Genomic DNA, 47940 nt, shown 5'->3' on the forward strand with positions numbered 1-47940 from the left:
GTCACACCCTCTGGTATGCTTATGCTTGTAAGGCTTTCACACTGCCAGAATGCCCAGGCTCCAATGCTCGTCACTCCGTCGCAAATTACAACCTTGTTAATATTATTCCTGTCGTTATACCACGGGGCATGATTACCGCCGACATAATCTGTCATTTTTCCAGTACCACTGATGGTGAGCGTTCCGTTTTCAAGGGTCCATGTCAGCCCCTCCCCACATGTACCACTTAACGAGCCGTCAGACTCAGCTAATGCAGTCTGTCCGGATACATTATTCTCTCCCTTTGCATAAACTGTTTTTGTAAAGAAAGATCCTTTCCCAAACAGTACTAGAAGCGCAGCTGTAATAATGGTCGTTGTGATTATTTTTGACCTGCACATTTTATTCATTTACAGTTCTCCCCTCTTTATCAAGCTATTACCCCGGCAACTCCATTCTGCGGCTACATACTTTGTTTTTGCTACGTTGTAGCCTCATTTTCGAGCCTTTTTGCCTATTCTATTTCTTCTTTTTCTTAAATTCCGCGGCTACATTCACTATTTTTGTCTACTTGTAGCCGCACTTTCAAGTCATTTTAACCCTATATCCCTACATACCAACTTTCCTTGATGGCGCCAAGAATAGCAGTGTCAGTTAACGGTTACAGAAACTCTCTTAGCAAGGCCATTTACAGAGTAAACGTAAATTGTGCAATTACCCGAATCTACTGCCGTTACTGTGCCATTCTTGTCGACAGTGGCAACGCCAGGATCAGTTGAAGCATAGCGTAGTTTTGCCGCATGACCATCGCCAACCTGTTTCTTCTCTTTGCTTTCATACTTTAATGTAGCCTTTACTGCCACAGTTTCTCCCTTTGATAGTGTAAGTGCTTTGGTCGTAAGCTTTATCTCCTTGGGATTTGTGTATTTCTTACTGTCCTTTCCTGCTACATGAGAAGATACTGTTTTGCCTACGCTGTTTCCGCTACCGTCATAAGCTGCTACGTAGATCTTTATATTCTTTTTTAGGTTCAGCTTCTTGCCTTTAAGCTTTTTGATCGTGACCTTATTGTTTGTGGTTGTTACCACCGGTTTCTTGGCATACTGGCTTCCGCAGTAAGTCATGTAAACTTCGTATTTTGATACGCCTTCTGTCTTATCCCAGGATATCCGGAAGTTGCCATTTTTCTGGACAACCTTTATTCCTGAGAAGAATATTCTTGCCACGACATTTTCTGTGGGTTCCTTAACTGGAGCTTCTACTTCTATTTTGGGGGCTTCCTCTTCTTTGGCTTTATAGGTATATGTGAAGGTCTTATCTTCATTAACAATCATTTCAGGTATAGGTTCAGTATCCCAACTACCCTCCTGATAGTTATTTCCGGGCTTGTTTCCAACTTCCGGAATCTGAGACTCAGCCAGCTTAAGTACATCGCCCTTATATCCGCTAAGTGTAACTTTTTTATCTGCGGTTGTTCCGTCATTCCAGGAACCGTTTATCACTTTGAAAATGACTTCATATGATACAACAGGGATTTCATCCCATTGTGCATAGATAGTTTCATTTGAAGTAAAGACAGTATCCGTTGTAACCTGAGTTCCACCGCTTGCCTCCGTGCGCCATCCTTTGAAAACATGCCTTGCATAATCAGGAGTTGGAAGAGATGTAAGTTTTCCATCTGCTCCTGTTGTCCCGCTCGTTGATGTTACAGTACCGCCATTAGCATCAAATGTGATGGTACAATAAGTCGGATCTGGCACCACGATAGATGTGGGCGCACTCGCAAAATCGGTTGCATTTCCGGTATTTTCATCTTCCGCAAGAATGTATGCATAATAGTCGGTTCCGCAGATTTTATCCGCATAAGCATCAGGGAGTGTAAAAGTTCCGCTTCCTGACGTACCACCCGACAGCTTCAGATATGTATATCCACTTGTTACCGCAGTTCCTGCAGAATATTCGCTGTCCATGATAAGTACTGATACCCTCGTTGCATCACCTGCACTTGTTCCTGTTAGCGTATACGGTACGGTTATTGTTGTGCCGGCTCTCGTTACGGTACCCGGGGTGATATTCAGCTCGTCATCCGCAATTGTGAGCTTATACTCTGCCCCTGCGCTACCTGCAGTTCCGGAGATTACAGATGAGAAGATTACTGATGACAGATTCAAATTGAAAGCGGGGCTCACACTATCGTCGTAATACACGTAGTAGTCGTCGATAGTGCCCGATTCGTACACGTCGCCGACGAAGTAAGGATTACGAGAGTTAGGCGAGCGCAGAAACCACCAAGTTCCCGTTCCGGACTTCTTTCGCGTATCGTCAGAAGACTCTTTGTTTGCGTATCCATATGATGGTCTTGTTGCTTCCACGGCATCAAGAAGGAAAATATGTTCTCCCGCTAAAGGAGCATAATCAAGATCTTGAAAACCGATTCCATCTCCGCTTGAAGCCGCACCTTTTGTACTTCTTGTAATAGCTGCATTCTCCTGTGCAGTGAATACATCTGTGTTTCCATAGAAATCATTTCCGTTAAGCCAACCTTTTATCTCGCTCCCTTCCCATTCATTGCTGTCATCATCAAAGCGCTTGTTTATGATTGTGCTGTCACAATCAAGGAGCATGGTTGTATTTGTATTGAACTGCGTAGCAGCTTTGTCAAGTACGCGATATTTCATAGCACTGCCGTCATAAGTACCGTAATACACATAACTCCATCCTCCGGCTCCCGGTGTAGGATTAGATATAGCTCCCGTACCGAGTCCTGAGATTGTTTTTTCGCTCTCTGCATGGACCGTTTTTGTATAGCTATTTCCTTTCCCGAACATTACTAACAGTGCAGCTATAATAATTGTCGCTGTGATTCTTTTTGACCTGAGCATTTTCTTCATTTACATTTCTCCCCTCATTTTTAAGCTTTACCTTTTGACATATTAAAGCGAATACTACGCGCCTCATTTCTCACGATTTTTCCTATACTTCAATATCCAGACTGTTATGCCGACTCCGACGACGAATGCTACGGCTGCCACAAGGACATAGCCGCCGGCTTCATGTGAAAGCAGGAATGAACCGTAGGCACTCTGCCCGTTCACGTTATACCCGGCACCGCCGAACCAGCCGATGGCTAATACCAGCGCAGCCATGATGCAGCTTGCACATATTGAAATGACGGTTGCAGCTCCCTTCGCATTTTGCCTTTTTAAATTACGTCCGCGCTTCATTACCTCAGCAAAGGCTTCTTCCTTTGTTTGTTTCATTTTTTCCTCCAATCTTATGGTGTGAATTTCATACATTCCATCTGAAAGGTGTTTCTATATATTTAGTTGCAAAAAATTTGGATTTTACCCCTCTAAAAAAAAGAAAATTTCGCTTGCGAAAAAAAGAAGCAGCACAATGGCTGCTCCAAGAGGAAGAATATAACCTATATATGAAGATATGCCCGGTTCTGAGACCAGAAGATTATATAGTGCGTGGAAAGATACGGAGATGCTTAGTGCTCCGACGACAACAGGGAATGTAGCCGCCTTGTAACGGCGTAGTGCCACAAGGGCAAGGGATAGTGCATATATGCTCACGACATGCATAACACCGGCTGCGAAGCCTCTTATAAGCACGTATACAAGGCTTCCCGAACCGCCCGATATGATATGACAACAGTTTTCAAAGGTAGAAAATCCGGCACCGGTTCCAACGGCAATTAGCCTCAGTTCTTCATCTTCCGAATCAAAAAGGAGCATGGCGAAAAGTACCGGCATGAACTTGATAATCTCTTCAGTGATGGGTGAGATAAATATGGAAGTCTCCTCCGCATCCATCGCTAAAGACATTTCAAGAAAACCTCCGATATATGCACTGACAAGGCAAAGCAGCATTCCAATGACGAATGATGCTACAATTTTACGAGCACTTCCCTTTACAAAAAAGGCGGTTATGACAAGAGGCACCGCTATGCATATGAGAATGTTTTCCGGATATATCATGATATGCCTCCGATCTCAGGCTGCTCCATGGCTGGCTTTTTGTCATCCACGACATGAAGGACAGTACTAAACATCAGCAGGATCGCTGCCATTTGCAGGAAAAGACCAATGTTATAGAACCAGCCACCGCTCATATCCAATACCACTATGGTCCAAAAGAAAAGCGCAAATGACTGAAAAAGAAGTGTCTCCGGTGCCAGACCTTTTCTGCGGGAATTTATATTTTTGATGAACATTAAGAGTGTACTGACATCAAGTATCCCATAGTTAATGGTGTATAGGATCTGTGCCGTGCCCTTACTTACAAAAAGACCTGTGGCTTGCAGGATGATAACAGCCGCGCAAATTGCGACCGCAAAGTATGTTTCTGTTTTGGACAGTGCCTTATTGATTCTCATTCCGCGTAGCAGTACATATAAGAAATACATATATGGAAGCGTGAAAATGATATCCTGAATCCACTCGCCAGACCATGCAATCCAGAGGCATATACAACCGCCTAAGAATGCGATATTGAATACAATCTCCGATACCTTTACGGAGACATTTTTATCAATCCTCGTTGACATCGCAGAACCCAGAAGCAGCATGGTCGCACATATCGCGATCTCATTTGCGGCAAAAGGCATCCACTTATCGGGGCGCAGGAAATCATATGCAACCCAGTATATATCATCGAGCGCGTAAGCCACCATCGCAAAAATGAAGAAAGTCACAAAGAGACCCCTGGGATTCTTTGTCTTCCTAGTCATGACCACAATGATCATAACCAAGACAGGAATCAGCACGATATTCAGGATGATCTCCCATATCTTCACTACGCTCATTTTTTATCCATCTCTCTTATTGTTCTAATATGCACGCTAAGAAGCGTCACAAGCACGCCGAGTGTAAAACCCAGTATGCTGACTATCACATATCCCATCTTAGATTTCCTTTCGCATCCATGCTTGGGGGCGGCAACCTTATCGCCTATAGAAATTCCTGAGCTGTAAGAATATCCCGCAGCCTGTTCTTTCCTCTGTCTGTCAGCTTATAAATCTGCCGAATACTCTTTTTCATCACCTGGCTTATCTGCCCTGTATCCATGCCCTCAAAACACTTAAGATACAGCACCATCCGCTGATCCGCAGAGAGTCTGCCCAGTGCTTTGTACAGCTCCTTGTTCTTTTCATCCTTCAGGAGCACATTCTCAGGAATGTCGATCTTATCTGCAGCTTTTTCCTCGTCTTCATCTAATCTTTCGGTTATGCGATTTTTACGGAGAAAAAGGTAAGCATTATTTTTCGCAACAGCGTATAGCCATGTCTTAAAGCCGGCTCCGCCTCTTGCCTTGTACCGGGCTGATCCTGCGATGACTGCAGCAAAACAGTCCATCATGATTTCCTCTGCATCGTCGGCATTATGAACAATTCCACTTATGAAAAAAGTCAGAGATTCACAATACTTTTCAAAGAGGATGTGCATCGCATCTTCATCATCTTCCGTTATGAATTTTGTATATAATTCTTCATCCGTTCGGTCGATTTCCATTCTTCAACCTATATGCCCCTCAATCAGAAACTAATACCTCATACCATTTGGCTCATTCGCTTTTCAGGTTAGAAAGAACCAATATTATTATATCCGAGAATGGAAACTTTGTGGCTACGGAATATGAATATCTCAGTACATATTTCGTAGTTGACAACAAAATTCAACTGTGCTATTACTGTACTACAGTGACTAGTACACTTAATACATGTTCGAGGAGAATAGTATGAAAAGAGAAAAGATTATCAGAGGAATAGCCATAGTAACAGCGTGTTCCATGGCATTTTTATGTGCGTGCGGTAAGAAGAAAGAACAAACGGTTATCAGCACCACGACGGCTGCTACTGAAGCTGACAACAGAGATTGCATTTATAATCTTGAGAATATAGAACTGCCTACTGAGGGAAAATACAGCCTAAATGCCATGAATAAGGGGAAGGATTACTTTTTCCTTATAGCCAATATGTATGACACAGAGACATCCGAAAAGAAGCTCTTCAAGGTTGCACTGAAATCGGGCGAGATTTCCGAGATACCCTTTGAGCTTTCCGAAAACACGGAAATCGATAATTTAGTCTGTGATAACAAGGACAATGTCTATATTTTTACAGCTAAGTATGACAGCAGCGATGAAGAAGACTCTGCAGTAAAAACCAATGCGGCCCTTATGAAGCTTTCACCCGATGGAGAGAAAATCTGGGAAGCTCTGCTTACAGAGGAAGATACAAATAATTACATCAATTCCGTTGCATACGAGAAGGATAAGGGAATAATGACCTGCGCCGGCGGCAATATCTCCCTCTACGACGAGGAAACAGGCGCAGGTGAAGTGGTTTTGAAGACAGACGACAGCGAGAACTATTTTTACGGACGCATTTTTAATTCCAACGATGGCGATGTATATCTGTCAAATGAAGACTGGAGTGAAAATGGCAGATACATCGTTAAAAAATACAATCAGGGCACCAAGGAGTTTGACGAGGAAGTATCCCTCCCTGACGGTGTTTCCATAAGCTATTTATATCCCGGTGAATCTTACGATTTTTACTATGAAGATTATGCGAAAATTGAAGCATTCAATTTGGGTGATGAAGAGACGACGCTTATCTGCGATTATACTTCTTCTGATATCCTATCCTGCTATATGAATTATATCTGTGAGGCTCCGGATGGAAAATTCTATGTAGTTGACCTCGATGAGAATGGCGAATCTGCCCTGGGATGTATGACCAAGGTTAATGGCGACGAAATCAGCGATAAGCAGATCATAACTCTTGGCGCTGTTTATCTGTCTGATTCTATCAGATCTCAGGTGGTGAAATTCAATAAAAACAGCGATAACTATAAAATCCAGATAGTCGATTACGGTGAGAACCAGACAGAAGACACCCTGGATGCATATAATGAAATATTAAAGCAGATCGGCCTTGATCTTACTCAGGGGTGCGGCCCGGATATGCTCGTAGTTGATTTTGATATGCCGCTTGAGAGTTACATTGAGAAAGGTGCCCTTGAGCCTCTGGACTCATATTTTGACAACGATCCCGAGGTTAATACTTCGGATTTTTTGGAAAATGTCATGGCCTCTACAAAGTTTAATGATAAGATGTACACTATTCTGCCGCTTTTTGGAATTGATACCTGCATCGCATCTAAGGATATAGTCGGCGATCAGACGGTTACCCTCTCAAACTACGAAGATATATGCAAGGCCAATAACATGGATCCGCAGCTTGGAATGGGATATCAGACCAGAGATATGGCAACCAATCTTTACTCCACCATCGGCAATACATTTGTGGATTATGAAAATGGCACCTGTAATTTTAATTCTGAGGATTTCGTCAGCTTCTTGCAATTTATGAAGCAGTTTCCTGCTGATGATGAAGAGCTGGGCATTGATTATGAAGATTTCGAAACCTATTACCGGGAGAAAAAATCTCTTCTTTATGAGTATTACATAACTTCCTTTGAAGATTATCAGATCCTGAAAAAGGGATACTTTGGCTCAGAGGTGGAGTTCAACGGATTCCCCACAGCGGATGGCGGAAAATCCTTCATCAGACCCTTTGTCAGGCTGGCAATGAATCATGATTCCAAGAATAAGGAAGCTGCGTGGGACTTCATGAGGACCTTTATGATGGATGATTATCAAAAAAGTGTCGACTGGGGACTGCCTATCAGAAAAAGTGCTTTTGAGGAGCTGGCTGCCAAGGCGCAGGAAAAGCCATATTATATCGATGAAAACGGGAAAAAGGTAGAAAGTAACAGCATTTGGGAGATTGGCGATGTTGAAGTTGAAATAACCGAGCTTTCCAGCGAAGAAACAAAGCAGGTTGAGGAGTTTATCGAATCTGTTTCGAACCCTCTAAGTAATGAGCAGAAAATAAATGACATTATTTCCGAAGAAGCCGGTGCTTTTTACGAAGGCCAGAAAACCGCAGAAGAAGTCGCTGATATTATTCAGAGCAGAGTATTGCTATATCTTAGTGAAAATATGTAAGGGTGATTATTATGTAAAAGCGGAGGTGTTTTGGTACCTCCGCTCTTTCGATGCTATTCTTACTCCATCTCATGGAAAATCCTGGCTATTTCCGAGTAATTCTCGCAGTACATGAACTCCACCATTATATACTCACCGGTCTTGTTATAAATGAAATCAGCTGTATAGCCCATGTTTTCAGGCCCTGTAATGATCACAACACCGGGTCTTTTGCCGTTGTCAACAATATTATCCTTAAGATATGGGCCGCCCAAAATCTTGAAATAGTCGTCTGTTTCCTGATTCTCAATGCAAAGCTCATCCTTGTATTTCCAGTTTTCATCAGGAACCCACTGATCTCCGAGTTTTTTGGCAAATCTTTCTGCAAATTCAAACCGCTGGTCAAGCGTAACATCTTTGTATTCAAGAATTTCTGTGGCATACAGATCCTGGATGGTCTCATTTTCGAGAGTTGCATAGTAATAGTCCATGATGTCTTGAAAATTCTGAGAGGCAAAAGTCGACAGCATTTTATAGGGTTCATCAGGGTGCCAGGATTCAATCATTGCATTAATGTCTTCCGCAGGATATTCCTCAGGAGTAACACCAAGGTTGTTATATACAAAATCAGCATCTATCTGCACAGGTTTTTCGAATTCCTCAAAGACCGCTTCTCCGCACAGTTCATTGAATTTACTGATAACCTCGATGGCTTCATCAGAATATGTGTCCCCATAAGCAGTGAAATCTACGCTCTGGAACTCTCCGGCTTCATCATAGTAAGTCATGAAAATAGAATAAAGAAATGGCAGTTTTCAGGAAAAGACGCTTCGTATACATGCTTATCATTCTCCGCCAAAACAATGAAATCTATATGGCCTATCTCAACCTGCTCGTCATTGGTTTTAATCTCACGGACATATTCCGTTTTCTCTTCTTCTTTGCCCGGAAATATTACTGTACATGCGGTGCTGATTATACTAAGTGTAAGCACAAATGCTACGGTCCCAAATTTTTTTCTCATAACTTTATAGTCCTTCTCTCAGGATCTTATTATGCTTAGATTCTCACCAGAAGCAAAATTCTCATACATATCGATTTTTTTCTTGTACATTTCAAGCACAAAAGAAATCCTTTCCTCACTCACTTGAGAATCTTTATGATACATTTCACTGATGCGTTCAGGGCTTGGAAGCAGTTGAACATCAATGAGTTTCCTGTTCTGAACATACTTTAAAAGTTCCAGTTCTTTTTCTTTAAAGCCCTGGGCATCCTGTGAGAGTACATACTTGTCGGTTACAGGAACAATATCTCTGCCAACCAACATACTCTTTCCACTATCATAAATAGGAGCCATGGATACGAACTTGAGAGTGTCTGCATCACGCAGCACAGATATGTTAGTCAGATGTCTGTCTCGGTTACTGAAAATAAAATCTATAAGAATCTCAAATTCCAGATACTCTCTAACTACATTTCTATCAAGGCCATTTTTATCGCAAATATTTATGAAATGCTCATATCCGGAAAGATTGTTTGGTTTAAGCTCACTGGTCATGACAGCATATGCAGAAACAAGTTCCTTTTTCTGGGAAGTAAAAAGATCTGAAACGCATCCAAAATCGTAGTCTTTTCCATCGATATGCATAAGTGAGTACTCGGTAACATCTCTTCCCTGAGCCTTTATAGCTTCACTTATGATGACTTCATTGATACTCTCACTGGAATAAACATCATGATTGCCTTTCACAAGTTTTCGGATCCCGCTTTCAATGATCCATGTCTTTTCCAAATTGCCCTGAAGCGAAGAATTAGGATGATATTCTGCCACTTCATCATCACCTATCTTAATCTTTCCAAGCAGTAGATTTTCTTTAAAGTCGTTATCAAACAGGTTTACCTTTTCCCAGGTAAGGTCTGACCCAAGCGGTCTTATCCAATAATAATCAGTAAGGCTGAGTCCCAGATTTTGTGTTAGGAAAAGACCTGTTGTCTCAATACCATTTTCCCTTAGCATCTTCTCTATCTTGCCCTGTTTAATCGGGATGGCACGGTCACGCCACCATTCTATTACGCCCTTTGGATTTGTCCTGTTTTGAAGTGGCAAAAGGGCGGAGTTCTCCTTTTTGCCCAACTTGATGATATTTCCATCTTCACCTATCTGGAGTATCATCACCTCTTCATTTTTACGCATTAAGGTAAACATAGCCATGTCATTCACCACCTAACAGATCATTCTCATATTCGTTCTCAAGAGACATCCACGCATAGTCAGATACAAAGCTGCTTGGTACGTCCTTCTGCTTGTCCAGTTTCTTGATCTTCCGAACTCCGCTAACAATATAATCAATTTCGTAGTGATTATCATCAGATAAAAGAAGGTTCCCGGAGATATCATACTCATCACTTCGCGTCGTTTCGATAAGGATTTCTCCCCTGTCACGGTAAATCGCTTCCAGGATGGCCCTGTTAACAAATTCTCCCATGGTCTCACCCATGGCCTTAGCATGCTCTTTTATGAAATCCAGATTCCCTTTATCGGTACGTACCCTTATCTGGTCAGTGGAATTGACATATCTTCGGGTGGCCTCTTTCTGAGCCTTAGTATAAACTGCTCCCATGTCTGATCTCCTTATAAATATAGATACACTATATATATATATATAGTGTATCTATATAGAGATAAAAAGTCAAATTATTCCAAATCGGAGAAATAATGAGTTTTCAATCGAAACTGTAAAAAAGCGGAAGTATCAGTGATACCTCCGCTTTTTCGCTACTGTTTATTTTATTTTGATACTCTTTGGCTACGGAATATGAACAGTTTTATTCATATTTCGTAGTTGACAAAGACAAAATTAGCAGGAATACCGTAAATGATATTCCTGCTAATTATTTATTTGATCTTGAGATTAAATGTTACTTTGGGTCCTTTTGTGCTCCCATAAGTATTATAAATATTGATATATACAACCTGACCTTCAGTTAACTGATACGTTACTTTCCGCGAAGCTACATTATATCTGCCCTTTTTACCCGGTATTCTATATGCGAAAGGATAAGAATTTTGATATCCACCTTTAGAATAACCATCAAGATACTTTATTTGATCTTCTATCCCGGTAGGAACAGTATAATCTACTGTAGCTAAACATGATGACTTGCCTTTTGCTCTCAGATGGCTATATGTAAATGTGTATTTCTTGGTTTTAGGAACAACAAATTTTATGAAGCCGCTATAAATTTTTCCGGATTTTCCTAATTGAACTTTATAATTGCCCGTCTTATTTATAGTTACTGCTTTTGATTCGATATAAGATTCTTGTGGAATATTAAATTCGGCATAAGGAAGCTTCAGCTTTTTTGTCTTAGCCTGTGCCGTTACCGGATTTACCAGAATGATAGCCATTGCAAATAATAGTGCCAATGATAATACTCTTTGCCATACTCTTCTCTTCATATTTAACCCTCCAAGAAACGATGAAAAAAATTTTCGCCTATTAAATGAATTTTAGCATATTTTATTTCATTTGCTACCGCCAAAAGGGGGTATTTTTGTGAATGGTTTTTTGAGAAAAGTTATAGAGTGATCAAGCCATGTTTGTCAGTATTAGAGCTATTCCTGACACGACAAGTAAGACAATTACAATCTTTTTTATGATCTTGTCATCTATGACCCGGACGCTGAGCATTCCTGCACCAAGTCCGGCCAGCATAAACGGAGCCAGAAGCGCTGCTGTTTTCAGAGATTCCATTGTAATAATGCCATACAGGCTGTACAAGGCAATTCGAAAGGTGTTCTCTATCACAAAGACAAGGCAGATATTGGCTCTGAAGGCCTTTGAGCTGTCTGTCACTCTGCCTATATATGCTCCAAGCAGCGCACCTACGCCGTATAGTCCGCATAAGAAGCCGGATAAAACGCCGATTATCGTCAGTAAGATTCGGGACTGCTTCGCTTTTCCGGGAGAGATTTCTCTGAGGAGCATCTCTATGCCGATTACGATGATAAGTGCACCAAAAATTATTTTTACAACAGATACGTCTGCATTTTTCAGAAAAAATACGCCTGCCACACTGCCGACAAGAACCATGGCCGCAAGCGGAATGCATATTTTCAAATCTATGGATTTGCGTTCTTTCCAGCTGATTATCAGATTGGTGGGATATCCAAGAATCAGCTCAACCGGAGATATATTTATGTTGGCATTTCCAAAGCTCAATATTGAGGTGAAAACCAACGTGTTTGCAAACCCGCATAAACCTTTAACATAAAAAGCACAAAGTGTTGCTATTATCCAAAATATCATGTGGTATTTTTTCTCTCCATTCAGGGACATCAGTATAAACAAAGTTGTTCCCTATATTTCAGAACAGGCTTAGCTGTTCATAGTCGCATGTTCTATCAAGCTCAGGCATTTTTTCCTTGATCATGTCAAGTGCGGCACTGCTCTCACACAGATATTCCCTGACATTCTTTTTGTCGATAATCACTGGCATCCTGTCATGGACAGGGCTCATGGAACTGTTAGCTTCTGTGGTAAGTATTACAAAGCTGTCTCTGTTATCGCTCATATCATAGAATCCGGCAAGATATAGAGGATTGCCATCTGTACTTGTAAAGGTGTACTTGGTTTTGTCCCTGTTCCATTCATAGAAGCCTCCCGCCGGAAGGATGCATCGCCTGGACTTTATGCTTTCGGAAAACATCGGCTTTTCCAGGACAGATTCCGCTCTTGCATTTATCACAAGCTTTTTATCTTTGGATGTTAGTCCCCAGTGAAGGTCACAGACTTTAATATCAGCTGTTTCTTTTCCAAATAGAAGCGCAATGGCCGCTTTCCCGGGAACAATATCGCCGGCAGGAAGTGTCAGTGACCCATACGGCAGCTGTAACTCTATTTCCACAGCCTTTGCAGTTTTGTCAGCATAGTAATACCTTCCACACATATAACGCCGTTCCTTTCTCCGTTTCCGATTTGGGCTATAAGCTCTCTTGAAAAATCATAAATTACACTCTGCATAAATTGCAACCAAAAAAGAGACCGGGGGTAGGTCTCTTTTCGGTAGATGTATAAGATGTAACAAATATTGCACTATGAATTAGATAGTGAATGTTGCACCAAACATATTGATTTTAGGCTCCTTGTTATGAAGCTCAAACAGCTTTTCTCTGTACTGGTCGTAGCTGATAACCTGGCCATTTTTTCTGTTTCTTTTGTTTTCGCTATGTGTCGTCAAGTCTTGAATATCTTTGAATCTCATAGTAAACCTCCTCAATAAAACCTTTATTTCTAACTGTAAACTCATTTTTCATGCTTCTTTTTCACTCTCCATCTTCTTCATATGCCGTTTCCTCCTTTCCTGAGAATATATTTATCACATATAGAAGGGCGATTATGGAAATACACTTATTTAGCATTGTTTTGCACGGAAACGATTGAGGAACGGTCGGATTTTACAAAAAAGTAAATAAAATAAGGTTTTTAGCGTTTTGGTATACATTTTCGGCTTGTTTTCACTGGTTTTTAAATCTAAAAGTAAATGAGAAGGCTTTTTTGAGGATTTGGTACCCATGATTTCAAAAAACAGGGATACCAAAATCCTAAAAATGCATTCTCATTTACAAGTTGTGCTGAGGAAGCCCCTAAAAGAGCGCAAAAGGTATACCAAAATGCCCAGAATTCTCTCTCATTTACAAAAAGAAAAGCGGGGGTATTTGATACCTCCGCGTTATATAGATGCACTTGTTGTGTAGCTATATGCGTTTCGCAAATACACAATTATTTTGTGTTTATTACTCTTTTTGCATGGTATATATCCCATTTCTATAGTTCATTTTTCGCAAATCTATTTGTTCTTTAGATTTGTTACTCCTTTTTTACTGAAAACAGAGTAACAAAAGGAAAATTACTGTTAGTTTGCGAAAATATATGGGGATATCTATACATAAATAGGCTAAAAAGAGTAACAAATTCATGAAAAAAGCATTATTGCGAAAAATGCTGTTGACCATAAGAAATCTCAGGTTTTAGAGCGAGAAATCCCACGGTCTCATAATAAGATCGTGGGATTTGATGGATTTATATTAGAATGTTCTGTACGAAAAAAGAAATCTTCTTCAGAAATCTACGGTGTTATATCTGCAAAGGGTTCCCCCATGAAGATGTGATGATCCGCTTCCAGTTTAAGCTCTACTCCTTCCTGGAAAATCATAACGATATCACTCCCGCCAAAAAGGAAATATCCCATAGGATCGCCGGCCTTTACGGAAACGCCGGTCTTTACGGTTTCTTCCCAGTTGCAGGAGCTGACCTGAGACATGCCGATTGGAAGGATTGCGACCAGGCCGTATTTTGTATCAAGTATCAGACAGTCTCTGGTTTCTATTGACTGCCAACCGGGGTTCGAATCCCAAAGAATATATTTCTTCTGGGTGCTGTCCCAGGAAATAATGCCGCCAACTGCATCAAGCGCATCTATTTTACGCACTTCAAGGACAGTGCCATCCATAGGAAAATGATAGCGGTGATAATCGTTGACATCCAGGAAAGTGTGCGTCAGTGTTCCATTGGCAAACTCATCCTCATATTCGCTGTCTTCTCCGATGATATTCTTCACATTATAGAAGCGCACGGATTTTAGCTGCACTCCAAGGTCAATCTGCGAATTATCATCTATTTTCCACATGCCCTGAGGGGTAGAATCTGCAGGGGCAATTATGTCCGCATCAGCAAGAGGACGAACTCCGGGATCTATGAGCTTCCTGGAAAACCACTCGTTAAAGGTCTTCCACTCGTTAGTATCCGCGTACCACCCTTTTTTCATATTAAAATCTTCATCAGCTACTACGCGGGCATAGTAGTCGTCATTCCAGCTCTCTTCGGTTGAAAGGAATTCTCCCCAGTCTTTGCAGTAGGATTTCACCCATGAAGCCACAGGCTCGTGGTTTTCAAGGCAGGGATAATAGTAGCCTTTCCCGGCAAGCTCCGGTAGAGGCTGATCCAATAGATAATAAAAATAATCCAGACTCTGGTCTATGCTCGCATAAAGCGATGGATTTTCAACATCCAGTATATTCCAGGGCATACAGGTTGCTGACCAGTCAAGAAAAGCATAATAATCATCAAGCGAGCGCACCGGATTCGTCTTTTTATCAGGATTGTTCACGGAAGCAAGCATGATTGATTCTTTCATCAGGCTTTTTAATTCCAGGTCCTCATCAAGCATGGTCATAAACTCGATTGTGGTTTTGGCATGGGCAGTCTGGGTATCCGCCTTTGGCTGAGCATTGTTGGTATCCAAAGAACACCCTGAAATCATTACAGTTACAATCGTTGCAGCCAGCATATATGCTTTTCTTATTTTCATTATCAATACCTCCTGTAAAAGAATCAGTCGGCTATTACTTAACTTCAGTTTTGGGGTGCGTGATAGTGTTCAAGCGCATATTCAAAGCGCTGAAGGAATTTCTCTACAGTCTCCCTTGTAATCGGACTATCGGGTTCATACAGGTCAAAGGAATGGTACATTCCTTCTATAATATCCACTTCTGCCTCTACTCCGGCCTCCTTAAGCTTTTTTACAAAAGCAAGGGTCTCGTCATAGAAAGGCTCATCGGTGCACACAAAGGTATAGCAGGGCGGAAGGTTTGTATAATCCGTCTGCCTTGCGGGAGCAGCATAAGGAGGCACGGCTTTCTTTACATTCCTTCCGAGGTAAAACTTCCATGCCATATGGTTTTTTCTCGTATTCCAGACTTTGTTGTGATTATCCCTGGATGACCCCGTATCAAAGTTATCGAGCATAGGGTAAAGCGGCATCTGATACGCGATATTCACGCTCTTTTTATCCCTTGCGAGCATGCAAAGCGCTGCAGTCAGGCCACCTCCGGCACTCTCCCCTCCGACCATTATCTGATCATCGCGGATTCCAAGATCCTTCGCATGTTTTTTAATGTAAAGAAGCGTTGCATAGCAGTCCTTTATTGCGGCGGGATACGGCTCCTGCCATGACAGTTTGTACCCGGGTGAAACAACTACAACACCGAATTTCTTAACAAGGTCAATCGCCCTTGTCATGTATGCCATTTCCTTCATGCCTGTAGCGAGACCGCCGCCGTGCATCCAAAGAACGCAGGCTGCGCCGCCCGCATAATCTTTAGGCTTTATAACAAGTGCATTTACCTGTCTTTTTCCTGCTCTGATGGTTATCTTTTCCTGAACAACATCATTGTCAGGCCACAGTTGTATTCTTACCATAAACGCTCCTTTCAAATCTTAGCTAAAGCTGCCTTTTCGCAATTCTGATGAGCTCCCCCATTTTGATGTCAGATCCGGCAGGGAAGAATAAATAAATTGTTGGCCATTTCGTTTTCCATATGATTTCTCCATAAGAAAAATACCAATATTACGCTTATTCTATTATTTCAGATAGAAGTAAAAATTATCTTAATTCAAGATAAAAATAATCTTATTAGTGAAGATTATCTGATGCCGGAAAAATTTTTAATAAAATTTTTTAAAACTTTGCAACATTTTTCATACCCCGTCTGTATATAAGGTAAAGGCGCAAATAAAACAGCCAAATATAAAAATTCAAAAATAAAAATGATAAAGAAAAGAGGAAAAAAGGTATGAAAAGAGTGTATTCAAAGGTTATGGGTGTTATTTGTATGGCAGCTACAATTTTCAGTGTAGCAACAAGCAGTGTTAATGTATCTGCAGCAGGATTTTACAATCCTTCCAAGTCACAGGGACAGACAAAGACAACTACTCAGAGCAGAACAACTACAGGAAGCAGTACAACAACCGAGAGAAAGTCAAGTTCCGGTAATAAGACTTTACTTACAAAGGAAAAGGAGACTGTATCCAAGAGCTCATATCTCACATCGGAGCAGGAGAAAATTCTTGCCAATCTTGAAAATGACTATTCAAAGATCAACTGGGGCATACAGTACTCTCCCAAGGATATGGATGGAATCATTATTTCCGTTTCTTCTTATATGGAAGACACAATGCCTTTTCTTGTGATTGGTATTACAAATATTTACAATGATGATGTGACATTCTCAGCAACAGGCTATGCTAAGGGAAAGAGCGGACAGGAAGTCGCTGATATATCTATCTATGAGACAGCTATAAGACCCGGTAATACAATTATAAAATCGGTATACTGTGACAGCACACCTACAGGAGAGATTCATTGGGATAACATTGAACTTCCTGAAGTATATGAGACTAGCGCTTATGCTACAGGTGATTGGACTTTCACAACAGATAGTGATGGTTACTACATGGTTGACTACTCTATTAAGTCAGATGACTATATGATGCCCGGATATGTAACAGCTGTTCTTGTTGATTCAAACGGCAATATCCTCGATATGGCATACAATTTTACTACTGATAAGGGTTATACAGTATCAGACAGCATCATGTTCTACGAGAAGGAATACTCCAGAAGAGTTGCTGATGTAGCTATGTTTACAAATCCTTTGATTGAGGACTAAAAATGAAGTAATTAAGAATTGAACAGGCATTATTTTGGGGCCGTGCACTTAGTGATCAGTGCGCGGCCCCTGTTATTTTTTCTATGCCAATATTTCCTTTAGATATTCTGAAAGCACTTTTGCAGCAAGGCGGTGGCCTTCCGGATCCGGATGAAGTCTGGCACCAACATGTATATCGCTGCAGTCGGGAAGCCTTAGATATGTAACGTTGTCCCCGGTTTCTTTGTTATAAGTATCTATGATCTGCCGGATTACATCTTCCATGTCATTTCCAAGCATACCGTAAGCCCATATGATTTTTGCACCGGGATTATTTTTTCTGATATCACCTAAAAAGGTATTTCCGGTGGTCATGAATTGCTCGAGAAATTCATCTTCATCCCAGATATCAAGCTTCATTGCACTGCTGTCATTCGTCCCGAGGTTTATTATGACCGCGTCTGTTTCAAAATCAGTAAAATCCCATTTTTCCATGCAGCCAAGCGCTTTGGACTCTTCACAGTTTTGTGCGGCGCAAACATAGGGGTATATCTTTTGCATTGAACATTCGCAGCTGCCCTCCCAGGAAGCAAACAGCCCCCATCCGCTCTGGCTTATTATGTTGTAATCAGCATCCAGAATTTTGGCGGTCATGTATGTATAACTGCTTACATGGTCAAATACAGTGGGCATCCACTCTTCACGCGATAGAGCAAAACTTCCCTCTCCTGATGTAATACTGTCACCTATAAATTCCAGGCTGAATTTCCTTTCCTTCACAGGCACAAATTCTCCATCTGTCTCAAAAGAAGAGATTTTTACAACTGAAGCGCAGCTCTCAGCCATTGACTGTGTACTTCTTACAACTCTGATCGACGCCGCATGAGTGGAGTCAAATCCGTTCATCAGTTGATATCTGTGTTTTCCCTTTAGGAGAGGGAAATGCATGATTCGCTGATCATCTATAAATACATCAATCCAGATTTCCAATACATCATAAACAGCCTCTATATCAGCATACAGATGCCCTGCTCTTACATTTAATTCAATTCCGCTTCCTGTCCAGAATAATATAAGCTCATCCGCTACGGATGAACATCTTCCCCATATCTTTTTATGAGGTATATCCGCTACTTTATATTGCATACGTCACTCCTTGCTCTGTCGTTTTTTATTCTAATTTAGATTAAAAATATTTTTAAATCTTTGCAACATTTTTCCTCCCCCATCTGTATATAAGGTAAAGGCGCAAATAAAACAGCCAAATGAACAAATTAAAAAAATTAAAATAAAAAAAGAAAAGAGGAAAAAAGGTATGAAAAGAGTGTATTCAAAGGTTATGGGTGTTATTTGTATGGCAGCTGCAGTATTCAGCGTAGCAACAGGCAGTGTTAATGTCTCAGCGGCAGGTCTTTACAATCTGACTTCACAGGCAAAGGTACAGCCTGCAGCATCTACAAGTGGTAAGACTTTACTTACAAAGGAAAGCAAGACATTATCCAAGAGCTCATATCTCACATCTGAGCAGGAATCAATTATGAACAAACTGGACACCGACTACAATAAGGTTAACTGGGGCGTACAGTACTCTCCCAAGGATATGGAAGGAATCGTTATTTCTGTAGCTTCTTATAAGCACAGTGATTCTCCTTATCTTTTAATAGGTATTACAAATATTTATGATGAGGATGTAACCTTCTCAGCAAAAGGCTATGCTAAGGGAAAGAGCGGACAGGAAGTCGCTGATATTTCTTTCTACGAGACAGCTATAAGACCCGGCAACACAATAGTACAGTCAGTATATTGTGACAACACACCTACCGGCGAGATTCACTGGGACAGCATTGAGCTTCCGAACGTATATGAAACAAGCACATACTGGGAAGGTGACTGGTACCTCTCAACAGATAGTGACGGATACTACAAAGTGGACTATACTGTTAAGTCAGATGACTACATGATGCCCGGATATGTAACAGCGCTTCTTCTTGACTCAACCGGCAACATCATCGATGCAGGATATGATTACAGCACAGATAAGGGCTACACATTATCAGATCGTATCCAGTTCTACGAGAAGGATTACAACAGAAAAGTTGTTGATGTAGCAATGTTTTCAAATCCTTTAATTCAGGATTGAGAAGGCTGATATCTACATTAGGAGTATCAAATTGCAACAGCAAGTAAAAAAGTGGTTCCATTGGATGAGTTGTGGGGACAAGCACTCTTCTTTTCTTGGATATTTTGTAGAGGGACTGGCATGGACTGTATTTATTGCCATACTAACTAAAATATTTATACCCGTAACCGGCTTGAGATTGCGGCTGTGGATCTGGAAAATCATTGCAGTAATAATAGTTATAGCCCTATTTGCAGGACTGATAAAGCTCATTTTCAGCATTAAAAACGGTCTCCTCCGCGTTCTTGCAATCGCCCTGACAGGGATGCTTCTTATCGGTGGAGGGGAAATATTGATGCTTAGTGGAATACTTTTCTTTACTCAAACAGAGGAAGTGATAACAAGAGATGGTGAAAAATACGTGATGGAGGTGGAACAATTCGATGATACTTATGTCCGTTTCTATCCGTACAAGAATCTCTTTTTCAGTGGGCCCATAAGAATAAAGGAAAGCTATGCCGGCGACGCTTCAATCACCTACTATGACAAGCACGGCTTTGTGACTGTTTCTAGGTCATGCATGAGTAATGAATCCTACGAGGAGTTGTGGTATTACAATAATAGGATGGATTATTATTAGAGCTTCTACTTAATTTTATAGCCGTCTCCCCTGCACTCCGTACAGATTATGACGTTTAGTGTGGGTATGATTGCAAGCATTCCCACAGTCACTTCAAGCATCAGAATGCTGAATCCGGTCGACAGTATATTTAAAATAATCTGGTAACACCTGAATAAAATAAGGATTCCGAGAAGGATCTGGCTAATCATTATTCTTCTCATATTTTGGTATTGAGAATGGGAAATTAAAAAGTGATTGATAAAGATTGCGGTCATAACAATAAGACTGAATATCATTTGCCACAGAGTACGGCTTGGGATATCTGTATCCAGCATTTCCGACAATACATTTATATTCCCCACTACGGATATCATGAGGAGAGCTCCGATCATTCCCTGAATGACATTTTTTCCTCTTTGAAAGTTGCACCACAAAGGGTTATCAGGCATAACACATACAGTACATTGATACAGAAAGCACGATAATCTTTTGCCATAAAGTTAAATACATGCTTTTTCATAAAGCTTTTCAAAATTTTGTTTTAAGCCATCGAACCTCCGTCAGAAATGACGGAGGTTCATTAAGTCTTGCGGCATTACAAATATGGTTGTTATTTTACTGTTATTTTTACAGTGACATCCTGACTTTTAGAGGTGTAATTATTATTTCCCGAAGCAGTAAGAGTCACTTTCACTTTGTACTTTCCTTTTGGTAATCCCTTTTTAATAGTGATTTTTCCGGTGGTTTGTGAAACTGCAATTTTTTTGTAGTCTTTCTTGGATAGTTTCTTATGTCCCCGCTTTATCTCCACCTTCTGGAATCTTACATCACCTTTTGCGTTCTGTATATCATATACTTGATCGGCTTTATAAGTTTCCTTTTTCTTTTTGTTTTTAAATTTACAGGTCACTTTCTTTGCTTTTACAGTCATCGTGTTTTCGGCCTGATTAATGGTCCACAATATTTCTTTAGGTGTGCTGCTTCCATCGGTCCATTTGTAACCACTTGCAAGAGTAGCTGTAGCTTTATATGATCCGGCATCAATTGCCTTTGCGGTACCGGACAAGGTATAGCCTGTGCCTGCCTCAACGCCTGTATGCTCAGTACCATCATAGGTAAAGTCCTTACCTGTAGGAGGGGTGACGGTGAGGCTCTTTTCAGGTGAACCTTCTTCAGCAGGGATAGTTATGTCGTCATTTCTGGGTGAGCCTTTCATACTCCACCCTACTTCTTCATCGCCATGTTTTACCGCTACATAAAGTTTTGCTTCTGTGCCAGCAGGAAGTTTTGAGCCATCTCCAGAGGACAGAATCACTTCAGCAGACATATCCTTTGTTCCGTCACCGTTATCTTTTTCTACGGTAGCATCAGTGGTTCCCTCCGAGTTAATATAGTATGTTTGCCCATCCATTTTTACGCTTCCAAGGTTACTTCCGTTGTCAGTCATACTTACTACACAGACTCTGACCTTTGTTTCGCCGGAGGGATCTTGATATTTAATTACAATCTTGGGAGGATTTGTGTTGTAATAGGTTTTTGACAGAATATTTATGAATCCGCCAGGATTCTGGCTATTTCGGCAAATTTTGCAGTGTCCTTTTTGTAATCAAAAAGGACAGATTTATTGTATCTGTCCTACGCATTATGATACCATCGCACGCCGGAAAATCCAATGAAAATGCCTGATTTTATGCTCTTTTAAGCCTCTGTTAAGGCGTTTTTAATAAAAGTTTTACGCTCCTGTTTTATAATATTCACATTAAAGAATGTTAGCGTCAGATGTCTTTCATAAGACAACTTTGACTTTACTAGTCAATAGGCGCATAATAACAGAATAAGTAAATGAAACAAGGGTTTCACCGTTTTGGTATACATTTTCTATGTTTTTTAAGGCTTCTGACTCTTAATAAGTAAATAGAACGCCTGATTTTCCATATTGGTATACCTGTTTTAAGAAATCATGGGTACCAAAATCCCGAAAACGCCTTCTGATTTACAAATGCTTGCCATAAGGCTCTGAAAAGTGGCCAAAATGTATACCAAAGTGGTGAAAACGCCCTTTTATTTACTTTCACATTATCAATTCATAACAGGTGGTGATTTCTATGAAGAAGCGGATAACCTACAAGATTTCAGAAGGACAGGTGGAGTATATACAACAGCACACCTTCAACATGCTCTACGACAAGACAATGTATTGGCTGTATTCTGAGAGGATGCCATTCCTCCACCCTTTCCTTGAGAGAAAGAAAAAGGATAACGTATCACTTGAAGATCTTCTTGAGTACTGCAAAAACCAGCAGATTCAGGTATATCCCATGACCGTGAGGAAGAACAAACTTTTTACGGATATAGCTGCATATCTTGAGATGATCAATATGAAAAGACGTGGCATTTTGATCAAGAGTAATGAAATAGCGGCGCTTATCGTGGAATACACAAAATATTGCCTTGTGAACTATCCGGCTGATACAAGCACGGAGTCTGTCTGATAAGAGACGATTTCACACATTTTACACAAATTGGTCACTTTCTCTTACGATTTTATCTGTATTATATAACCATCAAGAGATCAAAAACTTCTCTTGACTCCCTCATAAGAACACACACTTTTCTTCATTAAAACAAGGCTGGAGCTTACGTGACGAAGCTCCAGCCTTCCCCATTAATCAGGTTTATTTAATTATATTCTCTAAGATAAATTCTCTTATGCTCCGGCTACTTAATTGTGAAATCAAACTGTACATAGCGTGATCTGCTTCCCGAAACATAAAACTCTATGTACATAACAGTATTTTGATGGCATGCAAAACCGATGCGTCTTGTCTTTCTGGCCATACCGGTATTTTTAGAGGCAAATAAACCACTGGTTCCTATTCGCTCCGAATATAGATACCCATCGGGCTCCATCAATTTTTGCGGACATTGAAATATCCGTTCACATAGTTTTTTCTTTTGTTTCCATGAACTTTATTTACAGTAAAATAATAGTCTTTTTCCTTGGGAGCCATGAATCTTATGAGGCCGTAGGCTCCGGAATTCTTCGGCTTTTTAATCTTGAATCTATAATGCCCCGGTTTTACACGATATGCGATGCTGTCGAGATAAAGAGGGTCATCATTGCTGAAACTGTGCAAGGTTTTAAGTGTTTTCTTTCTTACTTTAGCTTCTACGGTTATGGGATTAGCCATCGTGGTAGCTAAAATCAAAGCAAATAGCAGGGACAAAAATTTGATAACAATAGATTTTTTACTCTTACCCATTTTGCAATCCTCCATAAGAAAACTTCAGTCTTTTACCACCTCTACAGGAAACTAAATCTCCTGAATCATATTTTATGAGTGTTCGAGTGAAAAAACTATTAAATTTTTATAAAAATAGGGTCGTATGAGTCGTTGTTAATATAAACTAATAAGGGATTGTGATGAAGCTGTGATATACAGGTTGATATGATTTTCATGAAAAATAAGCAGAATTCATGTGTAGTCCTAATTTTAAGGAGTTGATGAATATGAAAATGAGAAGCTTTTTTACGAAAATAATATTTATCTTAGTGGCAGCTGTGATGCTCTGTGCCTGCTCAGCTAAAAAGGCGCCGGATAAAGGTCAGGAATATATAGGAATCGTCTCCGCGATGGATAATGAGATAGCGTATCTATTATCAGAGGCAGAAATAGATCACGTTGATACCATTGGTAAGGTTGAGTATCACGTTGGAAAATTGTGCGGACAGCCGGTAGTTATCTCCAGAAGCGGAATCGGCAAGGTGCTTGCGGCATCCGGAGCGACTGCCATGCTGAATAATTACAACATTAAGAACGTGATATTTACAGGAATTGCCGGCGGTGTCGGGGATGAAACCAAGGTGCTGGATGAAGTGATTGCTGAGCGCCTGGTACAGCACGATTACGGAATGATTTCGAACGATGGCTTTAGCTGGAGCGGAACCGGTTCTATGGGTGATCTTGGTGATGAAGGCTACTACTACTGCGATGAAGAGCTTGTGAACAAAGCGTACGATGCTGCTGTTTCCGTGGTGGGAAAAGAGCATGTCTTCAAAGGAACAATCGCCACAGGAGATCAATTCGTTGCGTCTGAGGAATACGTTAAAAAGTTAAGCGATGATTTTGGAGCTATCGCCTGTGAAATGGAAGGTGCTTCGGTTGCAGCCGTATGCTATCAGTATGACATACCGTTTGTTATTATACGTGCGATGTCTGATAAGGCCGATGGTAATGCCTATGAGAGCGTTGAAAATATGGGAGATATCGCCGCAAATAACTCAGGAAAAATTGTTTTTGCCATGTTACTCCAATAAGCCGCTGTTATGAAGCCTGTCATAGATGGCTTTTCCAAGCTTTCCGTGGGCATCCTTGTCAATATGTACTCCGTCTGCGGGGCTTGGTGAAACTATCTTGGAAGCATCAAGAAACGCGCAGCCGTACATGTCAGCCAGCTGTTTATACCATTGTGCAAGCTCTGAGGAAACCTTTGCTGCATTTATAAAATCGAAGCAGTCCTCAAGCCAAGAGCCTTTGCCTGTTGTACCTACAAGCGGAGGTGATATCAGAAGAATCTTCATCTTATCGTTCATGCGAAACCTGTTGTGTGCCTGAACTTTTTCAAGGAATATCTGCATCTCTCCTGCTATATCCATGGAACAGTATGAAAATTTCCTTTTAAGATCATTGCTGCCCAGCATGATGATCATCACATCAACAGGGGACTGACTCTCGATACAGGGAATAACGTACTTGAGGCCGTTTTTCTCACCCTCTGCGGGATCGTCGGTAGCAATGGTTCTTCCGTTGTGTCCTTCCTCGATAACCTTGTAGGAATCGCCCAGAAGTGTCTGCAGCACACCGGTCCATCTCATATTTTCATCTATTCTGGTCCTCTTTTCGGGATCATATCCCCATGTAAGAGAATCTCCAAAACATAACACACGTTTTCTTTCCATTTTGTCCTCCAAAAGTTGTACATATTATTGTTTAGCCATTATATAACAAATCGAGCTCTTTCTTACTTCTTGCGTTTTTCGCGGCGGGATGCTCGCTATCCGGCGATACGCCTTCGGGAATCAGCTCCAGCGATTCCGCTGCCAGCTTCTCTGTAAAGTCTTTTAATTTTTCGCTAATCTCCTCGTTGGAGTCCATGCCGATATACAGAATCTCCGGGACAAAACCCAAGGTACTTGCGGCGTACCAGCCGCCATCAAATTTATTGGCATCGTGAGCTCCGCTTTCCACTTTTTGATTATATCAAGGTCTGTGAGCGAGGCCTGGTCATATAGAGTATCCGTGGTTACCTCGCTGCTGTCGGTGCAGGGGGTTCCGTCAGGGTTATATGAATTGGTTTTTCCCCAGGCGTTTTCATAGATAAGACGCCCGTTTCGGATTATAATATTTTAAGGCTCATATGCTATCAAGTTAAACCAGTAGAGCGAAACAATGGCTTATAACTGCTGGATTATTTGCTTTGCACATTTGCAGCAGTTGTTTTTAGTGGCAGTATTCTACCGCATATCTTATTTGGTTTATTTACGGCAGTTATTTTTTCCATCTAATGGCTGCCGCATTTTCGATTGTTCCTATTTGTAGCAGAGATGGTATCGTAAAAGCTACTGCCACAATTAGCATATTTCACTTTTTCAGCAGACTATACTACAAAATTTATACTGCTGTTATTCGTACTTTTTTGTATTGCAGCAGGGAATATACAAATAATAGGTTTATTGACGTCTGATCATCTAATATCTGGCCACGCAAAGAATAGCTATTATCTCAAAAGGCATAGCCCCTTACTCCAGTCGCATATCGAAGGCTTTTTTTGACTCTCCGTTGAAGCCTTTATGCTCATAAAACCTATGGGCGTCGGTTCGGGCTTTGGCGCTCTGTAAAATTGCTTTATAACAATGTAGTGATGCTAAATCTGAAGCTGTTAGTTTTCTAAATTCCATGTCTTTTACTCACCCAAAACATACATCTACAGCCCTCGCTGCCCTCTGTCACTAATCTTACCATTTATGAATTCTATATCTTTTTTCACCTTGAAACTATCAATTGAGTATGCCAATATCAGCACTACTCCGACGTAGACAAATGCCATCCAGAAATTAGTTGGATAGAACCATCCTGCTATAAATCCGAAAAGCATCACTAAGGCTGTTATCGCAAAATATTTTACTACATAATACATTGCCATAGATAAAGAAAGATACTCGTCAATCAGGTAATTTACGACTACGATAATTAAAGCCAGGCCGAACAGCTTGAGGACAAGCCCTATCTCTTCTGTAATTCCTGACCATATTATGGAAATAGCGAATACGGACAAAATCATCAACGCCGCTAATATACAAGTATCCCTCAGAATTATCTTTATACTCTTCATTTTTGGAAAACCCTCTTTATATCCTTCAAGTATTTCCTGGAAACAATCAGCATCTCATCATTATCAAGCACTGCCTCAAGATGACTATTCCTGACCTGCCGGATTTCTTTCAAGTGATCCGTGTTCATAATGCAGGTTCTCGATATTCTGACAAGACCTGTATCTTCAGTTATGGATAGCATCTCCGACATGGAAGAATCAAGGCGATACACTTCTTTTGCAGTATAAAGGAACAGCTTTCGCTCTACGTTCTCAATGTAGTATACATCTGCCAGACGGATCTTCACCCGTCGTCCATCTATGCTTGCTGAAAAGCTTGTATCCATGCTGCTTATCCTGCGAACCAGAGAAGTGACAAAATCCGTGCGTTCAGGGTATTCAATTGTGACCGTAAGCGGTTTATCCTTTACCTGTCTTGTTATGATCTGCATACCTTTTTCCTGTCAGCAATTTTATAGTGGCACAAACGATATCTCCGGCGACAGTAAGGATACCTCCCGCCAGGCTCCAGGGTGCCCATGTAAACACAATTTCTTTCATTCCGGCACCGAAAATTATTGGAAACAGTATTAGAACTAATGCAAGAAGAACTATTAGTATCGTATCACATCCGAGGAGAAGTGATCGCCTTTTTGTGATGAAAATAGCCCCAAAAAGAAAAGCGCCAACAGCTGTCACGGCTGAAAAGACAATATCAAAAATCGTCCAGATGTCTTTGGTCAGTGCTCCCGGATCTCTCCCTGATAAAATATCAAAAATATTGTTGCACAGACTGTCCGTAGTGGCCGCTACATTCAGGTTGGAAAGAACACATACACCTATCTGCTTCTTATCATCAAACGCAATCCTTGAAGAATAATTCGGGGTGCCTCCTGAATGACCTGTCACACCATCAGCGAAAAGTTCCCAGCCCGAATAATAGTCTCCTTCCGCTTTGAGCTGCTCTTTGATTTTTGAAAAAGATTCCTTAAAATCTTCCGGGATGTCGCTGTTTCCAGTGCAAATTTCAATCCATCTGCCCATGTCCTCAGTGTTTGAATAGAAATATCCTGCAGGTATGCTCGCTTCCTTCACAGCCATGTGAAAATCGAACGCATGGCGGTATCCGAGCCTTGTCCCTTCAACGATTCTGCCGCTATAAGGCATTCCGACATATGTGTTTTTCAGCCCAAGCGGCAAAAGGATATTCTGCTCAATGTAATCACGATAGGGCATTCCGGATACATTTTCTATGACGAGTCCCAGAAGATTGTAATTCACATTGGAATAAGCATACTCGGCTCCGGGTATGCTGTTTAACTCACTCCCCGAGATTCTGTCAGCCCACTCTGCAAGGGTCTCCGTCGCCGCAGCACTCGGGTATTCTTTTTCATTATTTGTAAATCCGCTCTTCTGCTCAAGCAGATTCCTTACAGTAATATTAACTTTCCTGGAGTCAAAGTAACCCTCGAATCCAGGGATATAGTCAGAAATTACGCCATTTTCATCAATGACGCGTTCTGTTATCAGCTTTGAAATGGCGAGCCCGGTAAAAGCTTTTGTCATGGAACCTATCTGGTATAGCCCTTCGCTATCACCATAATATGAGACATCGCCGTGGTTATAAACTACAACGCTTACGTGATTGCATTTTGTCTCCTGCTGATATTGCTTTATAAGATCCTCTATGTCATTGGGATTTGCGGCCTGTGAGATGCTTCGTAAGAAAACGGCCGTTATTAAAAAGATAGCCAATATGGCTGTGATTCTTTGTGTGCTCATATGCAGCGTTCCTCCATAATTAAATCATAGAGGAGCGCTGAGCACTTTTCCATATTTCACTACAGATAGTGCAAATATGGCTACACTTGTTTCATGCATAGTTTCAGGATTTCAAAATCAAAATGCCCTTTTCTCCAAGAATTCCGCTGCATTCATCGGTATTATTCCACTTACGGCTATATACAACCTCAGTATTATCACCGAAATTTATGACGGCATCTGACTCTCCGCAGTTTAAGTATACCTGAAGGCTCTCATTATCACCGATTTTCAGATATGATATTACCCTTTCGTCAGCAACATCATTAGGAAAATGGAAATTCCTGCTCTTACAGGATTGCAGAGATTTTCTCATGTTTATAAGCGTTTTCATCTCTGAGAGCTCGGCATCCTTTTTCCCTGAGTCTATCTCATCCCAGGGCATGCATCTGCGACAGTCGGGATCATAGGAACCATCCATGATCACCTCAGTGCCGTAATAGATACAGGGGCTTCCGGGCATTGTGAAAAGTACCGCAAGCTGCTGATAGAAAATGTCTACATTTTTCTCTGCCTTCTCAAAGAGTCTGTTGGTGTCATGCGAATCCAGAAGATTGAAAAGGACGTCATTTACCTGGGAATAATACATGGTAAAGCATCTGTTTATGTCATATTCAAAGGTCTCACGGCCTCTGTTTTTATAAACCCAGAAATCAGCTATCGCTGTGGAAAGCGGATAATTCATCACCGAGTCGTACTCATCTCCCTGGAGCCATGACATGGAATCGTGCCATATTTCCCCGAGCAGATAAAAATCGTCCTTCATACGCTTTGTCATGTAGCGCACCGCTTTGAGGAAGGAATGAGATATCTCATTGCCTACATCGAACCGCAGCCCGTCAATATCAAATTCATCAATCCAGAATCTGATGATATCCAGCAGATAATCCTGAACCTCAGGATTATTGGTGTTGAGCTTTGGCATGTATTCAGCAAAGGCAAAGGAAAAATATCTTCCGTCTCTGGTGTCGCGTCCCTGCTCCACAGGCCATTTATTTACCATGTACCAGTCCGCATACTTTGACTGCTGTCCGTTTTCCAGGACGTCAAGCCACATGGGATGGTCGCTTCCGGTATGATTAAATACCGCATCAAGCATGACTCTGATTCCTGCGTCATGAGCCTCTTTCACCAGGTTCTTTAAGTCTTCGTTGGTTCCGAAATGCGGATCAACCTTCTTATAATCACGGGTGTTATATTTATGATTGCTGTGCGCCTCAAATATAGGATTAAGATAAAGTCCGGTAATTCCAAGATCCTTGAGGTAAGGGATTTTATCGCGTATGCCCCTGATGTCGCCGCCGTAGTAGTCGTGCATCCCGACCTCGCCGGTCTGCCATTCCATCACATTCTCAGGGTCTATGCTCTTATCGCCGTTGCAGAATCTCTCGGGAAAAATCTGATACCACACGGTATCGTTTACCCATGCGGGAGTCTTGCAGACATCTGCAGGATTCATCCAGGGCATGATGAAATACGAAAGAATCTTGCCCTCCTGATTCATCTCCTCCTCGCTGTAGAAACCATCCTCGAAGAAATATACATATTCATCGCCCGAGTGAAGCTCAAAATAGTACTTACATCTCTTGTGCTCGGGGCAAAGCGTTGTCGTCCACCAGATGTGGTCCTTCAATCTTTTCTTGAAAAATATTTCTTCCTTCTTGCCGTTCCAGCGCTCTTTTCCGCCCATTATTCCCGCATCGTACGGATCTCCGTGGTATATGAAAATCTTATCAACATCATAGCCTGTTTTTATGTTGATAATCAGCTGGTTTTCATCAAGGCTATAGCAGTATTGTTCGGACATTCTGTGATATATTGCACCTAAATTCATATTCGCTCCTCTTGTTATGGAAAACGTTTTCCGTTGCAATAAAAACTATACTCTATACGGCCAAATAAATCAATGCCTTATTTTAATTGTTCTTCAAGAGGCTGTTTTTTATTTTTTCTTGATCGGAATCCACAGTTCGCAGAATATATCCGGCCTGGTCCCATCAAAGTAAAGCTCGTAGTCAGTCTCTTCGGAAGCCTCGTAGCCCAGCTGCGGCAGAAACTCCTTATAGAACTTCACCCAGGTCTTGGCGATGCAGTCGCCATCTTCACCCACACATTCAAATACTACATAAGTCCCGGGATTGACATCCCAGATGCGGAAGCCTTTTTTCTCCAGATCTGCCTGATCGAACTGCGCAGTATCCTCGTCGATGATGATGCCGATACCGTACTCAAAGGTGTCCTTTCCTTCTGTAGTCGGACTGCAAAGACCGTAGAGATCGCGCTTTCCATCCTCTCTCAGCATCCAGATCGGCGACAGCATATTCTTGCTGTTGCATTCTCCCCAGAAATCCGCCACTTCGTGGTTGGCCTCGTCGTTAATAATTCCGTTACTGAACTCCCTTACCAGTGCGATAAACTTCTTCTCTTTTGTTTGAACGATACGATAATCCATACTCTTACCACCTTTCACAGATAATGTAATTGTAAGCGGATTAAAAAGCGTCAGTTTGCCGGCTTCTTCTCTGGCTGTTTTTGGCGCGACACCGTGAAACCTTGTGAAAGCCTTAGTAAAGCTTTCCGGTGTTTCGTAGCCATACTTCATTGCCAGATCAGTGATCTTCGCATCGGTCTCTACAAGCTCTTTCCCCGCCAGAGACAATCGGCGGTTACGGATATATGCGTTGGCCGTTAAGCCTGTCACGAAACTGAAAGCCCTGTGAAACTCGTAGCTCGACGTGTGCACCTGCTTCGCTACGTCTTCATAGTTGATCTCCTCGAGAAGATGCTCCTCCATATACGTGATAGCTTTTTGTAATGCTTCGATCCATTCCATGCTTTCTTCCTCCTGCTCACAAGTATATTATGGATGAGTATTGAAAATCGTACATTTCCTCGTTTGCGAAGATTTGTCAGGTCACTTCTTCCTGCCTATTCCATTGTCCGTACTCTTTCTTTTCCCTTTTCATCCAAACCAGCAGGGTGATTGTAAATGATAGTAGTTGTGCGATCACCACGCGGATGATCATCATCTCATCGACTCCGCTTTCAGTAGTTACATGAAGCAGATTGGTCGCAATACAGTTGTTGAAAAAATGGTCAGCCATTCCGGCGTAAAGACTGCCGGTCATGCGATAGAGCAGTTCCCACTTGATGCCCATCATTCCGGCAAGAATGATGTATCCTATTCCAAGTGCTACGAATGAACCTACATTAATATCACCATCAATCAGATTATGGAGCGGTGTTACGATATGCCATACTCCAAATAAAAATGCCTGAAAAATCAGGGCATACTTTGGAGAATGGTCCGTAGCGGTAATATGATAGAAAAGCCCCCTAAATGTACCCTCTTCCATGATCACATTTATGATGTTGAAGAAAACACACAACAGTATAAAGCCGATACCGGTATGGATGGCGGCTTCCCCGGTCAGAGAAAATCCTGTTGTGAAAATTCCGAATCCGATATCATGTCCCCGGCTTTTAAGGATCAGGATCTCCGCGCTGTATGAGATTACAAATGAGCATAATGCAATCAGCAATCCCATTCCTGCATGTTTTATAAATCCGATTTTGGCAAATCCTATATCAGACCATTTCCAATTTAGAGCTTTAAGCACTATGAAAATGACGAGAATCCCAAACACCTTATTGATGAAGTTTTCACCAAAAACAGTCTCGTCCATTCTAAGTGTGATGGCTTCGAATCCATGCACAAATATCAGGATTGCAAATATAATCCAGCAAGATAATACTGTATTTTTTCTCATATACCCCCTCCGAATTTCATACCTCTTAGTCGGGTCTGCCGCAATAAATCTTTATAGCCCGGAAAATAAACTCGGCAGTCCCCTTACCACCCATTTTTTCTATATTTTCTGTAAGTTCTCCGCCGCCTACATAACCGGTTCCGAGACCATATAATATATCATTAGTGCAGGTATACATATTTTCGGTAATGAAATCCTGTACTCTCTTAACCTGGCTCTGGACCTCTTTAGATGCAGGATCCATCTCCTTCATGGTTCCGAATTCCTCAAAAAGCTTGGTAAAATCGGCCATAAGGCCACTTTCATATTCTTTTGTCCAGTTCTTGCTCTTTTCTGCATATTCCTTATATGCCGGAGTCTGGCCCCACTGTTCCTTTGCTTTTCTTGCGTATTCGTCAAGCTTACTACTGTCAAATGCTGTAAAATCCAATTTTCTCACTCCTCTCACTTTAAGGTACTTACAGAGGTTAAGCAGATTTTCAATATGCTCCTTCTTAAGCTCCAGGAGCTCGATCTGCTGCTCCAATGCCTTTGTTTTGTCAAAATCAGATCTGTTTATAATGTCTTTTATATCCTTAAGCGGAAACTCCAGCTCCTTGAACAGTAAAATCTGCTGCAATTTTTCCAGAGCTGCATCGTCATACAGTCTGTAGCCCGACTCCGTATATTCTGCTGGCTTTAAGAGTCCTATCTGATCGTAATACTGCAAGGTGCGTATACTCACTCCTGTCAGTTTACTTACTTCATTTACTGTCTTCATAGCGTTCATCTCCTTCACGTGTAACAATAGCTTAAACTATAACGTTACGTCAGAGTCAACACCTTTTTAGATTTTTGTCAAAACCATGCATTCTGTTGAATCGGTAAATCCTATTTTCTCATAGAGAGGACGTCCTAATTCGGTTGCATCAAGACTTATTTCGGTAGCACCCTTTTCCCATGTTTTCTCGATCAGTAGCTCAACCATCTTTTGAGCAATACCCTGCCTACGATATTCGTTTCTTGTGTATACATTCATAAGGTGCGCCCGTTTTCCGGTTAGATGATAAAATGTTGGCATTATCCTGATGAAGCTCATGGACGCACAGCCAATAACAATGTCTCCATCTAGTGCAAGAACAGTTATATGATCGCCATTCAAAAAGTAATCACGACTTTCATTTATCATTTCATCAGAAAACTCGTAATCTTCTGACAGATTATTCACTACCTTAAGCATTTCAAGGCGACTGCTCATCATGCTCTCAATATCATTTTTTGTTGCAACTCTTATATCAATCATTTTTCATCCGCCTCCCATACATTTTTCATTTAACAGATCCTCCTAATTATCAGAACTTTGCCATTTTTATCAAATAAAGGATAAGTAGATGTCCCGGATAAAAGGCATAGAATAGCCATTTAAGCCCTTTCCCTCTTTTTCCGTTATAAAGAAGCAGAGGTATAATACTGAGTCCGGTGGTACAGTAATATCCCATAGTCCTTGTGAGTGCAAGAAATGCCACGCCCGCACCGGTTCTGAGAAAATGCTTTGAATTCTTGAATACATAGAACAAAAAGACAGAGATTATAGCAAAAACTGTATAATCTGCTTTGACTAATAGTGCAATAAAGGCTGTTACAATAATAACAAGTGTTCCGCAAATACTTTTTACCACACTATACTTTCCGGTATCTTCTTTAACTTCTCCACGGATTATGTCAAAGAGTTTCAGCGCAAGCACTGACAAAAAGAACGTCAGCATGATGTTTTGGTGACCAAGCCCTATTTTTCCATCAAAGGCAAGATCAAACGGGATTTCACTTATCAAAGCAAAAATGCCGAGTCTCAGGATATATTTCTTCTTATCTCTTGTATGAATGTAGCCTTCAGCAATGCAAAATGCAAAAAGCGGCATTGCAAGACGTCCGATCATTCTTGGCCACATCACACCCGGTAAAAACATGTCTCCTACATGATCAAAGACCATGCTGATCATCGCTATGATCTTAAGCATTGTTCCGTCAAGGACTCTTAATCCCTTACCTTTTTCCATAAAAATCTCCCCGTATTTTTCACACATTAGTCGATTGACTGACGTTTAAACAGCTTTTTCCTCGTCCATTCCGCTAAGATAGGCCGCGATAGGCTCTATATACCTGATATCTGATATGTCATAGGATGTAGCCATCCTGTCAAACATTATCTTTTTATCTTCAGGCAGGTCCTTTTTATTCCTAAGAGAAGATACAAACATCTTCATTGTAATTCTGGTCGGAGCCTTCATCTTTTCGTAGTTCATGCCGCCTTGGCAGTAGAATACCCTGATATACTCTCTCTGCTCATCAGTGAGTGCATTCTGAAGAAGCAAATCCACCATATGATCTCCATTCGGAGTGCCACCTACGCAAAACATAGCAAGGCACTTATTCTTCCAATTTACTGCCTTCTCCAGGAACCACTTTGACTTCACAACCTTCTCTGCCATGGCCCATCCTCCGTAGCAGATCGCATCATAGTTATCAAAATATTCCGCACTCTTTTTCTGCGCGTCCTTAAGATCTAGAAGATCCGCGCCTACTCTGTCTGCAAGCCACTCGGCGTACCTTTTTGTAAATCCTGTCTGTGATGTGTAAATAACAAGTGTTTTCATATCTATCCTCCTCATTTCATTTGAAATTGTATCTTTCTAAGAAAATATCTATATGCTTTTCAATAGTTTGAAGAGCTTCCTTCTTTTTTCTGGGCTCCCTATCAATCAATTGGACCATAATCGTGATGGGCGATACGAATTCAAGGGCAATTATGGCAGCATCTCCTTTCACCATCTGCCCACGCTCCATCATTTTTTGGAAAATTGATGTATAAATATCCTGAAGATATGTGAGTTGATGCATGGTAGTCTGCTTTGCAAATGTAGAATTTCTATACTGCTCCATCGTAATGAGCTTTCGCATCTTTTTGGCGGTGTCATTTTTCAGGGTAAAATGCAGCGTTTTCAAAACGTATACCTTGAGTTCCGCTCCGGAATTGATCATATCCGCCAGATTACTGCTTATCCCCATACCTTTCTTATATTCATCTTCCGCAGTGTTTATCACGGCTTTCAGAAGATCCTCTTTATTCTTGAAGTATTTATATATTGTCGGGCCTTTTATACCGATGGATTCTGCTATTTCATCTACGCTTGTTCCATCATATCCTTTTACAGAAAACAGATCTCTTGCTGCTTTTATTAAAGGCTCTTTAGCGTTTGTTCTTGGCATATAGCCTCGCTTTCTCCACTGTTTATCGGCTTCTTCACGGATTGCTTTTCTAACTATCGTTACCAATTATATTCTAACGTTCGTTAACTGTCAACGAATCGTTTTCTTAAAAACGCAAAAAAATACGCAGCCCTGTAAAAGGACTGCGAAAAAATCAAGATGTAGACGGTATTAGCGAACGTTGTTATTCTTCTGCAATTATGCCATATAATTCAGGTCGCCTGTGTTTGTGACCCCACACTTCACGGAGGCGATAATCCCGCAGCATATCTAAATCAAGCTCTGCTGCGAGCTCCGAAAACCGGTTCACAAACGAGCTATCATAAGAAATGGCGCATTCCCGGATACTGTCAGCATCATGGAAAAAATTGTATCCGCAGCTCCACATTTCGGGAAAAATTGCAATGTCTGCGCCTTTTTCCTTCGCCTGTCGGCATGCTGCGATTCCTTTTTTCAGGTTTTCTTCAAGGCTTCCTTCAGGAAGGAGCTGCAAAAACGCGATTGAAAGGTTCATAGTTTTCTCCTGTTGGTTTTCACTAGATTATCGTTTGTGATCAAATAGCCATTCCTGGTATGCGTCATCCTCCATAACGGCAAGCTCCACATGATGGTAGCTATAGGTCGAATCGTTCGATGCTTCTGCGCCTGCGGCGTTCATCTCATCGTCGGTATATTCCGTAAAATGTACATCCGTGGCACCAAGATCGGTAAGCTTCTTATAGGCATTTCTGCTCTCCGTAATGGGTATTGTGCCATCATGTTCTGCCTGTGCAAACCATATTGGGACATCCTTCATTTTTTCCAGGTTCGTGGAAGCGGCGGGACCATAGTTAAGTGCCGGGCATAATGCAATAGCACCTGCTACGTAATCCGGATATTTCTCACAGAACTCGATCGTAGAAAGGCCGCCGAAAGAATTGCCCATCACGTATATCCTTGACGGATCAACTTTTCCCTCGGATACCATCGTATCAACGAGGGCTTTTACTTTATCTAAAGCTGCGCCTCTTGTTGTAGCCTCATAATAGCGTTCATCCTTTATCACCGGGGCGAGGACGTAGCAGGGACGTACCTTCTGGTTTTCCGGCTCAGCCCATTCCACCGCTGTTCTGTATGTCAGCAGATTATCGGTATCTCCGAATCCATGGAAAACAATGACAATGGGCATATTTTCAGTAGTTTCTGGCGTAAACAGATGATATTCAAAACCGGCATCATCTTCCATGTTTGTAGTTGTAAAACTGTCTGCGACAGGAGTTACCACGTTCTGCACGTCCTCGTAGGTAAATGAGAGGTTCGAATCAGAGTTGCAGGTAACAGTAAAATCCTTTACATAGAAGAATTTCTCCGGAAAATCTTTCGGAATAAGCGTTATAGTGCGGTCCACTACTTCTGCATTTTCAAAATCACAAGCAAATTCATGCAGTGATGTATCCTGCCACTTGTCAGCATGGCCTTCCATATGGAAATCCGCGGCATTTAAAGATGCGGTGGCCGGTTCAGACATTGTGATAACAAATTTTTCGGGATATTGTCCTGTTTTCCTTACAGATGTAACGATTTCTACATTTGTTATATCCATATTTGACTTCGTTCCTTCCTGCCCGCTATTTGACCGACTATTACCCATAACCATTCCCAGTATATAGGGAATAAGCCACACAACCCACACAAACAGGCTGAAACGGTGAAATGTATGCATGCTCTTTTCATCTTTCTTAACAAGAACAACCGTAGCCCATATTGCATGGATCAGCATAAGAACAATTGCGATAGCGCCTGTTATTCCATGAAGGCTGACAGCTGCTGCATCTGCAGTTGATGTGAGCTTAGTCATAAGATGCGTTCCTATTCCGTCGCATAACAAGCCTGCCCAGAAAAAGAATAAATGGATCGGTTTTAATTTCTTTCCGATCCTCTCCGACCACACTCCGACAGTGTATAGAATCAGCGCAAGTGTGATGAATATTATCGCTTTTATCAGCGTTTGTGACATAATTAGTTCCTCCGGTAGATTTGTAAATGAGAAGGCTTTTTAGGCATTTTGGTATCCATTTAGGCCACTTTTTCGTGCCTTACTATGACTATTTGTAAATGAGAACCGGTTTTTAACAAATTGGTACCCGTGTTTTGAGAAATCATGGGTACCAAATCGTCAGTATGGCATTCTCATTTACTTTTGCTCTTCAAATACCGATAAAACAAGACAAAAAAGGGTACCAAAGTCCTGAAAATATGCATTTATTTACTCGCTTTTGTCATTACTGAATATTATATCAGAAGCATGCTCATCTCTGTTAATTGTTTCCAAAATGTTGATGAGACAACATTTTGGAATGTTTATAAAAAACCGCCGGATTCTCTGTTGCGAAAATCTGGCGGTTTTGAATTCTGTTGTTTTTTACGTCCATTATGGCTATTTGGATACCCCATTTAGCTGTTGTTTTTAGTCCGTGTTCAGTTTTCTCAAGCCATGCTTCCTACATATCTTGATCTGCCAAATCCAAGGATTACCCTGCCAAGTCCTGCAGTAAACATCAGAACCAGACCCATGAAGAAGCCTTTTCCAAAAGCTTTTGCAAGCTTGAAGCAGAATATTGTCTGGATGAGGAATGATATCAGTGCATATATCACATTTTTATCACACGGACAGCTTCCATTCCGCCATTCCCTGCAAATCTTTTCACAAAGAATCCAAACACATTGCGGACAAGCGGACCGGCAAAGAATATCTGCCAGCAAAGTGCCATGGGGAAGTTCATAGCTGTGGTCTGGAGCCATACTGCAACGAATTCAGTGCCTGCGTCCTTGAAAAGGATTGTAGCGACGAAACTCATTAGCGGGCACATCAGACATACTGACATAGCTGAGATGGCAAGGATTATCATGATCATCGGATCTTTACCGGGAGTAACGAATCTAAATGCAAGCTTTTGGGCGAGTTTTCCGACGAAAAGCAGTTCTACCACTACTGCTATGGGCCACATGATAAGCATTTCCTTAAATGCTGCAAGGAATATGAAATTCTGCATGCCGCCCACATTAAGGGAAATATTGTAGCAGATCATTGCATAGACCATGACAAATGCCATGAATAAAGTGAAAATTCTTTCATTATCCGGTTTCCCGGCGACACTGTCCGGAATTACTTAATAACTATACTCCCACAAAGGAGTAACAGCTTTCCCCTGAAGATGCCCATATAGTCTTAGGAGGTTTGCTCCTGCTCCGGCAGCGCCAATGTACAAGCCTGTATATGTCTGAACATCAAAAGGATTAGTCCTGTCCCAATAGCCGTAGAAGCATCTACCCGTTTTTCCTTCAAAGGAGTCAGCAATAGTTCTCGCTGCACTTCTCCTGGCTACGTCCAGGTACTTCTCTTCTCCGGTTGTCTCATAAACATCCGTGAAATACTCGATAAGCCCGGGGACACCGCAGCAAGCGCAGTAACTGTTCCAAAGTCCCCATGAATTATATTCCGGAGCACCAGCCTTTATAATTCCTTCTGCGAGAGATTTATATACATCAAAATAGTGCGAATTGCCGGTTATTACATGTAACTTCTTAAAGAGCAGGGATGTTCCTGCAGGTCCATGGCAAAAGCCGATGTAGTATTTTCCCTTATAATCATCTGAATTCTCGCCGCCGTAGATATAGGGTATTAGTCTCGCGCCATCAAAATCATCTGCTATTTTTTCAAGAAACTTCGCGGTTTTCTCTGCTGTCTCGAGTTCCCAGTCCTTACCATCAACTTCATAAAGAGTTGCAAATATGAAACCAATACCGGATGTTCCGTGAGCAAAACCCGGATAAATACTGCCTTCCGGCATTCCTACTTTTCCAATCTCATTTGCCTTAAAATAAAGACCGCCTTCGCCATCATCTGATGCGCTTTTTGCTATATGAGCGGCATAATCCCTTGCAGTTTCAAGGAATTCCGGGTTGCCGCCGGCACGATACAGAGAAATAAAGTAGAGTACAAAACCGCCGTCACTGAAGACATCAGTATCTTCTGTCAGATATTTTCCATTCTCATCACTTTTACTTGCGGCCAGGATATCTCTGCCAAGTCTTTCGGCAAAACTAAGATATTTTGCATCTTTTTCATGCTGATAATATGAAAGTGATAATACACCTGCTCCGGCGGGGCCTGAATAAACTCCTGTATGCCAGCCTGTTATAGGGAGAGAACTCCCCGGTGCACTTTCCAATTTTTCCAGATAAAAATCGCTGCCGGAGACATTGTTGGTCAGTTCATCAAGTATCCGGGATACCTCTTCCAAATACTTTTTATCACCGGTTACTTCATAAAGCCTTAAAAGAAAGATACCTGTTCCCGCAGAGCCCGAATACAGACTATATTGCCCATGGACAGGGCCGCCGGTGTAGTCTACGGCTGATCCGGGATTGATTCTGTAAGAAATTCCGAGATCACCATCTATTCTGTTCGCTTCTATAAAATCATATATCTCAAGACTTGCCTGAAGATAATCAGCTTCTGCTATGTTCTCTGTTCCGCTTAATGTTCTTAGCCTTGGTCTCATGTCTGTAACTCCCGCTTATTACGATTACTTGTAAAGGTTAAGTGACATATACTTGGTTCCGTCGTCAGGTGCTATAACAACAATGTTTTTCCCCTTATTCTCCGGTCTTTCCGCGAGCTGTCTTGCAGCTGTGAAAGCTCCTGCTGCAGAAGATCCGAGGAACAGGCCATCCGTGCTTAAAAGTTCTTTCGCAGTTTCAGATGCCGTTACCGATGAAACCTCTATAACTTCGTCGTATTTGTCGGAAGACTCAAGCATGAACGGGTTGTAAATCTCTCAGGAACATTTGAAAACGGTGCAACGCCGTCTATTGCGTCCTGTCCACTGTTTGCGCCAATTCTGGATGCTTCATCTGCCTGAACACCGACTATTTTAAGATCCGGGTTCTTTTCCTTTAGATATTTGGATGTGCCAAGTAAGGTTCCGCCTGTACCAACCATGGCAACGTAAATATCGACCTTACCATCTGCCTGCTCCCAGATTTCAGGGCCGGTGGTTCTGTAATGAGCTTCGGGATTATGCTCATTTTCCATCTGATTTATGAAATAGTAGCCGTGCTCTTCGCTATAATTACGAACGCCTTCGATGATTCCATCTATAGAAAGAGCATCATTATCCATCAGTTCTTTTATGCTTGGAATATCTGACTGCAGTGCAGGCTCAGCGCCATACGCCTTTAATATATCGAATCTCTCCTGGGATGATCCGTTTTCAAGAAAAGCCTTGAACTTATATCCTCTGGCAGCTGCAAAAGTTGCAAGTGCAATTCCTGTATTTCCGCTTGTAGCTTCAACAATTGTATCTCCGGGTTTGATCTTTCCTTCTTTTTCAGCTTCTATAAGCATGTTGAGCGCTGCTCTTGCCTTTATGCTGCCTGAAGCGTTGAACCATTCAAGCTTAACAAGGATGCTTGCTCCCAAATCATTTTTCTTTTCATACCTTACAGGCTCAAATAATGGTGTGTTTCCTACAAGTTCCTCTAAACTCTTTGTAATCTTAGCCATAACGTCATCCTCCGTGTTTTGCAAGAAGTATTGTTCTTTTTGTTATGGCTATTATGCACTGCCGCATAGAGACTTGTAAAAGACATGAACCTTATAGCTAAGCATAAGCTTATCTTATATGCGGGTCTGATAGCTGCCGGGACTAAATACCTGCACCTCTTCGCTGCCAAACAGCGCCTGGTCATCAAGTTCGAAAGTATTGACCGTATTCTCCGCCTTTTCCTCAGCTGCTTTTACAGCTTCGCTCTGCTCCTGCTGTTCTTTTAGCTGCTTCAAATAATCGCTGTCGTATTCTAGCACCTTTGCAAGATAGATGATTCCGGCAAGCTTTAGAACGTTACCGCTCTCATAGGCTATTTTTGCATTCTCTTCTATTTTCTTAGAGGTTTCACTTCGCGGATATTTCTTTAAAACATCCACAGCCATAGGAAAATATGCCTCATCAACATCACAGAGGCAGTCAAACAGAAAGTCGATGCCCTCTATATTCTTGGGATTCCCAAGGACTCTCAGAAGTTCAACACCATTACATACGCAATATTCGTTCTTATATTCCTTGAAATCAAGGTATCGTGAAAGCGGAACATCTTTGCGGTGGATGGCCTCAGCTGTTCGGTTTATTTCCTTGTCGGAAAATACTCTCTTTTACTGAAGGTCTCTCTTTCAATCAGGTCTTCCGATTGGGCCTCTCCGAGCATTTTTGAAAAATGAGGAATTCTGCTGTATTCGGATATTATATGAGGATCTTTTGTTGATGTGGACGTCAGTTTGTCTAATTGGCGGGAATCACGATAGAGGCTGATTAGCAAAGGCGCCAGGAATATACTTGTTGCAATAACTATGCCGGTGTATATTGCTGCATCTTCTGACGGAAATAAGGCCTCCAGTTTAATGATGATACAGCATGTAATAAAAATGGACGCGACCAAATAGCCGGCAGCAAGAACACCATAGGCCAGTATAGCAAGCATCTTTTCAAACCAATTTCCATATTCAATTCGTTCATCTAAAAACCTAAACATTGTATTTCTACTTTCATATAACAAATCTTACAGAGAAAAAGTATACCCTATCGACATCTTTTTTTGAACGATGAAAACACAAATTGTTCACTTTGTATTAAGTCTCGTTTTAGGTTGGGGTGATATTCTTCGCTTGTCAGGAAACACAAAACACCTTTTTGAAACAAGGAGAAAAACGATGAAAAGAATCGAAGTAAAGAAGCTTATTCCTTACGTATCCATAGCACTTATATGTATGACATTATCCGCTTGCGGACAGAACGCGGCGACTGCCGGCACAGCTGCGGAAGAGGTTGCTATTGAAGCGACAGAACAGTTGCAGACTGAAGAAACCGAAACAATAGATGAGAACACATCTGATATACCTGAGAGTGATGCTCCGGAAAAAGCTGAAGGTGAAGTGCCCGAAAAGCCTGAAGGAGAAGCACCTGAAGGAGAAGCTCCCGGCGAGCCCCCAAGTGGTGAGAAGCCCGATGGAGAAGCTCCCGGTGAACCCCCGAGTGGCGAAAAACCCGATGGCGCGCCCGGAGGTGGATTTGGAGGCGGCGGAATGAGCAGCGCGGACATTGATTACTCAGGAGCCACCGCCATCACAAGCAGCGACTCACAGGATGGACAGACCTATGAAAGCACGATCGCTGACGAAAGCGCTCTTCTAATATCAACCTCCGATGATGTGGCCATCTCGGATGCAACAGTGAGTAAGACCGGTGATTCTGACGGTGGAGACAACTGCAATTTCTATGGACTTAACGCAGCTGTTCTGGTAAAAGACGGATCCACCACAACAATAACTGGCGCTACAATAACATCTGATGCAGATGGTGCAAACGGCGTATTTTCATATGGTGGAAATGGTGGCCAGAACGGCGCTGAAGGCGACGGAACAACTGTTATCATCTCGGATTCAACAATTACAACTACAGGAAATGGCTCAGGCGGTATCATGACAACAGGTGGCGGAGTTACAAAGGCTTCAAACCTCACAGTTGAAACCAGCGGACAGTCATCAGCTGCAATCCGCACTGACCGCGGCGGCGGAACAGTTACTGTTGATGGCGGAACCTATACAACTAACGGTCTCGGTTCACCCTCAATCTACTCAACAGCCGACATTACTGTTTCAAATGCAACACTAGTATCCAACCTCTCGGAAGCAGTATGTATTGAAGGTATGAACTCTATCACCCTCGAAAACTGCGATATGACAGCAAATAACACACAGACTAACAGCAATGCCACATTTTATGACTCAATCATGATTTATCAGTCTATGTCAGGTGATGCAAACAGCGGAACCTCAACTTTTGACATGACAGGCGGCAGCCTTACAAGTGAAAATGGTCACGTGTTCCATGTGACAAACACTAACGCAGTAATCAATTTAAACAATGTAAAGATAACCAATAAGGATTCCGAAAACATCCTGCTCTCTGTCTGCGATGACGGTTGGAGCGGAGCTGACAATGTTGCGATTTTAAATGCAGAAAATCAGACCATTGAAGGAACGATCCTCGTAGGTGACAATTCCACTCTCACACTCAATCTTACAGAGGGCTCAGAATTTACAGGTACTATCAGCGGAGAAATTACAAACTGTAAGGGCGACACTGTTTCAACAGAGGTCGGTGAGGTCAATGTAAGTCTTGATGATAACAGCACCTGGATTCTCACAGCAGATACATACATCACTTCCTTCGATGGAGATGTTTCCAACATAGTAAGCAATGGATATACATTGTACGTAAACGGAACAGCGGTTAACTAAATAGTGTAAAAATATACAGCTCAGCCCATACAGGGCGGGGCTGTTTTTATTGAAACCGGCTTTTTTGATATGCTACTATGAATGTTGATTCACCAAAAAACAAGAAGAGGAGCGGAACAAAATCATGAAAACCGGGATTGTGATGGAGGGCGGAGCTCTCAGAGGGCTCTTTACCTGCGGAGTTATAGATGTTCTTTTGGAAAATGGAATAAACTTTGACGGAGGTATCGGAGTATCCGCCGGTGCCACTTTTGGCTGCAATATAAAGTCCAAACAGATAGGCAGACCTTTACGATACAACAAGAAATATGCGGCAGATAAGCGCTATAAGAGCATTTCGTCCTGGATAAAAACCGGAAATCTTTTCGGAGTCGATTTTTGCTACAATGAACTGCCCTTTAAGCTGGATCTGTGGGATGATAAGACCTTCACGGAAAATCCGATGGAATTCTATGTGGTTGCAACAGACGTAGAAACCGGTGAGGCCGCATATCACAAGTGTTATGACGGACTTACCGAAGATATCAGATGGATCCAGGCCTCTGCTTCTATGCCTCTCGCTTCGAGAATTGTAGAGATAGATGGTAAAAAGTATCTCGATGGAGGAACTGCCGACTCCATCCCGCTTAAGTTCATGGAAGATCAGGGTTTTGACCACATACTTGTAGTGGAGACACAGCCCTATGAATATGTAAAGAAAAAGCAGGATTTCATGTGGCTCATAAAGCGCGTCTACAGGCATTATCCTAAATTCATAGAGGCAATCGAAAACAGATATATTATGTACAACGAAGAGAAAAAGTATGTACGTGAGCGCGAAAAAGAAGGAAAGGTTCTGGTGATAAGGCCGAAGGAGCCGCTCAATATAAAGCCTCTCGAGAAAGATCCACAGGAACTTGACCGGGTTTACAATGCCGGCAGAGATGCTGCTAATAAGCTCCTTTCAAAAGATACATGGTTAAAAGGGAATGCTTTCTAAGCACTTCTAATTTACGTTGCTTCTGCCCTTTTCAGAGAATGCACACACAATCATAGCACCAATTAGCGCCGTGATTCCTGATACCAGGAGCATTCCCGGGACATTTATCATATCAAGCAATTTTCCACCTAAAAGGCTCCCTATCAGGCCTCCCATTGTTACAGTCATGTTCATGAGAGACTGTCCCATAGTCTTGTTATGAGAGTCCACAATCTCATTGACGTAAATGACGCTTATTCCCGCAAAGAGCCCGTAACCAAGAAGCTGCAAGGACATGGAAAAATAGATAAACGCAATATTCGTTGCAAAAAACAGGAATAGATTCTTCAGGAACATAAAGATCACTGATATTCGCAAAAGATTTCCCGAGGAAATCTTCTTATTTATCCGGGATAATAGGAACAGTGTCGGAAGTTCACAGGTTGCAGCAAGAGAAACAGCAACCCCCATCTCCTTGCTGGAATATCCGCGATAAGTCACAATTTGATACATATAGTTTCCGATGATGGTATGACTTATGAAAACAAAGATATTTCCGATGAGAATAAACGTAAATTGCCGATTTTTTGTTATAAAATCAATCAGAGATTTGCCTTCATGGGAGCTCTCTTCCGGCATACTATTCTTCTGCTCTGATACTCCCCTGAAATGAAAAGTGGCAACAGCCAATATGAAAAACACATAGATTACGATAACAGAGATAATAACAGCATTTTCATCAAGCCTTTCTATCAATATTCCCAGGAAAGCTGCTACCATAGCATATGTTATGGAACCGATTCCCCTGCATATCCCAAAATTGATACTAATTCCGTGCTCAATAAAATACATGCCGAGCGAATATAGAAGAGGTGTCATCACCTGTAATGCGGTAGACAGTAAACAATAGAATATTGCGACTTTGATGATGCCGTTTCCAACCCCCAGCATAGCACCACATAGGGCTATAGCAAGTATTGAAAGCACTATAAGAAAGTGGTGCAAAATGAGCTTTTTGCTTCTGTCTGCAATAGAACCGGCTATCGGCTGAAAAAGTGCTGAAGCCGCTCCGCTTGCCGCCATGAGATAGCCTATCTGAGTGTTGCTAAATCCCTTCGCCAGAAGATAAACACTGGAAAACCCAAATAAAGCTGCAAAGCTTCCCCAGAACAGCCCCTGTATTAAGCTATAGTGCGCCGTCGGCCTGATATTCATCAGCTAATCATCCCCTCTGAAAATAGTTGAAAATTACATATCAGATACTCTCCTATAAATTATAGGGGATAAAAGAATAGCGCACAATCTTTTTACTGTATCCTTCTGGCATATGCATGTGCTCCTTTAATGGTTTTTACTTTATCCTTATAACGTTATTGCATTCCGTGATGAATTTTTGCAAGTCTTTATACATTTGATAGATGGTTTCACTCTCGCCGTTTTTTTCATCAATACGAATAAACCACGTTTCCAACCTCTTATATGCATATCGAAGGTTAATATCATCTTTCGGAACATGGCACTCTTTGTTCTGAATAACATATATATAACCATCAACGGCTTCAATTACTCCGGCCGCCATTCTTGTATCTGTTTCATCATCAGAGGCCGTTTCATAGCCGGAAGCTACTTTTGTAAATATCCCATCTTCATCATAAAAACCGACATATCCTTCAGCATCAAGCGATGCCGTATTTGGTGTTCCATCAACGTAAAGAAGCTCTCCGTTTTTTACCATTACTGGAGACGCAAAGCGCTCATTATTTGAGGCAGTTCCTGAAGGAGTGACTTCTTCGAGGCTGTCTGCTTCGCAGCACTTTGCTCTTACATATTTTGAACCGGCATAGATATTTGTGGAACCTTTATAAGCAGATAGCCGCAAGTAAACATATCCGTTTTCTTCCCCAATGCGTCTTACGACACAGGAGGCAGTTTGCTTTTCCAAAACCTCGGGAAGTTTTCCGTAAACTGTTTCTTCACCTGTCACTAAGTCGAATCCTGAGAGGCTTCCGGAATCTTCATCTTCCTTTGTTACACAAAACAGCTGTGATTCACCCAATCCGGCATAATCATATAGTCTATCTGAAGAAACAGCTTCTTTATAATCACCATCTTCATCACAGATATAAAAATGCAATTTATGATCTTTAGAGCCAAAACCACCCGTAACAAAATATTTTCCTGAAGGCTGCGTACCATAAATATACGTTCCGGGAAGGTCTTTTGAATCAGATCCGTCAAATGCGACCGAATAAACGTTATCATTTCCGCTGGTTTGATTTGTACTTAGAATCATACGGTCCCCGGATATAACGATAGGTCCTCGTGACATATCTTCGAAGAGAATTTCAGTCTCCAATGTATCAGTATCCATAGCTACGATAGACCCTGTACTATCTTCCTCGATATCTTCATAATCGCCCCAAATTGCTGATAATTTCATTGCATCTTCGCTTGGAATTCTGAAATAAATGTGTCCGTTATATTGGACAAAGTGCTTCCCGTTACCCGGGATCGCTTTTTCAATATTCTTCTCCTGCATTCCGGCAGCATTTACTTTTGCAGATCCGGTGAAAATTAATGCTGATAGCATGAACAAAGCTATACCCGCAAGTGATTTTAATTTTTTTCTATACATAATATTTTCCCCACAAAACTTTTTATATCGATTTCATAAAACAGCCCTTTATTATGATGTATCAGCGAGAAAACTCCTTCCGACATAGTCGGTGGGGGATGGATCGCTGACCCTCAGCGCTTTACTTTGCTGTATCTCCCTGTTTTTTCATATTTTCTTTTGTGGTCATCCGTGCGCTGGCTTTCTATATATTTTTTCACTGTTTCAAGTGAAACTGATCCGGTTGTGGCGCAAAAATAGCTCCTGCTCCAGAAAAGAGCATCTCCCCACAGAAATTTTTCTATATGTTCACGGTATTTGATCCTGACTTCTTTAGAGAGCTGGGACTTTAAGGTGTTGATCAGTTTTACCGGAGCAACATCAGGAGGCATGGAAATAAGCATGTGTATATGATCCTCATCAGTCTCAGCAGAAAGCATATCGCAGTTCATCCTTCCACACAGATAAGCCGCGTGATTTTCCATGAAATCCCCCATCTCATCGGTTATCACTTTTTTCCTGTATTTAGTGACAAAAATGATATGATAGGTAAGCAGGTAAACTGAATGTGAACCTCTTCTGTAGTTATCCATAAAAGCTCCTTCTGAAAAGA

52 protein-coding genes and 1 pseudogene are annotated in these 47940 nt (G+C 41.6%); 8 read left to right on the forward strand and 45 right to left on the reverse strand.

Annotated features, from left to right (window positions below; translation table 11 throughout):
- The 6 genes and pseudogenes from BLR42_RS22780 to BLR42_RS13155 form a co-directional block, all read right to left on the reverse strand.
- Positions 1-389: pseudogene (locus BLR42_RS22780) on the reverse strand (leucine-rich repeat domain-containing protein); the annotation flags it as partial.
- A gap of 240 nt (positions 390-629) precedes the next feature.
- Positions 630-2870, reverse strand: a complete 2241-nt coding sequence (locus BLR42_RS13135) for an InlB B-repeat-containing protein (protein WP_091869939.1) — start codon at positions 2868-2870, stop codon at positions 630-632.
- Positions 2871-2933: 63 nt separating this feature from the next.
- Positions 2934-3239, reverse strand: a complete 306-nt coding sequence (locus BLR42_RS13140; protein ID WP_091869941.1) for a hypothetical protein — start codon at positions 3237-3239, stop codon at positions 2934-2936.
- An 84-nt stretch (positions 3240-3323) separates the two neighbouring features.
- Positions 3324-3962: a PrsW family glutamic-type intramembrane protease gene (locus BLR42_RS13145; protein WP_091869944.1), complete on the reverse strand. Its 639-nt coding sequence runs from the start codon at positions 3960-3962 to the stop codon at positions 3324-3326.
- Positions 3959-4789 (reverse strand): hypothetical protein, encoded by an 831-nt coding sequence (locus tag BLR42_RS13150; protein WP_091869947.1) that lies wholly within the window; start codon positions 4787-4789, stop codon positions 3959-3961. The genes BLR42_RS13145 and BLR42_RS13150 overlap by 4 nt, the downstream gene beginning before the upstream one ends.
- Before the next feature lie 145 nt (positions 4790-4934).
- A complete protein-coding gene (locus tag BLR42_RS13155) occupies positions 4935-5495 on the reverse strand; it encodes an RNA polymerase sigma factor (RefSeq protein ID WP_091869951.1) in 561 nt (186 codons plus the stop codon).
- Positions 5496-5721: 226 nt separating this feature from the next.
- Here BLR42_RS13155 and BLR42_RS13160 point away from each other — a divergent pair, with 226 nt between their 5' ends.
- Positions 5722-7998 (forward strand): ABC transporter substrate-binding protein, encoded by a 2277-nt coding sequence (locus BLR42_RS13160; RefSeq protein ID WP_170832767.1) that lies wholly within the window; start codon positions 5722-5724, stop codon positions 7996-7998.
- Between the two features lie 59 nt (positions 7999-8057).
- Here the strand turns inward: BLR42_RS13160 and BLR42_RS13165 are convergent, their stop codons facing one another.
- The 10 genes from BLR42_RS13165 to BLR42_RS13210 all read right to left on the reverse strand — a co-directional run bounded on the left by BLR42_RS13165 (position 8058) and on the right by BLR42_RS13210 (position 16238).
- Positions 8058-8765 carry a hypothetical protein gene (locus BLR42_RS13165; protein WP_091869957.1) on the reverse strand — a complete coding sequence of 236 codons (708 nt, stop codon included), beginning with the start codon at positions 8763-8765 and terminating at the stop codon, positions 8058-8060.
- The gene (locus BLR42_RS13170) at positions 8762-9001 is read right to left on the reverse strand and encodes a hypothetical protein (protein ID WP_091869960.1); all 240 of its coding nucleotides are present in this window, start codon (positions 8999-9001) and stop codon (positions 8762-8764) included. The genes BLR42_RS13165 and BLR42_RS13170 overlap by 4 nt, the downstream gene beginning before the upstream one ends.
- Before the next feature lie 18 nt (positions 9002-9019).
- Positions 9020-10189 (reverse strand): HipA domain-containing protein, encoded by a 1170-nt coding sequence (locus BLR42_RS13175; protein ID WP_091869963.1) that lies wholly within the window; start codon positions 10187-10189, stop codon positions 9020-9022.
- A gap of 1 nt (position 10190) precedes the next feature.
- Complete coding sequence (locus BLR42_RS23300) at positions 10191-10598, reverse strand: hypothetical protein (protein ID WP_207648542.1); 408 nt, start codon at positions 10596-10598, stop codon at positions 10191-10193.
- A 275-nt stretch (positions 10599-10873) separates the two neighbouring features.
- Positions 10874-11437 carry a hypothetical protein gene (locus tag BLR42_RS13185; RefSeq protein WP_091869966.1) on the reverse strand — a complete coding sequence of 188 codons (564 nt, stop codon included), beginning with the start codon at positions 11435-11437 and terminating at the stop codon, positions 10874-10876.
- Between the two features lie 130 nt (positions 11438-11567).
- Complete coding sequence (locus BLR42_RS13190) at positions 11568-12287, reverse strand: sulfite exporter TauE/SafE family protein (RefSeq protein ID WP_170832768.1); 720 nt, start codon at positions 12285-12287, stop codon at positions 11568-11570.
- 58 nt (positions 12288-12345) lie between these two features.
- Positions 12346-12927: an SOS response-associated peptidase gene (locus BLR42_RS13195; RefSeq protein ID WP_091869969.1), complete on the reverse strand. Its 582-nt coding sequence runs from the start codon at positions 12925-12927 to the stop codon at positions 12346-12348.
- 153 nt (positions 12928-13080) lie between these two features.
- A complete protein-coding gene (locus tag BLR42_RS22785; protein WP_170832769.1) occupies positions 13081-13242 on the reverse strand; it encodes a hypothetical protein in 162 nt (53 codons plus the stop codon).
- Positions 13243-14106: 864 nt separating this feature from the next.
- Positions 14107-15348, reverse strand: a complete 1242-nt coding sequence (locus tag BLR42_RS13205) for a phosphatidylserine decarboxylase (RefSeq protein WP_207648543.1) — start codon at positions 15346-15348, stop codon at positions 14107-14109.
- Between the two features lie 44 nt (positions 15349-15392).
- Positions 15393-16238 (reverse strand): alpha/beta hydrolase, encoded by an 846-nt coding sequence (locus tag BLR42_RS13210; protein ID WP_139165159.1) that lies wholly within the window; start codon positions 16236-16238, stop codon positions 15393-15395.
- A gap of 374 nt (positions 16239-16612) precedes the next feature.
- Between BLR42_RS13210 and BLR42_RS13215 the strand changes: the two genes are divergently transcribed.
- A complete protein-coding gene (locus tag BLR42_RS13215) occupies positions 16613-17488 on the forward strand; it encodes a hypothetical protein (RefSeq protein ID WP_091869975.1) in 876 nt (291 codons plus the stop codon).
- Positions 17489-17569: 81 nt separating this feature from the next.
- Here BLR42_RS13215 and BLR42_RS13220 read toward each other — a convergent pair whose 3' ends face one another.
- Positions 17570-18613: an SGNH/GDSL hydrolase family protein gene (locus BLR42_RS13220; protein WP_091869978.1), complete on the reverse strand. Its 1044-nt coding sequence runs from the start codon at positions 18611-18613 to the stop codon at positions 17570-17572.
- A 169-nt stretch (positions 18614-18782) separates the two neighbouring features.
- Here BLR42_RS13220 and BLR42_RS13225 point away from each other — a divergent pair, with 169 nt between their 5' ends.
- Positions 18783-19607, forward strand: a complete 825-nt coding sequence (locus BLR42_RS13225; protein WP_091869981.1) for a hypothetical protein — start codon at positions 18783-18785, stop codon at positions 19605-19607.
- Between the two features lie 31 nt (positions 19608-19638).
- Positions 19639-20226: a hypothetical protein gene (locus tag BLR42_RS13230; protein ID WP_091869984.1), complete on the forward strand. Its 588-nt coding sequence runs from the start codon at positions 19639-19641 to the stop codon at positions 20224-20226.
- A gap of 5 nt (positions 20227-20231) precedes the next feature.
- Here BLR42_RS13230 and BLR42_RS22360 read toward each other — a convergent pair whose 3' ends face one another.
- Entirely contained in the window at positions 20232-20417 is a 186-nt protein-coding gene (locus BLR42_RS22360; protein WP_139165160.1) for a hypothetical protein, read from the reverse strand.
- Between the two features lie 401 nt (positions 20418-20818).
- Entirely contained in the window at positions 20819-21655 is an 837-nt protein-coding gene (locus BLR42_RS13240; protein ID WP_139165161.1) for a hypothetical protein, read from the reverse strand.
- A 658-nt stretch (positions 21656-22313) separates the two neighbouring features.
- Between BLR42_RS13240 and BLR42_RS13245 the strand changes: the two genes are divergently transcribed.
- The gene (locus BLR42_RS13245) at positions 22314-22700 is read left to right on the forward strand and encodes a hypothetical protein (protein ID WP_091869990.1); all 387 of its coding nucleotides are present in this window, start codon (positions 22314-22316) and stop codon (positions 22698-22700) included.
- Positions 22701-23117: 417 nt separating this feature from the next.
- Here BLR42_RS13245 and BLR42_RS13255 read toward each other — a convergent pair whose 3' ends face one another.
- The gene (locus BLR42_RS13255) at positions 23118-23471 is read right to left on the reverse strand and encodes a hypothetical protein (RefSeq protein ID WP_091869996.1); all 354 of its coding nucleotides are present in this window, start codon (positions 23469-23471) and stop codon (positions 23118-23120) included.
- Between the two features lie 248 nt (positions 23472-23719).
- Between BLR42_RS13255 and BLR42_RS13260 the strand changes: the two genes are divergently transcribed.
- Complete coding sequence (locus BLR42_RS13260; RefSeq protein ID WP_170832770.1) at positions 23720-24526, forward strand: 5'-methylthioadenosine/adenosylhomocysteine nucleosidase; 807 nt, start codon at positions 23720-23722, stop codon at positions 24524-24526.
- Here the strand turns inward: BLR42_RS13260 and BLR42_RS13265 are convergent.
- The 22 genes from BLR42_RS13265 to BLR42_RS13360 all read right to left on the reverse strand — a co-directional run bounded on the left by BLR42_RS13265 (position 24515) and on the right by BLR42_RS13360 (position 41987).
- Complete coding sequence (locus tag BLR42_RS13265) at positions 24515-25168, reverse strand: SGNH/GDSL hydrolase family protein (protein ID WP_022762380.1); 654 nt, start codon at positions 25166-25168, stop codon at positions 24515-24517. The genes BLR42_RS13260 and BLR42_RS13265 overlap by 12 nt on opposite strands.
- Positions 25169-25199: 31 nt before the next feature.
- Positions 25200-25364 (reverse strand): hypothetical protein, encoded by a 165-nt coding sequence (locus tag BLR42_RS23305; RefSeq protein ID WP_207648544.1) that lies wholly within the window; start codon positions 25362-25364, stop codon positions 25200-25202.
- A gap of 829 nt (positions 25365-26193) precedes the next feature.
- Positions 26194-26601: a hypothetical protein gene (locus tag BLR42_RS13275; RefSeq protein ID WP_091870004.1), complete on the reverse strand. Its 408-nt coding sequence runs from the start codon at positions 26599-26601 to the stop codon at positions 26194-26196.
- Positions 26598-27032, reverse strand: a complete 435-nt coding sequence (locus tag BLR42_RS13280) for a LytTR family DNA-binding domain-containing protein (RefSeq protein ID WP_091870007.1) — start codon at positions 27030-27032, stop codon at positions 26598-26600. Before BLR42_RS13280 ends, BLR42_RS13275 begins: the two co-directional genes overlap by 4 nt.
- Positions 27001-28362: a serine hydrolase domain-containing protein gene (locus tag BLR42_RS13285; protein ID WP_091870010.1), complete on the reverse strand. Its 1362-nt coding sequence runs from the start codon at positions 28360-28362 to the stop codon at positions 27001-27003. Before BLR42_RS13285 ends, BLR42_RS13280 begins: the two co-directional genes overlap by 32 nt.
- Before the next feature lie 103 nt (positions 28363-28465).
- Positions 28466-30235, reverse strand: coding sequence for a glycoside hydrolase family 13 protein (locus tag BLR42_RS13290; RefSeq protein ID WP_091870013.1), 1770 nt, complete (start codon positions 30233-30235; stop codon positions 28466-28468).
- Between the two features lie 108 nt (positions 30236-30343).
- Positions 30344-31234: an AraC family transcriptional regulator gene (locus BLR42_RS13295; protein ID WP_091870016.1), complete on the reverse strand. Its 891-nt coding sequence runs from the start codon at positions 31232-31234 to the stop codon at positions 30344-30346.
- Positions 31235-31310: 76 nt separating this feature from the next.
- Positions 31311-32171, reverse strand: coding sequence for a CPBP family intramembrane glutamic endopeptidase (locus BLR42_RS13300; RefSeq protein ID WP_091870018.1), 861 nt, complete (start codon positions 32169-32171; stop codon positions 31311-31313).
- A 25-nt stretch (positions 32172-32196) separates the two neighbouring features.
- A complete protein-coding gene (locus BLR42_RS13305) occupies positions 32197-32931 on the reverse strand; it encodes a MerR family transcriptional regulator (RefSeq protein ID WP_091870021.1) in 735 nt (244 codons plus the stop codon).
- Positions 32932-32997: 66 nt separating this feature from the next.
- Positions 32998-33453, reverse strand: a complete 456-nt coding sequence (locus tag BLR42_RS13310) for a GNAT family N-acetyltransferase (protein WP_091870024.1) — start codon at positions 33451-33453, stop codon at positions 32998-33000.
- A gap of 49 nt (positions 33454-33502) precedes the next feature.
- Positions 33503-34207, reverse strand: a complete 705-nt coding sequence (locus BLR42_RS13315) for a TraX family protein (RefSeq protein WP_170832771.1) — start codon at positions 34205-34207, stop codon at positions 33503-33505.
- Between the two features lie 45 nt (positions 34208-34252).
- Positions 34253-34804 carry a flavodoxin domain-containing protein gene (locus tag BLR42_RS13320; protein WP_091870029.1) on the reverse strand — a complete coding sequence of 184 codons (552 nt, stop codon included), beginning with the start codon at positions 34802-34804 and terminating at the stop codon, positions 34253-34255.
- Between the two features lie 16 nt (positions 34805-34820).
- Complete coding sequence (locus tag BLR42_RS13325) at positions 34821-35417, reverse strand: TetR/AcrR family transcriptional regulator (protein ID WP_091870032.1); 597 nt, start codon at positions 35415-35417, stop codon at positions 34821-34823.
- A gap of 184 nt (positions 35418-35601) precedes the next feature.
- Positions 35602-35931 carry a nitrilase-related carbon-nitrogen hydrolase gene (locus BLR42_RS13330; RefSeq protein WP_091870035.1) on the reverse strand — a complete coding sequence of 110 codons (330 nt, stop codon included), beginning with the start codon at positions 35929-35931 and terminating at the stop codon, positions 35602-35604.
- A gap of 27 nt (positions 35932-35958) precedes the next feature.
- Positions 35959-37413 (reverse strand): HsmA family protein, encoded by a 1455-nt coding sequence (locus BLR42_RS23950; protein WP_091870038.1) that lies wholly within the window; start codon positions 37411-37413, stop codon positions 35959-35961.
- 470 nt (positions 37414-37883) lie between these two features.
- Positions 37884-38051, reverse strand: a complete 168-nt coding sequence (locus BLR42_RS22795) for a DUF5684 domain-containing protein (RefSeq protein ID WP_170832772.1) — start codon at positions 38049-38051, stop codon at positions 37884-37886.
- Positions 38048-38509: a DUF2798 domain-containing protein gene (locus BLR42_RS13340; protein WP_091870042.1), complete on the reverse strand. Its 462-nt coding sequence runs from the start codon at positions 38507-38509 to the stop codon at positions 38048-38050. Before BLR42_RS13340 ends, BLR42_RS22795 begins: the two co-directional genes overlap by 4 nt.
- A 57-nt stretch (positions 38510-38566) precedes the next feature.
- Positions 38567-39961 (reverse strand): lanthionine synthetase LanC family protein, encoded by a 1395-nt coding sequence (locus tag BLR42_RS13345; protein ID WP_091870047.1) that lies wholly within the window; start codon positions 39959-39961, stop codon positions 38567-38569.
- A gap of 24 nt (positions 39962-39985) precedes the next feature.
- Positions 39986-40219, reverse strand: coding sequence for a PALP domain-containing protein (locus BLR42_RS23580; RefSeq protein WP_242879326.1), 234 nt, complete (start codon positions 40217-40219; stop codon positions 39986-39988).
- Positions 40183-40965, reverse strand: coding sequence for a PLP-dependent cysteine synthase family protein (locus BLR42_RS13350; RefSeq protein ID WP_242879328.1), 783 nt, complete (start codon positions 40963-40965; stop codon positions 40183-40185). The genes BLR42_RS23580 and BLR42_RS13350 overlap by 37 nt, the downstream gene beginning before the upstream one ends.
- Before the next feature lie 114 nt (positions 40966-41079).
- Positions 41080-41391: a hypothetical protein gene (locus tag BLR42_RS13355; protein WP_091870050.1), complete on the reverse strand. Its 312-nt coding sequence runs from the start codon at positions 41389-41391 to the stop codon at positions 41080-41082.
- Between the two features lie 191 nt (positions 41392-41582).
- Entirely contained in the window at positions 41583-41987 is a 405-nt protein-coding gene (locus BLR42_RS13360; RefSeq protein ID WP_091870053.1) for a hypothetical protein, read from the reverse strand.
- Positions 41988-42165: 178 nt separating this feature from the next.
- Between BLR42_RS13360 and BLR42_RS13365 the strand changes: the two genes are divergently transcribed.
- Both BLR42_RS13365 and BLR42_RS13370 read left to right on the forward strand, forming a co-directional pair.
- A complete protein-coding gene (locus BLR42_RS13365) occupies positions 42166-43755 on the forward strand; it encodes an autotransporter outer membrane beta-barrel domain-containing protein (RefSeq protein ID WP_091870056.1) in 1590 nt (529 codons plus the stop codon).
- 124 nt (positions 43756-43879) lie between these two features.
- Positions 43880-44734, forward strand: a complete 855-nt coding sequence (locus BLR42_RS13370; protein WP_091870059.1) for a patatin-like phospholipase family protein — start codon at positions 43880-43882, stop codon at positions 44732-44734.
- A 6-nt stretch (positions 44735-44740) separates the two neighbouring features.
- Here the strand turns inward: BLR42_RS13370 and BLR42_RS13375 are convergent, their stop codons facing one another.
- From BLR42_RS13375 to tnpA, 3 genes are all read right to left on the reverse strand, one after another.
- A complete protein-coding gene (locus BLR42_RS13375) occupies positions 44741-45928 on the reverse strand; it encodes an MFS transporter (protein WP_091870062.1) in 1188 nt (395 codons plus the stop codon).
- A gap of 136 nt (positions 45929-46064) precedes the next feature.
- Entirely contained in the window at positions 46065-47348 is a 1284-nt protein-coding gene (locus BLR42_RS13380) for a hypothetical protein (protein WP_091870065.1), read from the reverse strand.
- Positions 47349-47461: 113 nt separating this feature from the next.
- Positions 47462-47940: IS200/IS605 family transposase (gene tnpA, locus BLR42_RS13385; RefSeq protein ID WP_207648545.1), on the reverse strand; the 479-nt coding region annotated here is incomplete at its 5' end.

The sequence above is a fragment of the Butyrivibrio sp. INlla16 genome (genome assembly GCF_900104155.1).
GTDB lineage: Bacteria > Bacillota > Clostridia > Lachnospirales > Lachnospiraceae > Butyrivibrio.

Bases quoted from the DNA above. Each gene is read 5' to 3' on its own strand.
- BLR42_RS13320 (WP_091870029.1), bottom strand. From the start codon at position 34,804: ATGAAAACACTTGTTATTTACACATCACAGACAGGATTTACAAAAAGG.
- BLR42_RS13220 (WP_091869978.1), bottom strand. From the start codon at position 18,613: ATGCAATATAAAGTAGCGGATATACCTCATAAAAAGATATGGGGAAGA.
- BLR42_RS23305 (WP_207648544.1), bottom strand. From the start codon at position 25,364: ATGGACTCCAACGAGGAGATTAGCGAAAAATTAAAAGACTTTACAGAG.
- BLR42_RS13185 (WP_091869966.1), bottom strand. From the start codon at position 11,437: ATGAAGAGAAGAGTATGGCAAAGAGTATTATCATTGGCACTATTATTT.
- BLR42_RS13355 (WP_091870050.1), bottom strand. From the start codon at position 41,391: ATGGCTGTGGATGTTTTAAAGAAATATCCGCGAAGTGAAACCTCTAAG.
- BLR42_RS13255 (WP_091869996.1), bottom strand. From the start codon at position 23,471: ATGGGTAAGAGTAAAAAATCTATTGTTATCAAATTTTTGTCCCTGCTA.
- BLR42_RS13325 (WP_091870032.1), bottom strand. From the start codon at position 35,417: ATGCCAAGAACAAACGCTAAAGAGCCTTTAATAAAAGCAGCAAGAGAT.
- BLR42_RS13150 (WP_091869947.1), bottom strand. From the start codon at position 4,789: ATGAGCGTAGTGAAGATATGGGAGATCATCCTGAATATCGTGCTGATT.
- BLR42_RS22360 (WP_139165160.1), bottom strand. From the start codon at position 20,417: ATGATTAGCCAGATCCTTCTCGGAATCCTTATTTTATTCAGGTGTTAC.
- BLR42_RS22785 (WP_170832769.1), bottom strand. From the start codon at position 13,242: ATGAGATTCAAAGATATTCAAGACTTGACGACACATAGCGAAAACAAA.
- BLR42_RS13300 (WP_091870018.1), bottom strand. From the start codon at position 32,171: ATGAGAAAAAATACAGTATTATCTTGCTGGATTATATTTGCAATCCTG.
- BLR42_RS13135 (WP_091869939.1), bottom strand. From the start codon at position 2,870: ATGAAGAAAATGCTCAGGTCAAAAAGAATCACAGCGACAATTATTATA.
- BLR42_RS23300 (WP_207648542.1), bottom strand. From the start codon at position 10,598: ATGGGAGCAGTTTATACTAAGGCTCAGAAAGAGGCCACCCGAAGATAT.
- BLR42_RS13290 (WP_091870013.1), bottom strand. From the start codon at position 30,235: ATGAATTTAGGTGCAATATATCACAGAATGTCCGAACAATACTGCTAT.
- BLR42_RS13155 (WP_091869951.1), bottom strand. From the start codon at position 5,495: ATGGAAATCGACCGAACGGATGAAGAATTATATACAAAATTCATAACG.
- BLR42_RS13375 (WP_091870062.1), bottom strand. From the start codon at position 45,928: ATGAATATCAGGCCGACGGCGCACTATAGCTTAATACAGGGGCTGTTC.
- BLR42_RS13305 (WP_091870021.1), bottom strand. From the start codon at position 32,931: ATGAAGACAGTAAATGAAGTAAGTAAACTGACAGGAGTGAGTATACGC.
- BLR42_RS13140 (WP_091869941.1), bottom strand. From the start codon at position 3,239: ATGAAACAAACAAAGGAAGAAGCCTTTGCTGAGGTAATGAAGCGCGGA.
- BLR42_RS13145 (WP_091869944.1), bottom strand. From the start codon at position 3,962: ATGATATATCCGGAAAACATTCTCATATGCATAGCGGTGCCTCTTGTC.
- BLR42_RS13345 (WP_091870047.1), bottom strand. From the start codon at position 39,961: ATGAGACCAAGGCTAAGAACATTAAGCGGAACAGAGAACATAGCAGAA.
- BLR42_RS13275 (WP_091870004.1), bottom strand. From the start codon at position 26,601: ATGAAGAGTATAAAGATAATTCTGAGGGATACTTGTATATTAGCGGCG.
- BLR42_RS13365 (WP_091870056.1), top strand. From the start codon at position 42,166: ATGAAAAGAATCGAAGTAAAGAAGCTTATTCCTTACGTATCCATAGCA.
- BLR42_RS13295 (WP_091870016.1), bottom strand. From the start codon at position 31,234: ATGGAATGGATCGAAGCATTACAAAAAGCTATCACGTATATGGAGGAG.
- BLR42_RS13260 (WP_170832770.1), top strand. From the start codon at position 23,720: ATGAAAATGAGAAGCTTTTTTACGAAAATAATATTTATCTTAGTGGCA.
- BLR42_RS13190 (WP_170832768.1), bottom strand. From the start codon at position 12,287: ATGATATTTTGGATAATAGCAACACTTTGTGCTTTTTATGTTAAAGGT.
- BLR42_RS13360 (WP_091870053.1), bottom strand. From the start codon at position 41,987: ATGTTTAGGTTTTTAGATGAACGAATTGAATATGGAAATTGGTTTGAA.
- BLR42_RS13350 (WP_242879328.1), bottom strand. From the start codon at position 40,965: ATGGCTAAGATTACAAAGAGTTTAGAGGAACTTGTAGGAAACACACCA.
- BLR42_RS13340 (WP_091870042.1), bottom strand. From the start codon at position 38,509: ATGGCATTTGTCATGGTCTATGCAATGATCTGCTACAATATTTCCCTT.
- BLR42_RS13170 (WP_091869960.1), bottom strand. From the start codon at position 9,001: ATGAGAAAAAAATTTGGGACCGTAGCATTTGTGCTTACACTTAGTATA.
- BLR42_RS23580 (WP_242879326.1), bottom strand. From the start codon at position 40,219: ATGCTTGAGTCTTCCGACAAATACGACGAAGTTATAGAGGTTTCATCG.
- BLR42_RS13330 (WP_091870035.1), bottom strand. From the start codon at position 35,931: ATGAACCTTTCAATCGCGTTTTTGCAGCTCCTTCCTGAAGGAAGCCTT.
- BLR42_RS13245 (WP_091869990.1), top strand. From the start codon at position 22,314: ATGAAGAAGCGGATAACCTACAAGATTTCAGAAGGACAGGTGGAGTAT.
- BLR42_RS13240 (WP_139165161.1), bottom strand. From the start codon at position 21,655: ATGACTGACAACGGAAGTAACCTTGGAAGCGTAAAAATGGATGGGCAA.
- BLR42_RS13210 (WP_139165159.1), bottom strand. From the start codon at position 16,238: ATGGTAAGAATACAACTGTGGCCTGACAATGATGTTGTTCAGGAAAAG.
- BLR42_RS13160 (WP_170832767.1), top strand. From the start codon at position 5,722: ATGAAAAGAGAAAAGATTATCAGAGGAATAGCCATAGTAACAGCGTGT.
- BLR42_RS13195 (WP_091869969.1), bottom strand. From the start codon at position 12,927: ATGTGTGGAAGGTATTACTATGCTGACAAAACTGCAAAGGCTGTGGAA.
- BLR42_RS13175 (WP_091869963.1), bottom strand. From the start codon at position 10,189: ATGGCTATGTTTACCTTAATGCGTAAAAATGAAGAGGTGATGATACTC.
- BLR42_RS13370 (WP_091870059.1), top strand. From the start codon at position 43,880: ATGAAAACCGGGATTGTGATGGAGGGCGGAGCTCTCAGAGGGCTCTTT.
- BLR42_RS23950 (WP_091870038.1), bottom strand. From the start codon at position 37,413: ATGTCACAAACGCTGATAAAAGCGATAATATTCATCACACTTGCGCTG.
- BLR42_RS13280 (WP_091870007.1), bottom strand. From the start codon at position 27,032: ATGCAGATCATAACAAGACAGGTAAAGGATAAACCGCTTACGGTCACA.
- BLR42_RS13225 (WP_091869981.1), top strand. From the start codon at position 18,783: ATGAAAAGAGTGTATTCAAAGGTTATGGGTGTTATTTGTATGGCAGCT.
- BLR42_RS13315 (WP_170832771.1), bottom strand. From the start codon at position 34,207: ATGGAAAAAGGTAAGGGATTAAGAGTCCTTGACGGAACAATGCTTAAG.
- BLR42_RS13380 (WP_091870065.1), bottom strand. From the start codon at position 47,348: ATGTATAGAAAAAAATTAAAATCACTTGCGGGTATAGCTTTGTTCATG.
- BLR42_RS13165 (WP_091869957.1), bottom strand. From the start codon at position 8,765: ATGACTTACTATGATGAAGCCGGAGAGTTCCAGAGCGTAGATTTCACT.
- BLR42_RS13215 (WP_091869975.1), top strand. From the start codon at position 16,613: ATGAAAAGAGTGTATTCAAAGGTTATGGGTGTTATTTGTATGGCAGCT.
- BLR42_RS13310 (WP_091870024.1), bottom strand. From the start codon at position 33,453: ATGATTGATATAAGAGTTGCAACAAAAAATGATATTGAGAGCATGATG.
- BLR42_RS13285 (WP_091870010.1), bottom strand. From the start codon at position 28,362: ATGAGCACACAAAGAATCACAGCCATATTGGCTATCTTTTTAATAACG.
- BLR42_RS13265 (WP_022762380.1), bottom strand. From the start codon at position 25,168: ATGGAAAGAAAACGTGTGTTATGTTTTGGAGATTCTCTTACATGGGGA.
- BLR42_RS13205 (WP_207648543.1), bottom strand. From the start codon at position 15,348: ATGAAAATAAGAAAAGCATATATGCTGGCTGCAACGATTGTAACTGTA.